Source organism: Elusimicrobiota bacterium (assembly GCA_040757695.1).
Classification (GTDB): domain Bacteria; phylum Elusimicrobiota; class UBA8919; order UBA8919; family UBA8919; genus JBFLWK01.
On the sequence record JBFLWK010000014.1, the window covers coordinates 1 to 44,364 of the forward strand.

Genomic DNA, 44,364 nt, shown 5'->3' on the forward strand with positions numbered 1-44,364 from the left:
GACCAGTTTTCCCGAATATAAAATTTATTTTTTGTATGCCTTTTGGCATTTGTCATAAGTGTATCATTTTTATACGGTTGTGTCAAGAGCATTTTATTATCGGTAAAATATAAATTTATAGCCGTTTTTCAGGTCGTCTATTGGGCAAGGAATATGTTGACAGTATTGATGTTCAGGTGACCGATACAAATTTAATGGACGATGTCAGTAACAAAATCAAAAAACTTATTATTATGCTTCACCGACTTTCGGAAACACAGAAAGACACAATTGATATAAGAAATATGGCGGATATTCAGGAAACGATAACATCAACGGTGAAGACATTTTCTTATCTTTTAGGCTCAATCGCATTCATCAGTTTGCTGGTTGGCGGTATCGGGATTATGAATATAATGCTGGTTTCAGTTACAGAACGAACCAGAGAAATTGGACTGCGTAAAGCGGTCGGCGCCGATAATAATGATATTCTTTTTCAGTTCATAGTTGAGTCGGTTGTTATATGTGTGTTAGGCGGGATTATCGGGATAATGTCCGGCTCCCTGATTTCCGTTATTCTGTCAAAATTCGCCGGCTGGTCAACAAAAATATCTCTGCCATCAGTTCTTCTGGCATTCACTTTCTCTGTTGCAATCGGTTTGATTTTTGGAATCTGGCCTGCCCGAAAAGCCGCTCAATTAAATCCTATAGATGCATTGCGTTATGAATAGAGATATATTCAAGTCATTAAAGCACAAAAACTTTTGGCTTTTTTTTTATCGGGCAGATTATATCACTAATTGGCAGCTGGATACAGACAACTGCGACACCGTGGCTGGTTTATCGGCTGACCAGTTCAGCAGTAGTTTTAGGACTTGTCGGCTTTTTAGGTCAGGTTTTTATTCTGATTGAAATGGTTGGTAAAGACGATTTAATGAATGCGATTGCACTTAACTCTGCAGTTGTTCAATCTGCTGATGTTGGCGCAGTTTTTTGAATACTTCGCTATGTTTCAGATTTAGTATAATAGCACAAGTATCGTTGCCTTTATCACTGTAATCAAGTATCGGATAATATAGAGCAAGTGCTCTATATTCCGACGACAAAACATATAGAGCAAATGCTCTACAACCTGTCTGCGACTATCCAAGTTCACCTGCGGTTGCTTTTATAATTTTCTATTAACAATGCGATTGAACTTGCAGGTATTGACGATAAAACAGGCGGTAAATTTTCCGGTATTGGTTCGGATTTAGCGGGTGCCTTAAAAAATTGTGATTTTAGAAAACCGGTGATTCTTTTATCTCATCAGCCGGATATTTTTCATTCTTTTATTTCAGTAGGTAAGCCGAGTTTATTCAATAATTCAATAAATGGATCCGGGTCTAATTCCTCAACATTCACCATTGTTTTTGGATTCCATACTTCTTTTGCAACAAGTATCGCTGCTGCGACCGGTGGCACACCTGCAGTATAACTAATCGCCTGCGATTCTACTTCATTATAGCATTCTTTATGATCAGAGACATTGTAAATAAAAATTTCCTTATGTTTACTATCTATCTCACCTTTCACAAGGCATCCGATACAGGTTTTACCGATATAATTCGGTGCAAGTGATTTCGGGTCCGGGAGTACCGCTTTTACAACTTTTAACGGGACAACTTCCTGCCCGTCTGCTGTTTTAATCGGTTTATGAGATAACAATCCTAATGTTCGCAAAACAGTAAAAACATTTATGTAATGGTCAGAAAAACCCATCCAGAACCTGATACTGTTCGCATCAATATTTTTAGAAAGAGAATGTAGTTCATCATGCCCGTTTAAATAAATCGGTTGCGGACCGACTACTGGAAAATCGTAAATCTGTTTTATTGTATGTGTTGGGAATTCCTGCCATTTTCGGTCAATCCAAGTCCATACTTTTACAAATTCACGAAAGTTTATTTCAGGGTCAAAATTGGTTGCAAAATATTTACCGTGATTACCAGCATTAACATCCATTATATCAATAGTATCAATTTTGCCATTGTTAAAATAATGCTTCACTGCTAATGCGCAGTATGCATTTACAACTCCAGGGTCAAATCCAACACCGAGTATCGCGGTTACGCCTTTTTGTGTACAACGGTCTTTTCGTTTCCATTCGTAATTTGCATACCAGGGCGGGTCTTCACAAACCTTGCCTGGCTCTTCATGGATTGCAGTGTCCATATAGACCACGCCGGTTTCAAGACATGCTTCCAGAACTGACATATTTATGAACGCAGTTCCAAGATTGATTACAATCTCTGATTTGGTTTCTTTTATCAGTTTTATTGTTGCAGGGATGTCTAATGCGTTAAGTTGTCTTGAATATATTTTTTTCGTCTTATTTTTGATATTATTTTTTCGGTAGATACTTTCAATAATTTCATCACATTTTTTTTGTGTTCGCGAAGCAATACAGACATCACCGAGAATATCATTATTTTGAGCACACTTATGTGCTGCAACATGAGCGACCCCACCTGCACCGATAATCAGAACATTTTTTTTCATAAAACACCACTGAACTGGCGCGGAACTTAATACACGGAAGCAACACGGAACTTTCCGTGCCTGTTCTGTGTTTCAGTTCTGCGTCTGTTCCGTGCCTCCTTAAGATAAATTATTCAAAAAATCTTTATAATCAAACTGGCGAACAATATCTAGTTTCCCGTTAAGTCGTTTAACAACTATTGAAGGCATCTGCAAGCCGTTGAACCAGTTTTTTTTTACCATTGTATATCCAGCCGCATCTGAAATTCTGATTATGTTGCCAGTTTTGAGCCGGTTTTTGAAGTTGTAGGTTCCAAATACATCTCCTGCCAGACATGACCGCCCGGCAATAATGTACTTGAAGTTGCCGTTCCCGGCGGAATTTATTTTTGCAGGTATTCTGTAAATCAACAAGTCAAGCATATGTGCCTCAGTTGATGCGTCCACTATTGCGATATCAATTTCATTATGAACAATATCAAGAATTTTTGTTACAAGTTGGGCTGATTGTGTAATCACCGTCTCGCCAGGTTCCAGATAAACCTGGATATGGAAACGGTTACTGAACTCTTTCAATTTTTGGCAAAACTTTTCTAACGGATAATTATCTTTTGTAAAATAAATCCCACCACCTAACGAGACCCAGTCCAGTTTTTCAAGCAACTCGCCATAATTATGCCCGATATAATCAACTGCCTTCGCAAAACTGTGAAAATCATCATTCTCACAATTAAAATGGAACATCACGCCACTGATAAGATGCAGTATTTTCCTGAGCGATTTTTTGCCGACTACACCTAATCGTGAATAACGCCGTGCGGGATCTGCTAAATCAAAATGGGAACAACTGATTTTCGGATTTATTCGTAGACCAACCTTAACATTAGCAACATTTTTGTAAAACATTTTTAGTTGCGATATTGAGTTAAAAATGATTTTGGTCGCATACCGTTTAACTTCTGCTATATCTTCTTTTGAATAAGCCACGCAGTAAGCATGAACCTCTTTACCAAATTTTTCATAGCCCAGTTGTGTTTCGTACAATGAACTGCTTGTTGTTCCGTCCATATATTTTTGTATTAACGGAAAAACAGACCATGTAGAAAAACATTTCAAGGCCAGCACAATTTTTCCGCCGGAATTTGTTCTGACATAATCTATTTTTTTAAGATTTTTCAGCAATTTTTTTTCGTCAATCAAATAGTAAGGTGTTTTCAGAATCATAATTCTACAATTAGTTTACAAAAAAAATTTTTTTTGTCAAGCAAAAAATAAAATTGGTAAAAAATTTGGTAATGCTTACCTCAAAACAAAAAAATTTGGGAAACCAAAAAAGTACTTGACAAAATTTGGTAAAATATGTATAATAATAACAGAATAAAATAAAAGGTGGTAAAATATGGCAGAAACAAAAGATGTAATGTCAATAAAAGAACTTTCAGCGTATCTTGGAATTGGGAAATCAAAAATTTACAATTTAATACGGCTTAACAAAATTCCAGCATCTAAGATTGGCAGGCAGTACAGGTTTTCAAAAGAGGTAATTGATAACTGGCTGAAAGAAAAAATTATTACAATCCCTCAACCACCGCAGATGGAACTTTTTAAGGGAGTACCAAAGGAAAAGGAAACAAAAAAGGAAACCACAAATGAACACATGTGAGCACAGCGAAACGAATAAAAACGATTGGAGATGGCAGTTAAGAAATCGTATCACAACACTTGAAGAACTGTCAAAATTTGTTTACCTTACAGAAAGCGAACTTGTAGCATTAAAAACCAATTCACGACTTAAAATGTCAATCACGCCGCATTTTATTTCATTGATAGATAAAAACGACCCGAACTGCCCGCTACGAAAACAAGCGATTCCAACAAGTGCAGAACTCAATTTTTGTGAAGATGATTTAACAGACCCCTGTGGTGAAGTAAAAGACACAGTAGTGTCCGGTGTCGTCCATCGTTATCCTGACCGTGTGCTTCTACTTGTAACTGATTTATGTGCGATGTACTGCCGGCATTGTACAAGAAGACGGCTTGTTGGCCAAAAAGAAGTATCGCTTTCTGATGAACAATTAAATATGTCGTACGATTATATCAAACGAAACAAGAAAATACGGGATGTACTTATTTCAGGTGGCGACCCGCTAATTCTCTGTGATAACAAACTTGAAACAATTTTAAGCAATTTGAAAGCAATTGAACATATTGAAATAATTCGTATCGGTACCCGAATACCTGTTTCATTACCGCAAAGAATTACACCTGAATTAGTCGCGATGCTAAAAAAATATCAGCCACTGTATATCTCAATACATTTCAATCATCCGAAAGAAATTTCAACACAGACAAAATCCGCATGTCTCACATTTGCAGATGCTGGAATCCCACTTGGCAGTCAGACCGTATTGCTTAAAGGTATAAACGACAACCCTAAAATTATGATGCGGCTAATGCATGAATTATTAAAAATCAGAGTAAAACCTTATTATATCTATCAGTGTGATTTAGCGCCGGGAACTTCGCATTTCAGAACATCAATATCAGCAGGTATCAAAATAATTGAATCACTGCGTGGATATACTACCGGCTATGCAGTACCAACATTCGTTGTTGATTTACCCGGTGGTGGTGGAAAAGTGCCGGTTTCACCTGAATATGTAATTTCTAAAAACAAAAAAAATGTTATATTAAGAAACTGGAGAAAAGAGATTTATGTATATCCAGAAAATTATCGCGAAAACAGACAAACCCGAGTGAATCGGGAAATTTTAACAGGAAAGGGGGTGAGATAAGAGATGGCACAGGAAGTCGCGAAAGCAGGTGTGAAGAGACAGGATGGTTATCTGTACTACATTGACAAGCAGGGCGATGTTTCCAGAGCGAAAATGGCCCGCGGTGGCAAGAAAGGCGGCAAACCCGAGAAAGTCGCGAAAGTCGGCGTAAAAAAAGAAAAGGGTTACCTCTATTTTCTTGACAAGAAAGGCAATGTATCCAGAGCAAAAATGGCAAGAAGGTAGAAAGTCCTGCCTGCCAACAGGCAGCCGTTTTTGATGATGGACTGAAAAAAACCCTCAAGTTCCTTATTTAGGAAGAATGGGGGTTTTTTATTGATTTTTTGTGATAAATTTTGTAAAATAATATTCTCTGACAAAAATGTGTCATTCCAGGATGTCTCTATCGTGGTTCTATCAGTATCGGAAACTGAATAATTGTCTTCAACCCCGAACTTCCTTAAGGACTTTTCAGAAAAGGCGTGGTAAAGGCAACGATACCAGTGATACAAAATGTAAGCAAATGCTTACATTTGAATTTTGCTCGTCGGTAATTTTTGGTTTTTCAATTAGTCCAATTGGTCTAATTGAAAATTTAGCAGTCTCGGATTGAAATTCAGTGGCAAAAAAATCCTGTTAATCCCGTCAAAAATCAAAAACGGGTTTCATGACGAAGCCCTGACTACCTTGTATAATGAAAAAAATCGCTATTACTGGTAAAGGCGGTGTTGGCAAAACTACAATTGCTGCTACACTCGCAATTGCGTTTTCTAAAGAAAAAAAAGTTGTCGCGGTTGATTGCGATCCCGACTCAAATCTGGCGGAAACACTTAATTTTCCTGAACCGAAAAAAATTATACCAATATCAGAAATGAAAAATCTGATACAGGCACGAACCGAATCAAAAAATGGTTTTTTTAAGATGAACCCGAAAGTTGACGATATACCCGAAAGGTTCTGTCCTGAATACAAAAATATCCGGCTTATAAATATGGGTTCTATTAAAAAAGGCGGCAGCGGCTGTTTCTGTGCTGAAAATACATTCATAAAAACGTTTATCAGCCATCTTTTGTTACAGCGTAATGAGTTCTTAATAATGGATATGCCTGCTGGAATTGAAAATCTTTCACGCGGGACCGCATCAGCCGTTGATGCTGTCTTGATTGTTGTTGAGCCGGATATGAAATCAATTGAAACTGCAAAAAGAATCAGGCAACTTTGTAATGAACTGAAAATAAAAAAAGTTTTTATTATTGGGAATAAAGTTATAGATAAAACCGATAAGGATTTTATCAGACAAAATATTGATATGCTTGATATTTTAGAGTTTATCAAGTATAATAGAAATATAAGAACATCACGAGGACTATTATCAGAGAACAAGTCAATTCTAACCCAAATTTATAAAATAAAAAAACTTTTGGAGGCAGGGAAATGAGCAATAAAGAAAAAAGCATTGATTTGGCAACAACAGAAATGCTTGATATTGCGTGTAAAAAAAATATAGCAACCGCATTTGACAGATACGAGATGATAGAGCCGGAATGCGGATTCGGTCAATTAGGTATTTGCTGCAGGAACTGCGTAATGGGACCCTGTCGGATTGACCCATTTGGTGAAGGTGCAAAAGAGGGGATATGTGGTGCTACCGCCGATATTATCGCGGCAAGAAATCTTGTCAGAATGATTGCTGCAGGTGCCGCCGCACATTCAGACCATGGCAGAGATATAGCACATACTCTACTTGCGACTTCGGAAGGAAAAACAAAAGGTTATGAAATCAAGGGGAAGCAAAAATTATTTAATTTAGCAAAAGAACTCAATATAAAAACGGAAAACAGAAAAATAGAAGAAATCGCTCATGATGTTGCCGAAAAATGTTTCGCTGAATTCGGGCAGCAGCATGGCGAATTACAATTTACTAAACGAGCACCCAAAAAACGACAGGAGATCTGGAAAAAAAATAAATTTATGCCGCGTGGTATTGATAGAGAGATTGTTGAAATAATGCATAGAACACATATCGGCGTTGATAATGACTACGAAAACCTAATTCAACAAGGCATTCGTGCTTCACTCGGAGACGGTTGGGGCGGTTCAATGGTAGCGACCGATTTGTCAGATGTAATTTTTGGAAACCCAACGCCTGTTCGTTCAATTGCCAATCTCGGTGTTCTAAAAGAGAATGAGGTGAACCTGATTGTTCACGGACACGAGCCGACACTTTCAGATGTAATTGTTACAGCAGCACAGGATAAAGAACTGCTGGATTTAGCAAAAAGTTACGGTGCCAATGGTATAACACTTGCTGGAATCTGTTGCACGGCAAATGAGATTCTAATGAGACACGGAATTCCACTTGCAGGAAATTTTTTGCAGCAGGAACTGGCTGTAATCACCGGTGCGGTTGATTTGATGCTTGTGGATGTTCAGTGCATTATGCCCGCTCTCGGAAATCTCTGTCAGTGTTTTCATACAAAATTTGTCTCAACCTCACCGAAGGCGAAATTTCCATTTGCAGAACATGTTGAATTTTCAGAAGAAGAAGCACTGCCTATAGCAAAAAAAATTGTCCGAATGGCAGTTGAGAATTACAAAAACAGAAAGAAGGAATTTGTAAAAATCCCAAATGAAAAAATGGATTTGGTAGCAGGGTTTACCGCTGAATATGTTTATAAAATGCTTGGTGGAAAATATAGAGCAACCTACAGACCGCTTAATGATGCGATAATTTCAGGACGGTTGCGAGGTGCAGTTGGAATAGTTGGTTGTAATAATCCAAAAATAAAACACGACTGGGCACATGTAACACTTGCAAAGGAACTTATAAAAAAGGATGTACTTGTCGTCGTAACCGGTTGTTCCGCGATTGCTGATGCAAAGGCAGGACTTTTGGTACCGGAGGCTGCAAAAAAATATGCAGGGAAAGGACTGCAAGAAATTTGTGAAGCGGTAGGCATCCCACCTGTTTTACACTTGGGAAGTTGTGTTGATTGTTCAAGAATTTTAACTGTGCTTGCCAATACTGTTTTAGAAGGCGGGTTGGGAGAAGATATTTCGGATTTGCCTGTTGCTGGTGCTGCGCCTGAATGGATGTCTGAAAAAGCAGTCAGTATTGCCTTTTATGTCGCTGCTTCGGGAGTTTATACTGTTTTAGGACTCCCGTTTCCTGTTCTTGGAGGTAAAAAACTTACAGAACTTTTGACAAAAAATCTGGAAAATATCGTCGGTGCAAATTTTGCATTTGAGCCCGACCCATTAAAAGCAGCTGAGTTAATCGTCAATCATCTGAACAAAAAACGCGAAGCACTTAAACTCAAACCAATAATGTATGAATAAAAAACTTATGGAAAGATTATTTCAAGTGGAGAAAAAATGGTAGAAGTTTTAACTCCGTTACAAAAAGAAATTCTTAAAAAATTCCTGATGAAATAGAAAAATTACCAGTTACAATGTTAAAACCAGTAAATATAATTAAATTAAAAGAATTTTTTATAAATTCTGCAATGCAATTGATTGATAAAAGAATAAAATAGGTAAAAGTTATGAAGAAGATATATTGTGATATTTCAAAATGTCTTGGATGCAGAAGTTGCGAACTCGCCTGCGCAGTTGAGCACTCCAAAACAAAAATTTTAGAGCGAGCAATTTACGAAACACCGTTACCAGAAAAACGTGTTTCTGTAGAACAGTTGTCTTTACCTTCTACCTTCTACCTTCTGCCTTCTACCGTTCCTTTACAGTGCCGTCATTGCGAAGATGCACCCTGTGTAAAAATTTGTCCTACAAAATCAATGGAGAAAATGGAGAATGGGATTGTTTTACATCACGATGAGACCTGTATCGGTTGTAAATGGTGTATTATTGTCTGCCCATTTGGGATTCCAAAAACAAACAAGGCGGGTAAAACAATAATAAAATGTGACCTGTGTATTGAACGACTGAAAAATAATGAATCTCCTATATGCGTTTCTGCTTGTCCAACAAAAGCGCTTAAATTCAAAGAAGCAGAAGAAATTGCACAAGAGAAGAAGAAAAAGTTTTTAGTTGAGTTTGTTTTTTCTACGAAACTTTAGTTTCGGTTCCCAGCAGAGGCGGATCCCTGCCTGTAGCAAGGAAGCTCCTTTGGCGGAAAAACTAGCAAAACCGATGCTAAAGCATCATAGAATAATTGTATGAGTATACAAAAATTGATTAAGAAATACGAAAAAACAGAAGAGAATGTTTTAGGTATCCTTGAAGATTTACAACAGGAATTCAATTATCTATCCGAAGAGCATCTGCGACTTATATCAGAAAAGTTTAAAGTTCCATTAAGTAGAATCTATTCTTTAGCAACTTTTTATAAAGCGTTTTCACTTAAGCCAAAAGGGAAACATATTATACTTGTATGTTTAGGAACCGCATGTCATGTTCGTGGTGGACCCAAAATTGTTGAAACGGCTAGTCGTCTGCTAGGTATTCAACCCGGTGAAACAACTGCTGACAAACTATTCACTTTGGAAACCGTCAACTGTCTCGGTGCTTGTGCGTTAGGACCGTTAATGGTTATAGACGGCAAATACTATGGTAAAATGTCATCTGCAAAAGTAAACAAAATAATTGAGAGTTACAAATGAAGCACAAATGGAATAAGTTTTCAAGATGATGAAAGAGAAAGTACTGGATTGGGAAGAGGCAATGCTTTTTAAAACTTTTATGTATTTGAAAAAATAAGTTAAAAAGGGCATCAACTTTATGAAAATAAATTCAGTTGATGAATTAGAAAAATTAAGAAGTGAAATTGTCACACAACGAAACCCAGAGCAAACTGTAATAAGTATTGGAAATGGTACTTGCTGTAGGGCGGTTGGCTCAGAAAGTGTTGCTGATACTTTTATAGAGGAAATTAAGAAAAGAAATTTAAAAGATAAATTTATTTTACAACTTACAGGCTGCCAAGGATTTAGTGAACAGGACCCTGTAGTAGTGATTTATCCAAAGAAAATTTTTTATCACCAAGTAAAACCAGAAGATGTTACTGAAATATTAGATTCTATTGTGGCAGGTAAGATAGTTAATAGACTTTTATATGAAAACTTTATGTACGAAGCAGAAATCCCGTTCTTCAGGATGCAAAAACGATTTCTTACTAGTAGTTTTGGTAAAATAAATCCATTGAGTATATCAGATTATATTTCTATTAGTGGATATTCAGCATTAGCAAAAGCACTACAAATGAATCCGGAAGAAATTATTGATGAAATAAAAAAATCCGGTCTGCGTGGTCGTGGTGGTGCCGGCTTTCCGACGGGTAGAAAATGGTCTGCCTGCCGTCAGTCCAATCCAACAACTAACAACCAACAACTAACAACTAAGTATATCATCTGCAATGCTGATGAAGGTGACCCGGGTGCATTTATGGACCGCTCACTCTTAGAAAGTAATCCACATTCTGTTATTGAAGGAATGATTATTGGTGCATATGCGATTGGTGGTTTAGGTAGCCGATCCTTCAGCCCCGCCGAGCATGAAGCCCATAAAGGGCTGAATGCTCGGCTACAAGGGGCTTCAGGGTCGGTTGAAATTCAAGGTTATATTTATGTTCGTAATGAATATCCATTAGCAGTGAAACATTTACAAATTGCACTTACACAGGCAAAAGAATATGGATTTTTAGGTGCGAATATTTTGGGAACTGAGTTTTCATTTGATATAAAAATAATTCGTGGTGGTGGTGCATTTGTATGTGGTGAGTCATCTGCATTAAGAGCATCTATTGAAGGTAAAATAGGTGAACCATCAGTAAAATATGTTCATGCAACAGATAAAGGACTCTACGACAGACCTACAGTTTTGAATAATGTAAAAACATGGGCGTCTGTGCCTTTAATAGTCAATAATGGCGCTGAATGGTTTTCATCAATCGGTACAGAAAAATCCAAAGGGACAATGATATTTTCGCTTGTCGGAAAAATCAACAATACAGGGCTTGTAGAAGTGCCCATGGGTATAAAACTTCGGCAGTTGATTTACGATATTGGCGGTGGAATTCCAAATAACAAAAAATTCAAAGCAGTTCAAACAGGTGGTCCTTCAGGTGGCTGTATTCCAGAGAGTTTATTAGACCTACCAGTTGATTACGAAGCACTAACAGAAGCAGGTTCTATGATGGGTTCTGGTGGGATGATAGTTATGGATGAAGATACCTGTATGGTAGAAGTAGCGCGATATTTCTTAGCATTCACTCAGGATGAGTCCTGTGGGAAATGCACTCCCTGCCGTGAAGGAACGAAAATTATGTTAGATATCCTAACTCGTATCACACAAGGAAAAGGTTCACAAGGTGATATTGAACTGCTTGAAGAGGTTGGTCAGATGGTCAAAGATACTGCATTGTGTGCGCTTGGTAATAGTGCGCCTAATCCTGTATTAACTACAATAAGATATTTTAGAAATGAATACGAGGCACATATAAAAGAAAAAAAATGTCCAGCAAAGCAATGTAAATCACTTATTACATATAGCATACTGGAAAAATGTAATGGCTGCCATGTGTGTTTTAAGAACTGTCCACAAGAGGCGATTTCTGGTGAGCCCAAAAAACTGCATACAATAAATCAGGATAAATGTATCAAATGTGGTATCTGCTTTGATCTCTGTAAATTTGCTGCTATAGAAATTCAATGATCAAGAGGGGAAACTATGGGTAAAGTTATTGTTAAAACGAAACTCTGGAATTTTTGTGATGAGGTAGAAGTAAGAAAAGGGCTCCGCAAGCCTGAAGAGATAAGATCGGTTGAAGTTGATGCTTTAGTTGATACAGGTGCGACGATGGTAAGTTTACCAAAGAAATTAGTAGAAGCACTTGGGTTATTATTCTTACGTGAAACTACAGTTACTTATGCTGATGGTAGGAGAGAGAAAAAAAATGTTGCTACGGGTTTAAATATTGAAATTTTAGGTCGATTAGCATTGACTGATTGCCTTGTTGAAGAGCTAGAGACAAAAGTTTTAATTGGCCAAATCCCGCTTGAAGAAATGGATTTGATTGTAGATCCAAAAAATGGAGCAATTGGTCCTCGTCCTGAATCGCCAGATATGCCATTAATTGAAATGTTATGAGAATCAACATCAACAACAAAACTGTAGAAGTTGAAAAAGGAAATACTATACTTCAAGCAGCACAGAATCTTGGTATTGAAATACCAACTTTATGTTATCATCCAGCATTAGAACCATATGGTGCTTGTCGACTGTGTCTTGTAGAAATTACAAAAGCAGCATGGAAAGGCTGGTCACGACTTGTTGTTTCTTGCGCATATCCTGTTGAAGAAGGTCTTATAGTTTCCACAAATTCTGAGAAAGTTGTTAAAGCAAGAAAATTTGTTTTAGAACTGTTACTTGCCCGCTGTCCTGACTCTGAAATTATAATAAATTTAACACAAAAATATGGAATAGTTAAAAGTCGTTTTTCTTTTACTCTCAACTCTCAACTCTCAACTCTCAACTGCATTTTATGCGGTTTATGTGTTCGTGTCTGTACAGAAATTATAGGTAAAAGTTCAATAAGTTTTGTAGCTCGTGGTATAAACCGAGAAATAAAAACACCATTTGATAAACCATCAGATGTCTGTATCGGTTGCGGTGCCTGTGCGTTTGTATGCCCTACAGGTAGTATAAAAATTGAAGATATTTTTGATAAACGGAATATCTGGAAAACAGAACTCCAATTGAAAACTTGCAAAAATTGTGGAAAAACATTTGGCACAGTAAAAGAACTTGAGAATATCAAAATAAAAGTTCCAGAAATTTTAGAATTTTTTGAAATATGTCCTCGTTGCCGTCGGAACGACTTAAAACAAAAAATATCTGAAACAACATATGCGTTCCAAAGATAGAAAAATTGATTATTCACTGAAACTCTGCCGAGAGGTTTTAGGACTTCCAGCATTCCATTTCGGGTATTTTGATGAAACGCGGAACAGACGCGAAACGACACACGGAACAGACACGGAACTAACTATTGATGATTTGAAACAGGCACAGTTAAAATATACTGAAAAACTGTTAAATTATATTCCTGAAAATGTAGAAACAATTCTTGATGTCGGTTGCGGAACAGGGATTTCAACAGAGATGCTTATTTCAAAAGGGCTTAATGTTGAATGTTTAAGCCCTGACCTGTATAATCAACAAATAATTACTGAAAAGTTTAAAGATGCAGTTAAATTTCATCTTATAAAGTTTGAAGAGTTTTCTACTGATAAAAAATATAACCTTGTACTAATGAGTGAAAGTTCACAGTATATATCGCTGAAAATACTTTTTTACAAATGTAAAGAAACTTTAACTAAAAACGGCTATATTCTACTATCTGACTATTTCAGAAAAGAGCCAACCAGCTATTACAGAAACTGCGCTGTTTTATCGGAATTTCTTGAAGAAGCAGAAAAAAATAATTTCAAAATTTTGAAATCAGAAGATATTACTGAAAATATTCTGCCGACACTTTCACTGGGAAATTATTACTATCAACATTATGCGATTCCAATACTGGAATCGCTGATTTCATTAGCAAATGACGAACTCCCAAAAACAACTAAAATTATAAAAGTTCTGTTTAAACAAAAAATTTATAAACAGAAAAAACGGATATACGAAAAATATCCAGAAATGCTGGATACTGAACAATTCAGAAAGAACCTGAAATATATGATATACCTGTTCCGGAAAGGACGAGAAACAAACGCGGAATGAAACGCGGAACAGACGCTAAATGTTCTGCGTCAGTTTTGCGGGTTCTTCAAAGTTTAGCGTTAGTTTGGCGATTTTCAGGAGGGAAATAATGTCAAAAATTGTTGCTACCGCTGCTATAAAAGGCGCAAAAAAATTTGTTCAAGAAGCAGAAGAATTTTTAAACAAAGCAATTTTAGAAAAAAGCGAATCACAGAAAGTAGAATTCCCGGATACCGCATACTATTTCCCAATGGCGTATGCATTATTGGGTTTAGAAGTAAAAACGCTTGGTGAGTTAAAACCGGTTTTGCAAGAAGCAAAATCGCTTTTGCATAATGAGCCAACAGAAACTATATGGCTGCCTTATTTAGGTGATGCGTTAGATTCCGGTATCGCAACATTACTTGCTGAAGAAATTATCGTCGGGCTACGATATCTTTACAAACAGGAACCGCAACAGGATTGTAACGGCTTTTTTTCAGATACAATTTTAAGGTCACTTGGTATCCAGCTTGTTGATGGCAGGATGCCCGGGTTTGCCGCAATTTTAGGCGCTGTGCCTGATAACAAAACTGCGGTTGAAATAGTAAGAGAACTTCAAAAAAGAAATATTTTGATATTTGTTGGCTCGTCAACAAATGGACGCTCAATCATAGACCAGTTAAAAGAAGAAAAAGTTGAAATGGGCTGGGATAATTACATCGTTCCATATGGTAGAGACACAGTTACAGGAATTTATCCGCTAAACTGGGCGATAAGAGCTGCATTAACATTTGGTGGCTTGAGAGCTGGTGAGCCGTTGAAATGCTTGAAATACTGTCAGAACAGGGTCTTCGCATTCGGTTTAGCACTCGGCACTGTTGATGACGAAAAATATGCTACTGGCGCAGGTGCAATCAATATGGGTTTTCCTGTAATTGCAGATACAGATATTCCTGAAATTCTACCGACGGGCATCTGTACTTACGAGCATCTTGTCAAAGAACTGGATTACAAAAAAATTGTGCCACGCTGTATTGAGGTTCGTGGTGTAAAGGTAAAAGTTTCAGAGATACCAATCCCGGTTGCATATTCTGCAGCGTTTGAAGGTGAACGAGTAAGAAGAGAACAGACATATATGGAAGCAGGTAGTAAATTCTCTACTGCGTTTGAATATGTGACAACAAAAAATTTGGACGAAATTGAGGATGGTAAATTTGAAATTATAGGTGTTGAAATTGACGATATAAAAGAAGATTCTGCAGTACCACTTGCGATTTATGTAGAAGTTGCCGGTAGAAAAATGCAGAAAGAGTTTGAATCAATTGTTGAACGCCAGATTCATACATATCTGAATGAAGCACAAGGTGTGATGCATACAGGTCAGAGGGATTTGCTCTGGCTTAGAATCTCCAAAGAGGCGAAATCAAAGGGCTTTAAGTTGAAACATCTTGGCACAATTATTCATGCTCGGATTCACGAGATATTCGGTACTATTATTGATAAGGTTCAAGTTAAAATTTATACAAACCAAGAGGATGTAGAAAAACTGTTGCCAACTGCCCGTGAAGCGTATAAATTCCGCGATGAACGGATTGGTGCGATGACGGATGAATCGGTTGACACATTTTATTCCTGTACACTCTGTCAGTCGTTTGCACCAAATCATTTGTGTATTGTGAAACCGGAACGACTGGGCTTGTGCGGTGCGTATAACTGGCTTGATTGCAAGGCGTCGTTTGAAATAAATCCAACCGGACCTAATCAGCCGGTAAAAAAAGGTACGATGTTAGACGAAATAAGAGGCGAGTGGCAGGGCATCAATGACTGGGTAAAAATAAAATCAAACGGTCATTTAGAACGGTTTCACGGATATTCTATTATGACCTGCCCTGAAACCAGTTGCGGCTGTTTTGAATGTATAGGCGCAATTGTTCCTGAGGCAAACGGATTTATGATTGTCAACCGCGAGTATTCGGGCATGACACCACTTGGTATGACATTTTCTACACTTGCTGGTTCAGTTGGTGGCGGCAACCAAACGCCTGGATTTATGGGTTTCGGTCGGCTCTATATCATATCAAAAAAGTTTATCAAAGCAGATGGCGGACTGAAAAGAATCGTATGGATGCCGAAAGAGTTAAAAGAGGCGATTTCTGAAAAATTTAAAAAACGTGCTGAAGAAGAAAACATACCAATTTTTCTTGATAAAATCGCCGACGAAACTGTTGCAACTGATACCGAAAAACTTCTTGAGTTCTTGCAAAAAGTAAATCATCCTGCACTTACAATGGAACCACTGTTATAAAAAGGCAATTAAAAATGTAAAATGTAAAATTAAAAATTGTTGTGAAAAAAATAAAATCCCATAATTTTTCATTTTTAATTTTGAATTTTTAATTGATATTATTATGAAACTTATTGCAGATTTGCATATTCACTCTAAATACTCTCGTGCAACAAGCGGTGATATGGATATTCCTAACATCGCTAAGTGGGCAAAACTTAAAGGGATTGCACTTATGGGGACAGGCGATTTTACTCATCCTAAATGGCTTGAACATCTGAAAGAAAACTTAAAAGAAACCGATGGTTGCTATGAACACAACAGCATAAAATTTATTCTGACAGCAGAAGTTTCAAATATCTATACAAGAACCGATAAAACACGGAAGGTGCATAATATAATTTTTGCGCCTGATTTTGAAACAGTTGAAAAAATCAATACTGAACTTGCTGGATTTGGCAACCTTGAGTCAGATGGCAGACCTATGCTTTCGCTTGATTCCGAAGATCTTGCAAAAATTGTGTTTGATATTTCAGATGACTGTATGATAATTCCTGCACATGCCTGGACACCACATTTTTCTGTATTCGGGTCTAATTCCGGATTTAACTCTTTAGAAGAATGTTTTGGCTATTATACTGATAGAATCTACTCTATTGAAACAGGGCTTTCATCTGACCCGAAAATGAACTGGCGGCTTTCACAACTTGATAAAATTACACTCATCTCAAATTCAGATGCGCACTCACCAAAAAATATTGGACGCGAAGCGAATGTATTTGATGTCACGAATTATACGAATTTATACGAACAAATTACCCGAATTATTAGAACAAAGGATAAAGACAAGTTTCTCTATACAATAGAGTTTTTTCCGGAAGAAGGAAAATATCATTATGATGGACACAGGAATTGCGATACTGTGCTTGCACCTAAAGATGCGATAAAAAATCATAATCTCTGCCCGAATTGTGAGAGACGGCTTACAATTGGTGTTTTACATCGTGTAGAAGAACTTGCAGATAGAGAGGAAAATTTTCAGCCAGTAAATGCTATCGGCTACAAAAGTTTGATTCCATTAAGAGAGATTATTGCTGATGCGTTAGATATTGGGAAGGAATCCGCAGGTGTTGATAAAGAATATCAACAGATAACATCACAGGTTGGAACTGAGTTTGATGTGCTTTTAGAAATTCCAGAAGAAATTTTACAAAAAAATATCAGAACGGAAATTGCCGAAGGCATTATTAAGGTTAGAAATGGTGAGGTTGATATACAGGCGGGTTACGATGGTGTATATGGTAAAATTTCAATAAGAAAAGATAAAAAACAAGAACAACTTTCATTGTTTTAAGAAAAAATGAAATATCTTAATATTGATGTAACAAAATGTTCGGGTTGCCGGATGTGTGAACTTGCCTGCTCATTTATTAAAGAAAAAAAAATTGTTCCTAATCTTGCCAGAATAAATGTGGTTGCTGATTTTGGAAAAGGGCTTTCTATACCGATTGTATGTATGCAATGCGAGAATGCGCCTTGTATAAATATCTGTCCAACAAAAGCGCTCTCAAAAAATTTTGTAACCGGTGCTGTTATCGTCTCAAATAAAAAATGTATCGGCTGTAAACTTTGCACAACCGTGTGTCCTTACGGTGCGATTGTTTTTATTCCTGAAAAAAAATATGTTGTAAAATGTGACCTGTGTGATGGTGAACCAACCTGTGTAAAATTTTGCTGTACAGGTGCGTTAAGATATGACGAATCTATAAAAACAAAAATGCTAAAAAAACGGGAAGTTGCAGAAAGAATGATACAGATACTTGGCGAAATTCATTAAAGTCTAGAAGGGGGGGAGAGGAGGGAAGAGGGGGAAGGGTAGAATGAAAATTTTAGTTACTAATCCGGAAAAATGTTCAGGTTGTCGAATATGCGAAATCACTTGCTCCTATTTTCACGAGCAAATTTTTAATCCAGCCAAAGCACGAATCCAAATTGTCTCAAACAAAAAGGAAGCGATTTTTTATCCGCTGATTTGCGAGCAATGTGAAAAAGCACCCTGTAGTGAGGTTTGTCCTGTAAAAGCGATTTCTAAAAATGACGAAACAGGCGCATGGGTTGTGGATGTGAAAAAATGTATCGGCTGTAAAATGTGTGTTCAGGCATGCCCTGCTGGAATTATGAATTTTGATAGTGATGCTGGAGTTTCTATGAAATGTGATTTATGTTCTGGTGATACGCAATGTGTCAAATACTGCCCGATGGGTGCGATTGAATATATTGACGAAAGTAAAATCAGCTTAAAGCGAAAAAGTTGGGTTGGCAAAAAAATTCTAGCAACAGTCAGTGAAAGCAAATAGAAAACCACACGGATTATTATGGATGGCTACACGAATATTTACAAAATGTAAGCATTTGCTTACATTTTGATTTTGCCCATCGGTAAATTTTGGTTTTTTAATCTTTAATCTTTAATCTTTGATTGCCGTTATAGGGGGGGCGAAATGCTTTACGGTTATGCCGGGAAATATCTGAGGATTGATTTAACAAAAAACAAAATTGAAATAAAAGAAACTTCAGAAAAACTGGTCCGAAAATATCTTGGTGGTGTCGGGCTTGGCGTACGAATTTTATGGGACGAGTTAGACCCCAGAACACAGCCGCTTTCACCTGAAAACAAAATCATTTTTCTTACCGGACCGCTTACCGGTACACTTTTCCCACCATCAGGCAGATATGAAGTAGTATCTCGCTCGCCACAGACAGGTTGGTGGGCACATTCGTCGGCAGGTGGTTTTTTTGGTCCGGAAATGAAATATGCAGGTTATGATTATATAATTATTCAAGGGAAGGCAAAACAGCCTGTTTATATTCACATAGATAATGATTCAATCCAGATAAAAAATGCGAAGCATCTCTGGGGCAAAAATGTTGTTGAAACCACAGATACAATCTGTGAAGAACTCGGCGATACCGATATAAAAGTTGCCTGTATTGGTCAGGCAGGCGAAAATCTGGTAAAATACGCATGTATAATGAGTGATTATTTTCGTGCAGCAGGCAGAACTGGAATGGGCTGTATTCTGGGTTCAAAAAATCTGAAAGCGATTGCTATAAGAGGCACAAAAGGACTTAAAATCGCAGATAATAAAAAATTCGTTTCAGTTGTAGAAGATGCTTTTAAGCGACATACACCAAAAGGAAAGTATTGGGAACATGTCAATGCGATGCGAATCTACGGTTCGTTTGCACTAACTGACTGGGAGAATGCAATCGGTCGGCTACCGACGAAAAATCACTGGACTGGCTATTTTGAGAATGCTGAAGAAACAATCGGGATGAAACCGATGAGAGAGCGGCATTACAAAAAGCATGCCTCATGTTTCAGTTGCGGGATTCAATGCAAGTATGCATCCACTATTAAAGAAGGTAAGTATGCTGGTAGTGAATCAGAAGGTCCTGAATATGAGACGGTAGAAGCATTCACATCCAACTTTTTATCAACTGATACCAATTCTCTGATTGAAGCAAATCGGCTCTGTAACATTTACGGGCTTGATACAATTTCTGCAGGACATACAATTTCATTTGCGTTTGAATGTTTTGAAAAAGGGATACTGACCGAGAAAGATACCGGCGGCAGAAAACTTATCTGGGGAAATGACGAAATGGATACAGTGATAGAACTGCTGCATTCAATTGCTACAAGAAAAGACAAATTCGCATCACTACTTGCAGAAGGTTCTGCTTTTGCTGCAAAACAAATTGGAGGTGCTGCATATCGCTGTGCAATTCATGTGAATAATTTAGAAGCTTCCGGCCAGGATGGTCGTCCTCATAAATCACTCGGGTTAACATATGCAATAAATGTCAGAGGTGCCGACCATTTAACATCGCTTTCGTCTTTAGATGAACTTGGATATAAAGAAGCGTTACAAGAAAGGTTTGGCAAAAAAAATGTAAAAATACTTGCAGACCGCTGGGATGAACGATTGAAGGGTTATCTTGTTAGTGATTGTGAAAATCTTTATGCGATTACTGATTCACTGCTTGTGTGTAAATATGGCACAATGTGGCCACCGATATATTACTGGCAGGATATGGGCAGAATAATTTCATACCTTACAGGTTTCAACGAATATGAAAGTATAAAAAAATTAAAAAAATTAGCCCGACGAATCTGCCATCTGCGTCGGTGTTTTAATGTGCGGTTAGGCTGGAGTAAAAAAAATGATTGTCTGCATCCACGCTTTACTGAAGAACCGATGCCAACAGGACCTGCGAAAGGACAGGTTGTTCATTTAGAGCCAATGCTGAAAGAGTATTACGAAGTAAGACAGTATGATTGGAAAACAGGGCTACCTACGAGAGCAGAACTTGAAGATGTCGGGCTTGAAGATATCGCCAGTGAATTAAAAAAGCGTGGCAAACTTGTTGAAAAATATAAAGGCAAACCTAAAGACCCACTGAATGTTTTAAAATGAAATAAATTACAAAACCTTTTAAGAAGAAGGAGGAAAAAAATGCTTACTTTGTTATGTAATGGAACGGTTATTACACAGTCTGAAATAATTGAGAATGGTGGGGTTTTGTTTGAAGATGGAATCATCAAAGATGTTGGTAGAACCGACGATGTAAGAGCAAAGGTATTCAGAACTTCACAGGATAAAATTCATCTGAAAATAGTTGATGCTAAAAGAAAGATAATTCTGCCGGGTTTTATAAATACACATCATCATTTGTATTCAACTTTTGCGCGTGGGATGTATATTCCGGGAACACCTGCTAAAAATTTTGTTGAGATATTAGAAAAACTCTGGTGGAAACTTGATAAAATTTTGACTGCAGAAGATATTTATTATTCAGCGCTTATTCCACTGATTGAATGTGTAAAAAACGGCACAACAACAATAATTGACCATCATGAATCGCAGGGTTTTCAGATAGGTTCGCTTGATGGGATACAAAAAGCAGTAGAAAAAATCGGTATCCGTGCGTGCCTATGTTTTGGTACTTCAGACCGTTATGGTAAAGGCAAAGAAGGTTTGAAAGAAAACGAAAGATTTTTCTCTCAACTCTTAACTCTAAACTCTCAACTTATTTCTGGCATGGTCGGGCTTCATGCTGCATTTACCGTCAACAATGATACACTTGAGAAATCAGTTGAATTGGCAAAAAAATATAATGTCGGGATACATATCCATTGTGCGGAAGATTTAGCAGACGAGAACGATTCTGTAAAAAAATACAAAATACAGGTTGTTGAACGATTAAAAAAATTCGGTGTGCTTGGTCAGAAAACATTGCTTGCACATTGTATTCATATAAACGAAAAAGAAACAAAAATTATAAAAGATACTGGCACGAATGTGGTTCATAATCCAGAAAGTAATATGAACAATGCGGTTGGTTGTGCGGATGTTTTAGGTATGTTAAAAAAAGGTATTATTGTCGGGCTTGGAACTGATGGTATGTCATCCAATATGCTTTCCCAGATGCGTTGTGCCTATCTGATTCACAGACATAACAAAAAAGACCCGCGGGTTGCTTTTTGTGAAGCGCCACGATTACTTTTAGAAAACAATCCTAAAATTGTAGAGAAGATATGTGGCTGGCGTGTTGGTAAAATTGAAACTGGCCGACCTGCCGATTTGGTTGTGCTTGACTATGTTCCACCGACACCGTTGACAAAAGATAATTTTCTTGGGCATTTAATTTTTGGGATGGTTGATGCAACGGTTGATACTGTAATCTGTAATGGTAAGACCCTGATGAAAGATAAAAAATTAGAAGGTATAAATGAAGAGTTGATTTGCGAAAAATCGCGCGAGCTCGCAAAAACATTCTGGGAAAAAATCATTTCAATCTGACAGGATTTACAGAATAAATAAAATCCTGTTAATCCTGTCAAAAATCAATACCGTTTTTAAGGTGTCGGAGCGAGAAAAACGATGAAAAATGTTACGCAGGTAAAAGTTGCTGGTATTAACAAAAAAATTGTTGATATTTGTACGAAGATAATGCTATATTTGCCGCCGATTTTTTATTTTTCAATGGCGGTTGCGTTTTACTTAAAAACATATGATTCCTGCCAGATAAAAATCACCATCTGCCAGATTGGTGGCACGATTCTGATTGCTGTTTTTCTTATAAAAATTATTGAGTTATGGAAAAACCCGTTCCCTAAAGGTTCATTTCATTTACTTCTATCGCCTACACTTATTCTGGTATGGTCTATTTTTTCGGCGTCAATTTCACCATTAAAAAACTGGTTTGGCACACAGGATGAATTCACCCGCCGTATTTTTTATATTTTTCTGTTTTACATAATAGTTTCAGAATTCAGAGATGAAAAAAGCCAGAAACGGCTTATCAACTGGTGGCTTGCTGGTGCATTTATATCGGTATTTTACGGTATTGTGCAGTTTTTTGACCGATTTTATCCACCTAATCCTGCAGTTGGACTTGACCCGTTTATATGGCGGCGTGCGTTTGGTAGCAGAATCTTTTCTACTTTTGGGAATCCTAACTTTTATGGTGATTTCCTGCTTGTTGTGGCGCCTGTGATTCTTTCATATGCTGTCCAAAAATTTTCTAAATTGTTAATACTGTTTTATATTATGACTGTATTCTGTATCATTTTTACATATTCAAAAGCGGTTTGGATTGGTTATTCTGGTGGTGTGATTGCATTCTCATTTTTTGCAGTTGCATTTCTATCACACGGCAGAAAGGAAACAATCCGAAAAATTCTGTTGGGGATGTCACTTGCTGTTTTTTCTGCGATGGTTTTAGGTGTTACATATTTTACTATGCAGCGGATAGATTCTGTAAGATTTAGAACCAATACTTGGTTGGGATGCTGGGAGATGTTTAACAGATCTCCGCATCCGGAGTCCTATCTGTATGCTCGTTCACCACTCAAATGGAAAAGCCCAGTAAGAAAAACACTCCATCCATTGATAGGCACAGGTATCGGTTCATTCAAAGCGGTTTATCCCGCGTATAGAAGGCCTGAAATAATCCAGTTAGAAGGTCGCTCAAACACAGAAAGCGACCATCCTGAAAACGAATTTTTAGAAGTGCTGTATGATGAAGGGATTATCGGATTTGGATTTTTTATACTGTTGATAATGACATTCATAACTGCTGCAATAAAACGATTAAAAGCGATTCAGCCACAACAGAAATTTATTATACACGGACTGATTGGTTTTTCGTCGGGACTTATTTCTCAACTTGTTCATAATACTATGTGTGTCAGTATGCGATTTGTTTCTGAAGGTGTTGTGTTCTGGCTTGCGTTAGGAATGATTGGTATATTTTCTCTACCACAAATCACAAATCCAAAAACAGGCAACATTAATCATTCCCAAAAACCAAAGTTTATGTCGGCTGTACAAATTGGAATTGTAATTATCGCTATTTATTTTATAAAATATTTTTATGGTTTCTTTCTTGCGGATATGCACCATAACATAGCAATTTTTCATTCTAAACGAGGCGAATGGGATGCCGCACTTGCCAATTACGATATTGTTATAAAATACAGTCCTGACTATGTGATGACCCATTATTTCAAAGGGAATGTGTATAACGACCGATGGGCAGCAGGCGACCCGGAACGATGTATCCAGAAATACCAGGATGTAATAAAACTGGCGCCGAATTATGTTCAGATTTTTATGCAGATGGGAACCGTTTATTCCAAAATGGGTAAATGGGCAGAAGCAATAGAATCATTCAGAAAATACCAGAAATTAGACCCTGTTTTTGAACGGGCATATCCTTCGTTAGGTATGGCATATGCACAAATCGGGCATTGGAAAGAAGCCGAGAATACATTTAAACGATATATTGCCCGAAATAACTGGTATTACTACTATGATTGGCTTGTGACTAACAATATGAAAGATTATAATACAAATGTTAAAACACATATCTTAAAGCCAGATGTATGGCTTGGGCTTGGCAATGTCTACTATGCCCAGAAGAAATTTTTTTCTGCAGAGACAATGTACAAAAAAATCTTGAAAGATATTGACCCGAATAATACAGAAGCACTCCGAAATCTTGCAATACTTTACGAGAGAACAGGCAGGCAGCAACAATCACAAAAAATCTTGAATCGTATTATGAAAAATAATCCAGCCACAATCCCGCATAGCCAATAATAAATATGAAAAAAAATTTGCTTGACAAAAAAGCACCCAGCCAAATTTTATATTTCGCTATTGTTGTTTGCCCGCTTGTTTTCTTCACGAATGTCACAAGAAACCCGTATATTATTCAAGGCACAATCTTACACATCTGTTTACTATTGATTTTTGGATTATTCATTTTTCAATCACTTAAAAACGGAAAAATTATTTTCTATAGAACCCGACTGGATTTACCGATACTGATTTTTTTGGGCTTTACAATTGTTACATTTATCAGGGCACTATTGTGCAGTGCTGATGTTGCAGGTTTCGGGAAAATACCCGGGTTCACAACCGCTACATGGTCAGAAGGTCTAAGGAATAATCTGTATATTTTAATTAACTGCGTTCTTGTGTATTATGTTGCGGTTAATTTTATCAGAGATGAAAAGTCAATAAGAAAAGTTTTATTTCTTTCTTTTGTTGTCTCGTTTCTTGCAAGTGTTTATGCGATTTTGCAGTATTTTGACCTTGAGCCAATCTGGCAGCAGACAATTAACCCGTATAGTATGAAACGGTGTGTCTCTACTTTCGGCAATCCCGTTTTTATATCCAGTTTTTTGGTTATAATGGTCCCGCTTTCAGTTGTTTCGTTTATTCAGGCAAAATCAAATTATTCCAGATTTTTATATATAGCGTTATCTGTATTAATGATTTTAGCGCTTATTACAACAATGGCGAGATCTTCATGGCTTGGACTTTTTGTAGCATTCATTTTTGTTGCAGGTGTGTTTAAGCAAAAAATTATCAAATATAAAAAATGGTTACTGTGCGCTGGTATAAGTATATTTCTGGTTTTGTTAATACCGTCCAGATGGCAGATCGAGACAAAACCCTTTGGTTTTTATGCGTTTGACCGCGCATCCAGTATATTCAGTGTAGAGAAAGCGGGTCCTGCGGTCTATCAGCGGGTTCTGATATGGCTTTCTGCCTGGGATATCTCAAAACGGAATCCTGTATTAGGAAGTGGCTGGGGATTGTTTGAGATGCTGTTCCCGTTTTATCAGCAACGATATTTAATCCATCCGAAGTTAACACAGCGAACCCATGCTAATAATGCCCATAATGTTTTTTTAGAGAATCTTTCACAGATAGGAATCGTCGGGCTGGGGATGTTTTTATGGCTTATTTATTGTATTGTAAAATTCGGACTGTATCAGATTAACAATCTAAAGAACGAATTCCAGAAGATAATTGCGATTGGTATTTTTGCAGGTGTGATTGGAATGCTCGTTGATAATATAGTGAATGTAACTTTATACTTTATAATACCCGGCTTTTTCTTTTGGATGAATTTAGGAATTTTAGCAGGGCTTGGTGGCGGCGGCACATCTGAAAAAAAAATAATCAACCATAGCTTACTTTCCAAAATAGTTTCTTTAATTTTAATCGTGCTCTCAATTTTGCTTATCCGCCTGTATATCAGAACATTTTTTGCTGAAAAAAATTATTTTACCGGCTTTAAACTCGCTAAGAAACAAAATACACCGATAGAGCAGGCAATACCATATTTAGAAAAAGCACACCAACTTCATCGGCTTGAAGTTAACAACAACTACGAACTCGGGAATGCATATGCGAGAATGGCTGCGCAGTTCAGACACCTGAATGCAATTTCGCAGGCGGAAGAATACCAAAAAAAAGCGCTCTGGGCGTATAACGAAGCACTGGCAGCCAATCCCGGATATGATGAGATTTATTTTAATAAAGCAACTATCCTTGCACAACGAAAAGAGTTTGACGGTGAAGACGGTGCGCTTGTAAATTATCAACGAGCAGTTTTTATCAATCCGTTTTCGTTAGATGCAATAATGGGGCTCGGGAATGTCTATCTGTTTTCAGAAAAATATGAGCCAGCAAGGAATCTTTACCGTCGGGCAACCATACTCAGTCCATCTAACAAAGATATATGGAATAATCTCGGCTATGTCAGTATGAAACTGAACCGGATTGACGACGCAAAAAAATGTTATCAGAAAGCACTCGCAATTGACCCTAATTTTGAACTTGCCCGCCGAAATCTTGCTAATATAAGTGCTCTACCAAAAAATAAAAAAGAATAGTTTAAGCCCCCCCCATCCCCCCACTTGTTTTTTCTAAGAAATTTAGTATAATAATACTGTATGAAAAAATACTTCTTAACAGGGCTCGTTATTATCCTGCCGTTTTTTCTTACGCTTTACATCATCTGGCTTGTATTCAAGATTGTGGGCAGATTTTTTACACCAGTATTCACAAATATTTTTGAAACATTTGTTCCACTTAAAATCCCATACTTTGCAATAACTTTTATAAGCGCTATTGTTACACTTTTTTTGATATGGTTAATCGGGCTTATTGCATCCAATTTTATCGGCAAGAAATTATTTCATCAAATTGAATCTATTCTTTTAAAAATACCGATGGCACGCGGACTCTATGACGCAATAAAAAAACTTACAAAGGTTTTTTTTGTAGGTACAACAACCTTTCAAAGAGTTGTCCTGATAGAATATCCGCGGAAGGGGATATATTCTGTTGCGTTTATTACTGCAGAAGCGATGGGCGAAATTCAGGAATTGACAAAAGAAGAAGTAATCAATGTATTTATACCGTCTACACCTAATCCGACAACAGGATATTTCTTGCTAGTACCAAAATCGGATATTATTCCACTCAAAATGTCGGTTGATGATGCAATGAAACTGATAATTTCCGGCGGGATTGTTGTACCGCCATCTTCCCCAAAAAAATCAAATGAATGACAAATTTCTGCTTTTATTAGATGCTAACAGGATTCTTAACTCTACGCTTGATATAAAAAAACTGCTTACCATTATATTAGAACTTGCCAGTAGGGTTGTTAATGCAGAAGCATCCTCGCTTCTGTTGATTGACGAACAGACAGGCGAACTTTATTTTGATGTTGCAATTGGTGAGAAGGCAGATGAGATAAAACGGATTCGGCTGAAACCTGGCGAAGGAGTCGCCGGCTGGTGTGCTGCCTACAACAGGTCTGTAATAGTTGAGGATGTAACAAAAGACCCGCGATGGACCCGACGGTCTGACGATACTTCCGGGTTTGTGACAAAATCAATTATATGTGTGCCGATGCGGTACAAGGGCAGGGTTTTAGGTGTAATTGAAGGTATAAATCCGATTGGTAAAGCGTTTTTTACAGACGATGACCTGCCGGTCTTAGAAGCGTTTGCAAACCAGACAGCAGTTGCATTAGAAAACGCGCGGCTTTTTACAAAATTAACTCAAGAACGAGAAAAAATTGCAGCTGCGTTTGATGGTATGACCGAAGCAGTTTTTGTAACCGACAGAGAAGGTGTGATAACTCAATCAAATATGGCTGCCTGTAAATTAATAGATAAAAAAGATATTAACGGCAGTTTGTTTGAAAAAGTAATGACAGAATCTGAATTCAGTATCCCGGCTGGTTTCTTACAGTTTGATGAAAGAATAAAAGTTTTTGAAATTACAAAAAAAACAAGAAAACAAATATTCCTTAACTGTGTAGCCACAAAAATCGTTAACGACCGCGCTGAAACTACTGGCTATATTTTTGTAATCAGGGATATTACAGACGAGAAAAAAGAAGAATTCGTAAAACGGACATTCTTATCGCTTATCTCACATAAACTTAAAACACCACTTGTAACAATCAGCGGTTATCTGCCAATGTTGTTAGCGGAGGATTCACTCATCTTGAAGCCGTCAATTAAAAAAGCGCTTGAAGCGATGAAAAGCCAGAGTAACCGTCTGGTCGGGCTGGTTACGGATTTGCTGAGATATACAGTAATAGAAACCGAAGCACTTGAACTTGACAGAAAGAAAATTTCAGTTGAACAACTTGTTGCTGAAACACTCGGTATAATGAAAGAAAAAATGAAAGATGCTAAAATTGAGGTTGTTAGTTTATCAGAACTTGGCGAGGTATTTGTTGATACAGACAAAATGAAAGAAGCGCTCGGTTGCATTTTAGAAAATGCTGTAAAATTTAATAAAGTAGGGGATAGTGAAGGTGCTGAAAAAATTGTGAAAATATCCGGCGAGTTGCAAACCGATGCGGTTGCTATAAGTATTGAAGATAATAGTGTTGGTATACCACTTGCTGAACAGGAAAAAATTTTTGATAAATTCTATCAGATAGAAGAATCATTTACGGGTCAGGTTGCCGGCGCAGGTCTCGGATTGCCACTCGCCAAACGAATTGTAGAAGCCCATAATGGCAGCATAAATGTTAATTCCAAAGTTGGTGTAGGTTCTACATTCACCGTAAAAATCCCCAGATTTATCTGAAGTGTGTGATTTGTTTGAATTTTTTGTAACGGGATTGGATTTCAGCAGGTTTTAATCGTTTCATTCTTTCTAACGAAAAATCTTCTACATTAAAAGATGCCATAACACTGCCATAAATTACCGCGCATCTTAAATCATACTCGGTAGGTTTTTTATTTAATTTTGCCAGCCAGCCAAAAAAACCGCCTGCAAAAGTATCGCCTGCACCCGTCGGGTCAAAAACCTCTTCAAGTGGATATGCAGGCGCAGAAAAAAAATTTTGTTTAGAAAACAAAAGAGAACCATGCTCACCCTTTTTTATTACAACATACTTTGGTCCATAGTCAAGAATAATCCTGCCTGCTTTTATCAGTGATGGTTGTTCTGTAAGAAGTCGTGCCTCACCATCATTGATTACAAAAATATCAATTTTTGATAGTAGGTTTAATAACGATTGTTTTTTTAGTTTTATCCAGAGGTTCATAGAATCCGCCGCAACAAATTTTGGTTTTTTTATTTGCGATAAAACATCCATCTGTAAATCAGGGTCTATATTAGCAAGAAAAACATAATCGGTATTTTTGTAAGAATCAGGGATTTCAGGCTTGAATGTTTCAAATACATTGAGGCAGGTTGAAACTGTTTTTGCCTCATTCATATCATACTCGTAAAAACCACTCCATCTGAATGTTTTACCATCTGTAATTTGAAGTCCATCAAGATTTATATTTCGTTTCTTAAAAAGTTCCAGATACTCCTCTGGGAAATCAGAGCCAACAACAGCAACAATCCTGACATCAGTAAAAAAACTTGCCGAATAGGAAAAATAAGTCGCAGAACCACCGAGTATATCTCGCTTTTTACCGAACGGCGTTTTTACCGAATCAAGCGCAACCGAACCTACAACAAGAATGGACATGATTGAACCAGAGATTAAGAGATTGAGAGATTAGGAAATTAGGGTTAGGTGCATTCCAATCTTCCAATCACCTAATCTTTAATTTCTGTTCTCTATTCTCTGCCTTTACTGGGCGCGAGAGGATTTGAACCTCCACGGTGTTATCCACAGCGTCCTGAGCGCTGCGCGTCTGCCAGTTCCGCCACGCGCCCGGAAAAACAGTGATAAGTGAATAGTTATTAGTGATTAGTAACTAAAACCAAAAATATTTTACTATAAAATTCATAAATAGTCAATTGAAAAATTATTCAGAATTTGGTAAAATTAATATAATGAACAAAAAAATCATTGCAACCAACAGAAAAGCATATTTTAATTACGAACTGCTTGAAAAATATGAAGCGGGTATTTCACTTTTAGGTAGCGAAGTGAAATCAATCCGGGCAGGACATATTGATATTAAAAATGGCTATATCAACATTGAAAAAGGCGAATTTTTTTTGTATAATATAAATATATTGCCTTATAAACAACTTTCAGACAAAAAATACAACCCATTAAGACCCAGAAAATTATTACTACACCGACGAGAAATAAAGAAACTGCAAGAAAAAATCGCTATCAAAGGGTTTGCAATTATTCCAACTGAGGTCTATTTCAGAAACGGGCTGGTCAAAGTTGAAATATCTGTTGCAAAAGGCAAAAAACTTTGGGATAAACGAGCAGTAATTAAAGAAAGGGAAATAAAAAAGAGAATTAGAGAATTAGAGAATTAGAAATGGCGAAAGCATTTTACTAATTCGCTAATAACTAATTGGCTAAAATTGGGGGTGAACAGGGCTCGACGGGGATATTTGACTGATGTAGCGGCAGGCCGCAGTTGACCGAAAGGCTGCGTAAAAAATCGGTCATACAAAAATAACTGCCGTTTATACACCGGTAGTTGCCTACGCATAATTGCGTAAGCCGCCTGCCTAACCTTTTTCTGTGAGGTTGGGGTGAGGTGTTATAAAAGCAGAATAGTTTTCGGCATTGTCGTTGTACCGAAAGCGAAACCTTAAACGACTGGCTGTCAGATATTTTGTCAGTGGAAGTTTTTGGCAGCGAGAACAAAACACTGACTATGCTTGTAGAAGCCGTTAGGCGTTATCTTCGGACGCGGGTTCGATTCCCGCCACCTCCACCAGAAAGGCAGGTAAAAGGTTAAAGGTGAAAGGTCCAAGGGAGCGGTAATAGGTAAGTTTTACCACAGAAACACTGAAAAAAATTATTTCGTGATTTCGCGCTTTCGTGGTTAAATTTATGCGTTTTCAGCAAAACTGAACTGTTACAGGGAGTAAAAATGGATATTATTATCAAAAATGCAAAGTTGGAAAATGGAAAAATTGTTGATATTGGAATTAAGAAAGGTAAAATTGTAGAAATCAAGTCCGAAGTCCGATGTCCAAAGTCCGATGTCCAAATCATTGATGCAAAGAGAAATCTTGTCACACCTACTTTTATTGACTCACATATTCATCTGGATAAATGTCTTATTAGCGATTCTATTCCTAAAAATATTACAGGCACACTTAAGGAATCAATAGAACTTACTTGGGCAAGAAAGAAAAGATATACAGTGAATGATATTGTTGAGAGAGCAAGTAAAGTTATTGACTGGCATATTCTGCACGGCTCAACTATTATAAGAACACATGTTGATGTTGATACTATTGGTAAGTTAATGCCATTGAAAGGGCTTCTTGCAACTCGTGAAAAATATAGAGGCATTGTTGATTTAGAAATTGTTGCATTCCCACAGGAAGGAATTTTGCAGGATGAAGGCACTGAAGAACTTATGTATCAGGCGATGGAATCAGGTGCAGATGTCGTCGGTGGGATGCCACATAACGAAATGACTGACGAAGATGGTAGAAGGCATATAGATATCTGTTTTGAGATTGCAAAAAAATTTAATTGTGATATTGATATGCATATTGATGAAACAGATGACCCGAATTCACGGTGTCTCCAATATCTTTGTTGGAAAACAATCAAAGAAAAATATCAAGCTCGGGTGACTGCCGGACATACTTGTGCGCTCGCAGCTTATAACGATTATTACGCTGTGAAAGTTATTGACTGGGTAAAAAAAGCAGGTATCAATATGATAACAAATCCAGTCACAAATTTGATGATAGAAGGTCGGCTTGATAAACAGCCAATCCGTCGGGGGACAACGCGTATAAACGAACTGATTACTGCAGGTGTTAATGTTTCTTACGGACAGGACTGCGTCAAGGATACGTTCTATCCTACTTGGGGACATGGCGATATGCTTGAATGCGGATTGGTTACAGCACACGCTGCGCAATTCACACAGGTGGAACAAGTAAATTATCTTTACAAAATGATAACAGAAAACGCTGCAAAAATTTTGCGGCTGAAAGATTACGGGATTGCTGTTAGCAAAACCGCAAACTTGAATATCGTTGATGCAAAGACAATCCCGGAAATGTTCAGAACACAAGCCGACCGCCTTTATGTAATAAGAAAAGGAAAAATTATTGCCACCACAGAGATACGGAGAACACTGAAAATACCGACAGGATTTACAGGATAAAAGAATTAAAATCCTGTAAATCCAGTCAAAAGAAATAGCCAAAATTCCAATGCGGGTTTGGAATTTTGGAATTTGGAATTTAGAATTTGCCGTTAATTGGGGGGGGGTATGAAACTTTATGATTTGACACAGCCGCTGTCACATTTAACACCTGCATGGCCGACTTACGAGCCGTTGCAAATTAAATTTTTCAAGCGGCTTGCACCAAATGGCGCAAATGGACAAATTATTACAACCAGCAACCATGTAGGCACACATCTTGACGGCTCACTTCATTTCTGTACACACGGAAGAGATATTGCCTCAATTCCGCTTGAAGAACTTTATGGTGAGGCAGCAGTTGTGGATTTATCCGATATTGCAGAGGACTACGGGATTTACACATCAAAAGATATTGAAAAACGGGTTGAAGTAAAAGAGCGAGATATTTTAATTATCAATACGGGTTATCACAGATATGCTTGGGACCAGCCCGAAGCGGACGAGGTTCGCTATATGGTGAAACATCCGGGACCGACGATGGAATTTGCAGAATGGTGCAAAAAGAAAAAATTGAAATGGCTCGGCGTTGACTGCGGAAGCGCCGACCACCCGATGAATACGAAAATCAGAGAATGGATGCCGAAACAGGCGAAGGAATGCGAAGCATACTTTCAGAAAAAATTTAAGAAATCAATTGACGATATTTTTCCATCTGACCACTATCAATTAATGCATATTGTTCTGTTTCCTTTGGATATAATTCATGCCGAAAATCTGGGTGGAGAAATAGATAAGTTTAAAAATAAAAGAACCACCGTCGGCTGTTTCCCATGGCGGTTCGTTGGCGGAGAATCGTCAATCTGCAGAATTGTGGCATTTGAGAAAACTTAAGCGGCGAGAAAGTATATCATTTGTTATACTTTTCAGACGGAGGAAATTTTATGGAGAACGGCAAACAGTATCACATAGCGTTGGGGAAAGGTGATGTAGGAAGATATGTTTTGCTGCCGGGCGACCCGGGACGAACGCCTCTGATAGCGAAATTTTTTGACGATGCGAATGAAATGGCATTCAATAGAGAATACAGAACATTCACAGGACATATTACAGGTTATGATGGTAAAAAAATAAAAATATCAACGACTTCTACTGGAATCGGGTGTCCGTCAACCGCAATTGCAGTTGAGGAACTGATAAAAATCGGCGCGGATACTTTCATAAGAATAGGCACCGCTGGCTCGCTTCAAAAAGAGGTTGGACTTGGCGATGTCGTCATTTCAACTGCGGCAGTACGGGAAGAAGGTACTACCCGCCAGTATGTTCCACTTTCGTATCCTGCGGTTGCTAATTTTGATGTCACTGCTGCACTTATTGAAGCATCAAAAAAATTAAAAATAAAAGCACATCCTGGAATTACACACTGTAAAGATGCATTTTATACAGAAAATGCGAAAGACTTACCGCTGTCCGACCACAATGAAAAAATGTGGACTGCATGGTATCGTTCAAATGTGATTGCGACATCAATGGAGTCCGCCGCGCTTTTTGTCGTATCTTCTATAAAAAAGGTTTATGCAGGCGAAGTGCTTGCGATTATTGGGTTAACATATTCCGACGAGCCGATAGTCAAAAAAGTTGGTATTGAAGAAGCAATCAAAATTGCAATTGAGGCGGTAAAAATTTTAGAAGAAAAAAGAAAATAAAAAAATTCGGATAAAGCAAAAAGCCCCCAATTTTCATATCGGAGGGCTTTTTTTATACGGAAACTTTCGGTTCATTCTATCTCAATTTCTTTTATTTTCACTTTTGCCTGTCTGGTTTTTGGCAGTGTTATATTAAGAATGCCGTCTTTGTATTTTGCTTTTATGTTTTTTTCGTCAACAGCCGCTGGTAGCGATATTGAGCGGTAGAAATTGCCGTATCTTCTTTCCGAGTAGTAATATCCCTTTTCTTTTTTTTCTTCTTCTTTTTTGCTTTCACCCGTCAGTGTCAGATTACCCTGTTCAAATTTAACTTTTATATCTTTTTTCTCAATACCTGGAACTTCAACCTTTACTACGACAGCATCCTTTTTCTCGTCAATCTCTATCTTGGGCGTAAACCCGAAATCTTTTGTAGTATCAAGCCCTTTCTGCGATAAACTCTTACCAAAAAATCTGTCAAACGCATCACGAATATCCAAAAGTTCCCTGAATGGTTCAAATTTTATGATGTCAGTCATATTCATCACCGCCTGCTTGTTTTGATGCATTTTTCTTATTCGCGTTTCTCCTTTTTGTGGAGTATCTTCTATTGTTCGTATAATATTATAATGTAAATTTTTAGGAACTTCATGGAGTCCAATCTGATGGCATAAATCTACTGTTTTCTTAAAAGTGTTGAAATAACAGCGGCAGAAATCATCTTCAAGTTCCCGTTCAAAATCATCAAGCAAATCAGTATCTAATTCATCGTCTATAAAATCGGATAATAATTGGAAAAATTTTTCGTGTTCCATTAATGTTCTCTAAAATATCTTGAAAGTTTATCTCTTAAAAACAAGCGTGCTCTATGCAGTCGTGATTTTATTGATGGCAACGAAATTTTTAATGTCCTTTGTAGCTCGTCATTAGACATGCCTTCAATATCTCTTAAAATCAGAACTGTTTTGTATTTTTCAGGTAGTAATCCAATCGCTTCGTTAAGTCGGTTTTTTAGCTCTATATTTTCTAATGTTGCCAGTGGGTTTTTTGACCAATCGTCTGCAAATTCTCGCTTCGCTGTACCTTTTGGTGTAGTAATTGGAGTATCCATAGAGACGGTATGTATCACCTTTTTTTTCCGTTTTTTCATCAAAACCAGATTCAACGCAATCCTGTAAAGCCAGGTTGAAAATTCCGAAGTTCCTTTGAAACCTTTTAACTTTTTCCATGCAGTTAGAAATGTTTCCTGCAAAAAATCATCTGCCGATGACCTGTTGCCTGTCAGATTCAAAAGCAAATTGTAAATTTTTAGTTCGTGCTTTTTTATTAACTGCTCAAAAGCGCGGGTATCGCCTCTTTTTGATTTCTCAACAAGGATTTTATCGTCTGATTTCATTTATTTAGATGCAGTAATTTTCAGGCGGGTGCGTAGATAAAACAGGTTTTTCAGTCTTCTTCCAGTTTTTCAGGAACTATTATGTTTTCGTTTTTATTCAATAATTCTTCTGAAATAGGTCGTTCAAATTTTGATTGTATCATCTCCTGTAAGTATCTTTTTACTGTTGTATCCCAGTATTTTTTGGTTACATAATAAACCTTTGCGCCACCAAGTTCATGCTGAACATCCGGCCATGGATATGACGGCTGTGCCATCCCGATACCCCATCTTTTCAAGCCGTTGTAACTTTCATATGTAGCCCAGAACTCTTTCTGATTGAGCGTCTCAAAACAGTACTCGCATTTTGCATAATACATGATTGCGCCTGCTCGTAAGCCCCGTCTGAAAGCCATAGAATGAAGCGAGATATTTATATCCTCGTTCATAATCCGACCATTACAGAAACCGACAAGATGTCCATCAATAAGTCCAACAAGTTGATACGGGTCTTTTAAACGGTTTCTTACCCAGCCAAGAATTTCAGCATAAACCCGCGCACCAACAATATCATAAAAATCATGGTCAACCTCTATAATCTTTTTCAGATAATTTAACAGCAATGGTGATTCCTCTTTTTTCAGCGGTCTGATTAACATCGTCTCACCTGTTTTCACTTTTATTGCAGCAGGTTCAAACGACGGAATGACCATCGGATCCGGCGATAAGAGTGGTTCCAATTCCTCTACCTTAAAAACTATCTGTTCCTGCGATACCTTTTCAGGCGGTAACTTCTTCATAACAAAAATCCTCCTGTATAAAATTTTTGTTATTTTACAAATATTTTATTGATTTGTCAAGTATTTTTTTGTATAATAAATACAAATTAAATAAGAGGTATTGATGGGAATTTTAACCAGAGATGAAATTCTAAAAGAGATTCAAAATGGTAACATTGAGATTGAACCGTTTTCAGAAAAGCAGGTTGGTCCCGCATCAATTGATTTATATCTTGGCGATGAAATCAGAGTTTTTAAGAAAATAAGAAATATCTATCATGTAACCGAAAATAGCGATTATGAAAAAATTACACGGCTTGTAAAAGTAAAAAAGTGTTTTGTAATCAGACCTGGTGAAGTTGTTCACGGGATAACAAGAGAAAAGATAAAACTTGGTGAGAATCTGTGTGCGTGGCTTGAAGGCAGGTCGCGTTATGCACGGCTCGGGCTTATGGTTCATGTAACTGCCGGGCTGATTCAACCAGGTATCAATAATAAACAGGTTTTAGAAATTTCAAACATGGGTTCTATTCCACTTGCGATTTATCCGGGGACAAAAATCTGCCAGTTAGTCATACAGGAAACAACCGGTAAAGCAAAATACCAGGGCAGGTTCAAAAACCAAATCCATCCGTAAAAAAATTAGAGCATTTGTTATAGTTTTCAGACGATAAAACTTGTTTACTTCAACCCGTTTAGTTTTTTGACCACATCTACGATTTCATACATATCTTTCAAATCGTAATCAGCACCCGTCAGCGGTGCATCAGGATGCTCACCCCATCTCGCAAAAACAGTAACCAGTCCGACGGCTTTTGCGCCCGGAATATCCCGTTCAGGCCAGTCACCACAATACATTACTTCATTCGGCTGCATCTGTAATTTTTCAAGCGCGTATAAAAACGGTTTTGTTGACGGTTTTCTTTCCCCTGTATCGTCAAACGAAACTATCAAATCAAGCCACGGAGTAAGATGCAATCGTGCAAGCCGATTATATGCCTGCTCACCAGGCGCATCAGAAATCACGCCGAGTTTCAAACCGAGTCGCAAAAGTTCTTTAAGTGTAATTTCAACATGCGGATATGTATAGGTTGCCATATCACGACCACGCTGATAGCCGATGATTCCAGCAGAAAGAATTTTTTTGTCAACCTTACCGATTTTATTTATAAGTGACTGCTCTATTGCCGACTGACTTTCTATATGTGTTGCCCAGTAGACATTGAAAATTTCATCGTATATTTCCTGCAAAGGAATATCCAACCCGACATTTATCATATAATTACACGCCATCTCTACCGCAGAGCGTTTCATTCGCATAAAATCAACCAGCGTATTATCCAAATCCGTCAGAAATGCTTTAATCATAACATATATTTTACATAAAATTCATTGACAATTCAAGTTAATTTTAGTAAAATAAAATTTATGAATATAGTTTTAACTGGTTTTATGGCGACGGGAAAAAGTACAGTGGGGCATGCAATCGCCAAGGTACTTAAAATGGAATTTGTTGATACAGACGATTTGATAGAAGAAAAAGTTGGAATGAAAATCCCGGATATTTTTGCCAAAAAAGGTGAAAAATATTTCAGAAATGTTGAAACAGCAGTTGCAAAAGAAGTCAGCGAATATGACAATTATGTAATTGCGACAGGTGGCGGAATCGTTTTGAGGCAGGAAAATATTGATGCATTGAAAAAAAACGGAAAAATCATCAATCTAAAAACATCAGTAGAAAAGATTTTAGAACGAGTATCAAAGAATTCCGACAGGCCGCTTCTCAATGTTGTGGACAGAAAATTAGAAATTAAAAAACTTTTAGAAATTAGAAAACCTTATTACAAAAAATGTGATTTTTCTGTTGATACAACAAAAACAACTCCAAAAGAAGCTGTTAAAAAAATTATAGCACGAATAAAGGCACACGAATTAAATCACGAATAGTATACAAATAACTGCAATTTTTTATTCGCGATATTTCGTGATAAAATTCGTTTGAAATTTGCGATTTATGAAAATCGTTGAAGTAAAACTTGGTGACAGGACTTATTCCATTCACATAGGCGTCTCTTTAACCCATATTGGTGATGCCTTGAAGGCTAAAAATTTTTTCGGTAAAGTGCTTGTTATCACAAACACTACCGTTGGTAAATTATATGGCGATATGGTGCTTGATAGTTTAACACGGGCAGGTTTTGAGCCGAGTATCACAAAAATCCCAGATGGTGAAAAATACAAAACACTTGAAACGGTTAATGACCTTTATCAGGTTTGTATAGACAACAAACTTGAACGAAATTCTGTGATTGTTGCTTTAGGTGGCGGTGTTGTTGGCGATATTGCAGGTTTTGTTGCTGCAACTTATATGCGAGGGATACCGTTTGTTCAGGTGCCTACAACACTTCTTTCACAGGTAGATTCTTCCGTCGGTGGCAAGGTCGGCGTGAATCATCCAAAATCCAAAAATATGATAGGTGCATTCTATCAGCCGGCACTTGTTTATACTGATATTTCAACATTAAAAACTTTACCGGAAAGAGAGTTCGATGCCGGTCTTGCAGAAGCAATAAAATACGGCATTATCCGTGATAAAAAATACTTTTCTGTGCTTGAACGGGATTTGATGAAAATAAAATCGTTGAATTACGAGCGGGTTGAATATGTTGTATGGCGAAGTTGTCAGATAAAAAAGTGGGTGGTTGAACTGGATGAAAAGGAAGCAGGACTAAGAGCGATATTGAATTTCGGGCATACCATCGGTCATGCTATTGAATCGGCGACGAATTACAAGACATATCTGCACGGTGAAGCGGTTGCAATTGGTATGGTTTGTGCGACAAAGATTGCATTGGAATTAAAATTGTTTGATGAAATGTGGGCGAGAAGAGTTGAACGGATTTTAATACGCACTGGTCTACCAGTAAAACATAGTTTAGAAGTTGAAAAAGTTATTGAGAAATTATCTTTTGATAAAAAAGTGCAAGACGGCAAAGTTCGTTTTGTGTTACCGAATGGCCGTCCCGGAAAAACCATCATAAAAGACGATGTACCGATTGATATAATCAAAAAGGTTCTTACCGAACAGAAATAAAAGATATAACAAATGTTATATACCAATTGGTATATATTACCGTCTAAAAGAGTGTGGGGGGACAACCTGTCGTATGGTAGTTCCAAGAGTCAAGAGTTATCGGACAACCGCAGTAGAGTAATAAATGAATTTGAAGATAAAAAAACTGCAAAAAAAAATCGCAACGGAAAAACTGGACGGGTTTGTTTCGTTTGAGCCATCAAATATTTTTTATCTAACAGGGTTTGATGCTGAGAATTCGTTTGTTTTTGTTACACGAAAAAATGCGACACTTATCGTTCCGGAGCTTATATATCAGTCAGCAAAAAAAAATGCCGGTTGTCCCGTTGAAATTACAAAAGAAGATTTCTTTAACCGATATAAAGACAAAAAAATCGGATTTGAAAATTCACTTTCGTATAAACAAGTTTGCAAACTAAAAAAAGCAAAAATCAAATTAAAAGATTGCTCTGATTTTATTGAAAAGATGCGGGTTGTAAAAGATAAAAGTGAACTCTCAAAAATAAAAACTGCGTGTAAAATTTCTCAAAAAGCAATGAGATTTGCTGAAAAGAAAATTAAAGTAGGATTAACAGAAAAAGGACTGAAAGACAAATTAGAATATTTTTTAAGGCGATTGGGGGCTGAAAAATCCGCATTTGATATAATTGTTGCATCAAGTAAAAACTCTGCCAATCCTCATCATAAATCGACAAACAGAAAATTCCAAAAGGACGATGTTATACTTGTTGATTTAGGCTGTGTTTATGACGGATACAATTCTGACTTGACAAGAATGTTTTTTTTAGGTAAAATTAATAAACAGCAACAAAAAGTTTTTAGTATTGTAAAAGAAGCACAGCAGAAAGCAATCGGTATTATTAGAGATGGAGTATTGTGCAAAAAAGTTGATTTTACAGCGCGAGATTTTATAGCAAAAGAGGGTTACAAAAAATTTTTTATTCACGGAGCAGGTCACGGTGTAGGGATTGATGTTCATGAAAAGCCGGTAATTTCTGCAAAGTCTGAAGCGATATTGAAAGCAGGAATGGTTGTGACGGTAGAGCCTGGTATTTATATTCCGAACAAATTCGGTATTCGGATAGAAAATACAGTTTTAGTAACAAAAGTTGGTTGTGAGGTTTTAACGAAATAAAATTTGGAGGGTAAAAATGGGCATAGCAGTTATTCCTAAACCAAAATTTATTGTTGATGAAAAGGGCAAAAGAAAAGAGGTCATTTTGAACTTAAAAGATTATCAAGAATTACTGGAAGATTTAGAAGATCTTCGCGATGTTGCTTTGAGGCAATTTGAACCAACTCGTTCTTTTCGTGAATATCATAACGAAAGAATGAAAAAAAGATGAGTTATCGGATAACGATTAAACCATCTGCAGAAAAAGAACTGAATAAGTATTCATTGAAAATCTATGAACAAATTGTACCGCATATATTTTCGTTGCAAAATAATCCCAGACCATTTAATTACAAAAAGTTAAAATCAAATATCTACAGAGTACGTTCGGGTGATTATAGAATTATTTACACGATTGATGATATTAACAAAATAGTTGAAGTTACAAAGGTAGCACACAGAAAAGATGTTTATAGATAAACAAAATGATTTCAACTTCTGATTTCAAAAACGGATTAACAATTAAAGTTGATAATTCGCCCTGTCAGGTGATATGGTTTCAGCATCACAAACCTGGCAAAGGTGGTGCGGTAATGCGTGTAAAACTAAAAAATCTTGAAACAGGTGCGATTACAGAAACAACTTTTAAATCAGGCGCCAAATTTGAAGAGATAACACTTACACGAAAAAAGAAACAATTTCTGTATTCTGCCGGTGACGATTATACTTTTATGGATATGGAAAACTACGAACAAATCACAATACCAAAAGAAAAACTCGGCGATATAATAAAATATCTGAAACCTGATATAGAAGTGGAAGCGCTTTATGTTGACGATAAATTTCTTAATATGGACTTGCCAGTAACGATAGAATTAAAGGTTGTTTCAACCGTGCCGGGTATACGCGGTGATTCCGTTTCAAACCTGGTTAAACCAGCAATACTTGAGACGGAGATTGAAGTTCAGGTGCCTCTTTTTATAAAGGAAGGCGATATTGTAAAAATAGATACTCGGACAGGAGAATATGTAGAACGTGTTTCAAAATGAACGCAGATAACCGCAGATAAAAACGCAGATGGACGCAGATTTATCAGCGTTAATCTGTGAGGTTTCAAGAATCTGCGTCCATCCGCGTTGTGTTAAATGGACATTAAAAAAATAAAATCAGTTTTAGATGCAATCAAAGATACCGATATTGAAGAAATCTGGATAGAAAAAGATGGTGAAAAATCTGGCTTTCGCAGGAAGCCTGTTGAATTAGATTCATTAGTCGTTTCAAAAAAAGCCACTCCAGAGCCACAAGATGTTCTACAAAAAAGCGGCAGTGAACCTGTTCAATCATCTGCGTTAAAGACCAGCATTATAAAATCAACAATGGTAGGTACATTTTACCGTTCGCCAACACCAGGCGGGAAACCGCTTGCTGAAGAAGGTGATTTTGTAACTGTCGGGCAGAAAGTTGGTATTGTTGAGGCGATGAAAGTAATGAAAGAAATAACATCAACTGCTGAAGGCAAAATTGTAAAAGTTTTAGTGCAGGATAATACTCCTGTGGAATACGGGCAACCACTTTTTGAAATAGAGCCGCAGATTACCACAGATAAATCGCAGATGTCCGCTGATGAAAATCAGCGGCAATCAGTGTTGTAATCAGCTGTCATCAGCGTATAAATTATGTTTAACAAAATTCTGATAGCCAATCGTGGTGAAATAGCAGTAAGGATTATTCGTGCCTGTCACGAGATGGGAATACGAACTGTTGCAGTTCATTCCGATATTGATGCCGAATCGCTTCCTGTAAAACTTGCAGATGAAACCGTTTGTATCGGACCCGCCTCGCCGTCTGACAGTTATCTAAATATCGCAAGTATCATTTCTGCTGCTGAAATAACAGGTGCGGACGCGATTCATCCCGGGTATGGTTTTTTATCAGAAAACACCTATTTCGCCGATGTTTGTGAATCCTGCAATATAAAATTTATTGGTCCATCAAAAACGACTATACAATTAATGGGTGATAAAATGGCATCAAAACATACAATGAAAAAAGCAGGGATACCAGTAATTCCAGGAACTGATGAATGTATAACAGCTGAACATCCGAAACTTTTTAAGATTGCCAAAAAAATTGGGTATCCATTGATTGTAAAAGCATCTGCAGGTGGTGGCGGAAAAGGTATGCGGATTGTACCGTCAGAAGATGCACTCAAGAATGCGATACTTACAGCACAGCAGGAAGCCAAGTCATCATTCGGGAATAGCGATGTCTATCTTGAAAAATACTTAGACGAACCTAAACATATTGAATTTCAAATACTTGGCGATATAAAAGGCGATGTTGTTTCTTTTCCGGAGCGGGATTGCTCAATCCAGAGAAGACATCAGAAACTGATAGAAGAATCACCATCTTTAATTTCTGAAAAATTACGGAAAAAAATGGGACATTACGCTCGGCTTACTGCTAAAGCGGTTGATTATTTTACTGCCGGTACTGTTGAGTTTCTGGTAGATAAAAAAGAGAATTTTTATTTTATGGAAATGAACACTCGTATACAGGTTGAACATCCGGTTACTGAATTGGTTTCCGGAATAGACCTTGTAAAAGAGCAGATACGGCTTGCAGCAGGTGAACGACTTGGCTATGATTACGACGATATAAAACAAAAAGGGCATGTGATTGAATGCCGAATAAATGCTGAAGATTCTGAAAAGGATTTCATCCCAAGCCCCGGTAAAATTGAAACGGTTATTTTTCCAGGCGGACCGGGTATTCGGCTTGATACACATATCTATCCCGGCTATACCGTGCCAGCAGTATATGACAGTTTGATTGCCAAATTACTCGTTATTGACGAAACCAGACAGAAAGCAATCGCAAGAATGCATCGTGCGCTTTCAGAATTTGAAATCGCAGGTATTAAAACAACGATTCCATTTCATAAACTTGCAATCTCAAACGAGTATTTTAAGAAAGGCGAAATATATACCAACTTCATCCATAAAAGGATTTACAATGAAAAGTAAAATCCTGCAAATTATTGACGATAGTATCGCTGTAAAACAAAATTCAAAAGCACTTGTGCCTGTAATTTACAAAATTGCTAAAGAGATAATCAACTGTTATCGCCGAAAAAATAAAGTTGTCATTTTTGGTAATGGTGGTTCTGCAGCGGATGCGCAACACATTGCGACAGAACTTGTCTGCCGGTTTGAAAAAGAGAGAAAATCACTTAATGCTCTCGCACTTACAACAAACACATCTATTCTTACCGCAGTTGCTAACGATTACAGTTTTGACAAAATTTTTTCCAGACAGATTGAATCAACTGTTCAAAAAAGTGATGTTGTGATTGCCATTTCTACAAGCGGCAATTCAAAAAATGTCGTTGAGGCAGCAAAACAGGCAAAAAAACATGGTGCGGTTGTGGTAGGTTTTACAGGTGCTGATGGTGGTAAATTAAAGAGGGTTTGCGATATAATTCTGAAAGTCCCATCTAAAAACACCGCGCGAATCCAGGAAGTCCATATCACAGTTGGCCATATTTTATGCAAACTTGTTGAAGATGAACCATTCTAAAAAGTTCTTGACAAACTGCATATTTTTTGTTGTAATTTTGACAAGATTAACCGGGTTTTAACTTTATCTTTATCCTGTAAATCTTTTTTATTCTCCACTTTGTAGTGCGATTTTATATGAAAAAAAATAAATCAGCAATGATTTTCCTACGTACCACTTCCTACTTAAAAAAAAGATTGAAAATTTCAAGTCTGGCACAGTTTTCTCAGTTTTCACAGTTTTCACAGTTTTCACAGTTTTCAGTTTTATGGCTGGCACAGTTTTCTTCCCAGTTTCCAGTTTCACAGTTTCAGCAGGCACAGTTTCAGCAGTTTCAGTTTTTGCTGGCGCAGTTTTGCCAGTTTTGTTATTCCAGTTCCATTACGACATTTTTATGTTTTATATGTTTCAGTCCATTATACTCGCAAAGAATTTCGACCTGAAAAACGGCTATAAATTTATATTTTACCGATAATAAAATGCCCTTGACACAACCGTATAAAAATGATACACTTATGACAAATGCCAAAAGGCTTACAAAAAATACATTTTATATTCG

45 protein-coding genes, 1 tRNA gene and 1 other RNA gene are annotated in these 44,364 nt (G+C 37.2%); 38 read left to right on the top strand and 9 right to left on the bottom strand.

Translation table 11 applies throughout. The annotated features are described in order from the left end of the window. Positions 1–140 precede the first annotated feature (140 nt). Complete coding sequence (locus AB1349_04170; GenBank protein MEW6556535.1) at positions 141–710, top strand: FtsX-like permease family protein; 570 nt, start codon at positions 141–143, stop codon at positions 708–710. A gap of 219 nt (positions 711–929) precedes the next feature. Here AB1349_04170 and AB1349_04175 read toward each other — a convergent pair whose 3' ends face one another. The 3 genes from AB1349_04175 to nspC all read right to left on the bottom strand — a co-directional run bounded on the left by AB1349_04175 (position 930) and on the right by nspC (position 3,723). Next, positions 930–1,085 carry a hypothetical protein gene (locus tag AB1349_04175; protein MEW6556536.1) on the bottom strand — a complete coding sequence of 52 codons (156 nt, stop codon included), beginning with the start codon at positions 1,083–1,085 and terminating at the stop codon, positions 930–932. Between the two features lie 217 nt (positions 1,086–1,302). Next, positions 1,303–2,520, bottom strand: a complete 1,218-nt coding sequence (locus tag AB1349_04180; GenBank protein MEW6556537.1) for a saccharopine dehydrogenase family protein — start codon at positions 2,518–2,520, stop codon at positions 1,303–1,305. A gap of 99 nt (positions 2,521–2,619) precedes the next feature. Next, on the bottom strand, positions 2,620–3,723 hold the full coding sequence (gene nspC / locus AB1349_04185; protein MEW6556538.1) for a carboxynorspermidine decarboxylase: 1,104 nt from the start codon (positions 3,721–3,723) through the stop codon (positions 2,620–2,622). Positions 3,724–3,898: 175 nt separating this feature from the next. Here nspC and AB1349_04190 point away from each other — a divergent pair, with 175 nt between their 5' ends. The 21 genes from AB1349_04190 to AB1349_04290 all read left to right on the top strand — a co-directional run bounded on the left by AB1349_04190 (position 3,899) and on the right by AB1349_04290 (position 28,742). Beyond that, the gene (locus AB1349_04190) at positions 3,899–4,162 is read left to right on the top strand and encodes a helix-turn-helix domain-containing protein (GenBank protein MEW6556539.1); all 264 of its coding nucleotides are present in this window, start codon (positions 3,899–3,901) and stop codon (positions 4,160–4,162) included. After that, positions 4,149–5,294, top strand: coding sequence for a KamA family radical SAM protein (locus AB1349_04195; protein MEW6556540.1), 1,146 nt, complete (start codon positions 4,149–4,151; stop codon positions 5,292–5,294). The genes AB1349_04190 and AB1349_04195 overlap by 14 nt, the downstream gene beginning before the upstream one ends. A gap of 3 nt (positions 5,295–5,297) precedes the next feature. Further along, a complete protein-coding gene (locus tag AB1349_04200; GenBank protein MEW6556541.1) occupies positions 5,298–5,519 on the top strand; it encodes a hypothetical protein in 222 nt (73 codons plus the stop codon). A gap of 448 nt (positions 5,520–5,967) precedes the next feature. Then, positions 5,968–6,711 (top strand): ArsA-related P-loop ATPase, encoded by a 744-nt coding sequence (locus AB1349_04205; GenBank protein ID MEW6556542.1) that lies wholly within the window; start codon positions 5,968–5,970, stop codon positions 6,709–6,711. After that, positions 6,708–8,612 (top strand): anaerobic carbon-monoxide dehydrogenase catalytic subunit, encoded by a 1,905-nt coding sequence (gene cooS / locus AB1349_04210; protein ID MEW6556543.1) that lies wholly within the window; start codon positions 6,708–6,710, stop codon positions 8,610–8,612. Before AB1349_04205 ends, cooS begins: the two co-directional genes overlap by 4 nt. A gap of 206 nt (positions 8,613–8,818) precedes the next feature. Then, the gene (locus AB1349_04215) at positions 8,819–9,349 is read left to right on the top strand and encodes a 4Fe-4S dicluster domain-containing protein (protein MEW6556544.1); all 531 of its coding nucleotides are present in this window, start codon (positions 8,819–8,821) and stop codon (positions 9,347–9,349) included. Positions 9,350–9,448: 99 nt separating this feature from the next. Beyond that, positions 9,449–9,892: an NADH-quinone oxidoreductase subunit NuoE gene (gene nuoE, locus AB1349_04220; GenBank protein MEW6556545.1), complete on the top strand. Its 444-nt coding sequence runs from the start codon at positions 9,449–9,451 to the stop codon at positions 9,890–9,892. Between the two features lie 118 nt (positions 9,893–10,010). Beyond that, positions 10,011–11,942, top strand: a complete 1,932-nt coding sequence (locus AB1349_04225) for an NADH-quinone oxidoreductase subunit NuoF (protein ID MEW6556546.1) — start codon at positions 10,011–10,013, stop codon at positions 11,940–11,942. Positions 11,943–11,957: 15 nt separating this feature from the next. Continuing rightward, entirely contained in the window at positions 11,958–12,377 is a 420-nt protein-coding gene (locus tag AB1349_04230) for a retroviral-like aspartic protease family protein (protein ID MEW6556547.1), read from the top strand. Then, positions 12,374–13,153, top strand: a complete 780-nt coding sequence (locus AB1349_04235; GenBank protein MEW6556548.1) for a 2Fe-2S iron-sulfur cluster-binding protein — start codon at positions 12,374–12,376, stop codon at positions 13,151–13,153. Before AB1349_04230 ends, AB1349_04235 begins: the two co-directional genes overlap by 4 nt. Continuing rightward, positions 13,137–14,012 (top strand): methyltransferase domain-containing protein, encoded by an 876-nt coding sequence (locus AB1349_04240; protein MEW6556549.1) that lies wholly within the window; start codon positions 13,137–13,139, stop codon positions 14,010–14,012. Before AB1349_04235 ends, AB1349_04240 begins: the two co-directional genes overlap by 17 nt. Before the next feature lie 88 nt (positions 14,013–14,100). Next, positions 14,101–16,278 carry an acetyl-CoA decarbonylase/synthase complex subunit alpha/beta gene (acsB, locus tag AB1349_04245; GenBank protein MEW6556550.1) on the top strand — a complete coding sequence of 726 codons (2,178 nt, stop codon included), beginning with the start codon at positions 14,101–14,103 and terminating at the stop codon, positions 16,276–16,278. 103 nt (positions 16,279–16,381) lie between these two features. After that, positions 16,382–17,611, top strand: coding sequence for an endonuclease Q family protein (locus tag AB1349_04250; GenBank protein ID MEW6556551.1), 1,230 nt, complete (start codon positions 16,382–16,384; stop codon positions 17,609–17,611). 6 nt (positions 17,612–17,617) lie between these two features. After that, positions 17,618–18,094 carry a 4Fe-4S dicluster domain-containing protein gene (locus AB1349_04255; GenBank protein MEW6556552.1) on the top strand — a complete coding sequence of 159 codons (477 nt, stop codon included), beginning with the start codon at positions 17,618–17,620 and terminating at the stop codon, positions 18,092–18,094. 43 nt (positions 18,095–18,137) lie between these two features. Then, on the top strand, positions 18,138–18,614 hold the full coding sequence (locus AB1349_04260; GenBank protein ID MEW6556553.1) for a 4Fe-4S dicluster domain-containing protein: 477 nt from the start codon (positions 18,138–18,140) through the stop codon (positions 18,612–18,614). 144 nt (positions 18,615–18,758) lie between these two features. Continuing rightward, entirely contained in the window at positions 18,759–20,738 is a 1,980-nt protein-coding gene (locus AB1349_04265) for an aldehyde ferredoxin oxidoreductase family protein (protein ID MEW6556554.1), read from the top strand. Positions 20,739–20,777: 39 nt separating this feature from the next. After that, positions 20,778–22,124 (top strand): putative aminohydrolase SsnA, encoded by a 1,347-nt coding sequence (gene ssnA / locus AB1349_04270; GenBank protein MEW6556555.1) that lies wholly within the window; start codon positions 20,778–20,780, stop codon positions 22,122–22,124. Between the two features lie 81 nt (positions 22,125–22,205). Beyond that, positions 22,206–24,428: a tetratricopeptide repeat protein gene (locus AB1349_04275; protein ID MEW6556556.1), complete on the top strand. Its 2,223-nt coding sequence runs from the start codon at positions 22,206–22,208 to the stop codon at positions 24,426–24,428. Between the two features lie 5 nt (positions 24,429–24,433). Further along, positions 24,434–26,518, top strand: coding sequence for an O-antigen ligase family protein (locus AB1349_04280; GenBank protein MEW6556557.1), 2,085 nt, complete (start codon positions 24,434–24,436; stop codon positions 26,516–26,518). A gap of 60 nt (positions 26,519–26,578) precedes the next feature. After that, entirely contained in the window at positions 26,579–27,199 is a 621-nt protein-coding gene (locus AB1349_04285) for a DUF502 domain-containing protein (GenBank protein ID MEW6556558.1), read from the top strand. Next, on the top strand, positions 27,192–28,742 hold the full coding sequence (locus AB1349_04290) for an ATP-binding protein (GenBank protein MEW6556559.1): 1,551 nt from the start codon (positions 27,192–27,194) through the stop codon (positions 28,740–28,742). The genes AB1349_04285 and AB1349_04290 overlap by 8 nt, the downstream gene beginning before the upstream one ends. Here the strand turns inward: AB1349_04290 and AB1349_04295 are convergent. Further along, positions 28,735–29,640 carry a PfkB family carbohydrate kinase gene (locus AB1349_04295; protein ID MEW6556560.1) on the bottom strand — a complete coding sequence of 302 codons (906 nt, stop codon included), beginning with the start codon at positions 29,638–29,640 and terminating at the stop codon, positions 28,735–28,737. The genes AB1349_04290 and AB1349_04295 overlap by 8 nt on opposite strands. Before the next feature lie 109 nt (positions 29,641–29,749). Continuing rightward, positions 29,750–29,831, bottom strand: a tRNA-Leu gene (locus AB1349_04300). A 120-nt stretch (positions 29,832–29,951) separates the two neighbouring features. Between AB1349_04300 and smpB the strand changes: the two genes are divergently transcribed. The 5 genes from smpB (at position 29,952) to AB1349_04325 (ending at position 33,906) form a co-directional block, all read left to right on the top strand. After that, positions 29,952–30,395, top strand: a complete 444-nt coding sequence (gene smpB / locus AB1349_04305) for an SsrA-binding protein SmpB (GenBank protein MEW6556561.1) — start codon at positions 29,952–29,954, stop codon at positions 30,393–30,395. 50 nt (positions 30,396–30,445) lie between these two features. Beyond that, positions 30,446–30,805: a transfer-messenger RNA gene (gene ssrA / locus AB1349_04310) on the top strand. Positions 30,806–30,961: 156 nt separating this feature from the next. Next, entirely contained in the window at positions 30,962–32,221 is a 1,260-nt protein-coding gene (locus tag AB1349_04315; protein ID MEW6556562.1) for an amidohydrolase family protein, read from the top strand. Between the two features lie 108 nt (positions 32,222–32,329). Then, entirely contained in the window at positions 32,330–33,094 is a 765-nt protein-coding gene (locus tag AB1349_04320) for a cyclase family protein (protein MEW6556563.1), read from the top strand. Positions 33,095–33,144: 50 nt separating this feature from the next. Beyond that, positions 33,145–33,906 (top strand): nucleoside phosphorylase, encoded by a 762-nt coding sequence (locus AB1349_04325; GenBank protein ID MEW6556564.1) that lies wholly within the window; start codon positions 33,145–33,147, stop codon positions 33,904–33,906. A gap of 71 nt (positions 33,907–33,977) precedes the next feature. Here AB1349_04325 and AB1349_04330 read toward each other — a convergent pair whose 3' ends face one another. The 3 genes from AB1349_04330 to AB1349_04340 are packed head-to-tail and all read right to left on the bottom strand — an operon-like array spanning position 33,978 to position 36,060. Then, positions 33,978–34,700 carry an Hsp20/alpha crystallin family protein gene (locus tag AB1349_04330; protein ID MEW6556565.1) on the bottom strand — a complete coding sequence of 241 codons (723 nt, stop codon included), beginning with the start codon at positions 34,698–34,700 and terminating at the stop codon, positions 33,978–33,980. Beyond that, on the bottom strand, positions 34,700–35,281 hold the full coding sequence (locus AB1349_04335; GenBank protein ID MEW6556566.1) for a sigma-70 family RNA polymerase sigma factor: 582 nt from the start codon (positions 35,279–35,281) through the stop codon (positions 34,700–34,702). The genes AB1349_04330 and AB1349_04335 overlap by 1 nt, the downstream gene beginning before the upstream one ends. A 50-nt stretch (positions 35,282–35,331) precedes the next feature. After that, positions 35,332–36,060 (bottom strand): N-acetyltransferase, encoded by a 729-nt coding sequence (locus AB1349_04340; protein MEW6556567.1) that lies wholly within the window; start codon positions 36,058–36,060, stop codon positions 35,332–35,334. Between the two features lie 103 nt (positions 36,061–36,163). Here AB1349_04340 and dcd point away from each other — a divergent pair, with 103 nt between their 5' ends. Continuing rightward, complete coding sequence (gene dcd / locus AB1349_04345) at positions 36,164–36,676, top strand: dCTP deaminase (GenBank protein ID MEW6556568.1); 513 nt, start codon at positions 36,164–36,166, stop codon at positions 36,674–36,676. A 44-nt stretch (positions 36,677–36,720) separates the two neighbouring features. Here the strand turns inward: dcd and AB1349_04350 are convergent, their stop codons facing one another. Continuing rightward, the gene (locus AB1349_04350; protein ID MEW6556569.1) at positions 36,721–37,407 is read right to left on the bottom strand and encodes an HAD-IA family hydrolase; all 687 of its coding nucleotides are present in this window, start codon (positions 37,405–37,407) and stop codon (positions 36,721–36,723) included. A gap of 60 nt (positions 37,408–37,467) precedes the next feature. Between AB1349_04350 and AB1349_04355 the strand changes: the two genes are divergently transcribed. The 10 genes from AB1349_04355 (at position 37,468) to AB1349_04400 (ending at position 44,280) form a co-directional block, all read left to right on the top strand. After that, complete coding sequence (locus tag AB1349_04355) at positions 37,468–37,986, top strand: shikimate kinase (GenBank protein ID MEW6556570.1); 519 nt, start codon at positions 37,468–37,470, stop codon at positions 37,984–37,986. 67 nt (positions 37,987–38,053) lie between these two features. Continuing rightward, positions 38,054–39,133, top strand: a complete 1,080-nt coding sequence (gene aroB, locus AB1349_04360) for a 3-dehydroquinate synthase (protein MEW6556571.1) — start codon at positions 38,054–38,056, stop codon at positions 39,131–39,133. Between the two features lie 124 nt (positions 39,134–39,257). Beyond that, on the top strand, positions 39,258–40,268 hold the full coding sequence (locus AB1349_04365; GenBank protein ID MEW6556572.1) for a Xaa-Pro peptidase family protein: 1,011 nt from the start codon (positions 39,258–39,260) through the stop codon (positions 40,266–40,268). A 16-nt stretch (positions 40,269–40,284) separates the two neighbouring features. Further along, a complete protein-coding gene (locus tag AB1349_04370; protein ID MEW6556573.1) occupies positions 40,285–40,479 on the top strand; it encodes a hypothetical protein in 195 nt (64 codons plus the stop codon). Next, on the top strand, positions 40,476–40,727 hold the full coding sequence (locus AB1349_04375; GenBank protein MEW6556574.1) for a type II toxin-antitoxin system RelE/ParE family toxin: 252 nt from the start codon (positions 40,476–40,478) through the stop codon (positions 40,725–40,727). Before AB1349_04370 ends, AB1349_04375 begins: the two co-directional genes overlap by 4 nt. Before the next feature lie 5 nt (positions 40,728–40,732). Beyond that, on the top strand, positions 40,733–41,296 hold the full coding sequence (gene efp, locus AB1349_04380) for an elongation factor P (protein MEW6556575.1): 564 nt from the start codon (positions 40,733–40,735) through the stop codon (positions 41,294–41,296). Between the two features lie 96 nt (positions 41,297–41,392). Then, the gene (gene accB / locus AB1349_04385) at positions 41,393–41,899 is read left to right on the top strand and encodes an acetyl-CoA carboxylase biotin carboxyl carrier protein (protein MEW6556576.1); all 507 of its coding nucleotides are present in this window, start codon (positions 41,393–41,395) and stop codon (positions 41,897–41,899) included. Positions 41,900–41,923: 24 nt separating this feature from the next. After that, positions 41,924–43,273 carry an acetyl-CoA carboxylase biotin carboxylase subunit gene (gene accC, locus AB1349_04390; protein MEW6556577.1) on the top strand — a complete coding sequence of 450 codons (1,350 nt, stop codon included), beginning with the start codon at positions 41,924–41,926 and terminating at the stop codon, positions 43,271–43,273. Further along, positions 43,263–43,826, top strand: a complete 564-nt coding sequence (locus AB1349_04395) for a D-sedoheptulose 7-phosphate isomerase (GenBank protein MEW6556578.1) — start codon at positions 43,263–43,265, stop codon at positions 43,824–43,826. Before accC ends, AB1349_04395 begins: the two co-directional genes overlap by 11 nt. Positions 43,827–44,073: 247 nt before the next feature. Continuing rightward, the gene (locus AB1349_04400) at positions 44,074–44,280 is read left to right on the top strand and encodes a hypothetical protein (GenBank protein MEW6556579.1); all 207 of its coding nucleotides are present in this window, start codon (positions 44,074–44,076) and stop codon (positions 44,278–44,280) included. Positions 44,281–44,364 lie beyond the last annotated feature (84 nt).

Coding starts and splice junctions, on each gene's coding strand:
- AB1349_04255 (MEW6556552.1), top strand. CDS start 17,618: ATGAAATATCTTAATATTGATGTAACAAAATGTTCGGGTTGCCGGATG.
- AB1349_04195 (MEW6556540.1), top strand. CDS start 4,149: ATGAACACATGTGAGCACAGCGAAACGAATAAAAACGATTGGAGATGG.
- AB1349_04355 (MEW6556570.1), top strand. CDS start 37,468: ATGAATATAGTTTTAACTGGTTTTATGGCGACGGGAAAAAGTACAGTG.
- ssnA (MEW6556555.1), top strand. CDS start 20,778: ATGCTTACTTTGTTATGTAATGGAACGGTTATTACACAGTCTGAAATA.
- dcd (MEW6556568.1), top strand. CDS start 36,164: ATGGGAATTTTAACCAGAGATGAAATTCTAAAAGAGATTCAAAATGGT.
- AB1349_04260 (MEW6556553.1), top strand. CDS start 18,138: ATGAAAATTTTAGTTACTAATCCGGAAAAATGTTCAGGTTGTCGAATA.
- AB1349_04320 (MEW6556563.1), top strand. CDS start 32,330: ATGAAACTTTATGATTTGACACAGCCGCTGTCACATTTAACACCTGCA.
- AB1349_04400 (MEW6556579.1), top strand. CDS start 44,074: ATGGCTGGCACAGTTTTCTTCCCAGTTTCCAGTTTCACAGTTTCAGCA.
- AB1349_04275 (MEW6556556.1), top strand. CDS start 22,206: ATGAAAAATGTTACGCAGGTAAAAGTTGCTGGTATTAACAAAAAAATT.
- accC (MEW6556577.1), top strand. CDS start 41,924: ATGTTTAACAAAATTCTGATAGCCAATCGTGGTGAAATAGCAGTAAGG.
- AB1349_04240 (MEW6556549.1), top strand. CDS start 13,137: ATGCGTTCCAAAGATAGAAAAATTGATTATTCACTGAAACTCTGCCGA.
- efp (MEW6556575.1), top strand. CDS start 40,733: ATGATTTCAACTTCTGATTTCAAAAACGGATTAACAATTAAAGTTGAT.
- AB1349_04230 (MEW6556547.1), top strand. CDS start 11,958: ATGGGTAAAGTTATTGTTAAAACGAAACTCTGGAATTTTTGTGATGAG.
- AB1349_04340 (MEW6556567.1), bottom strand. CDS start 36,060: ATGAAGAAGTTACCGCCTGAAAAGGTATCGCAGGAACAGATAGTTTTT.
- AB1349_04335 (MEW6556566.1), bottom strand. CDS start 35,281: ATGAAATCAGACGATAAAATCCTTGTTGAGAAATCAAAAAGAGGCGAT.
- AB1349_04350 (MEW6556569.1), bottom strand. CDS start 37,407: ATGATTAAAGCATTTCTGACGGATTTGGATAATACGCTGGTTGATTTT.
- AB1349_04285 (MEW6556558.1), top strand. CDS start 26,579: ATGAAAAAATACTTCTTAACAGGGCTCGTTATTATCCTGCCGTTTTTT.
- AB1349_04200 (MEW6556541.1), top strand. CDS start 5,298: ATGGCACAGGAAGTCGCGAAAGCAGGTGTGAAGAGACAGGATGGTTAT.
- AB1349_04265 (MEW6556554.1), top strand. CDS start 18,759: ATGCTTTACGGTTATGCCGGGAAATATCTGAGGATTGATTTAACAAAA.
- AB1349_04315 (MEW6556562.1), top strand. CDS start 30,962: ATGGATATTATTATCAAAAATGCAAAGTTGGAAAATGGAAAAATTGTT.
- AB1349_04370 (MEW6556573.1), top strand. CDS start 40,285: ATGGGCATAGCAGTTATTCCTAAACCAAAATTTATTGTTGATGAAAAG.
- AB1349_04180 (MEW6556537.1), bottom strand. CDS start 2,520: ATGAAAAAAAATGTTCTGATTATCGGTGCAGGTGGGGTCGCTCATGTT.
- AB1349_04250 (MEW6556551.1), top strand. CDS start 16,382: ATGAAACTTATTGCAGATTTGCATATTCACTCTAAATACTCTCGTGCA.
- accB (MEW6556576.1), top strand. CDS start 41,393: ATGGACATTAAAAAAATAAAATCAGTTTTAGATGCAATCAAAGATACC.
- AB1349_04295 (MEW6556560.1), bottom strand. CDS start 29,640: ATGTCCATTCTTGTTGTAGGTTCGGTTGCGCTTGATTCGGTAAAAACG.
- AB1349_04395 (MEW6556578.1), top strand. CDS start 43,263: ATGAAAAGTAAAATCCTGCAAATTATTGACGATAGTATCGCTGTAAAA.
- AB1349_04215 (MEW6556544.1), top strand. CDS start 8,819: ATGAAGAAGATATATTGTGATATTTCAAAATGTCTTGGATGCAGAAGT.
- AB1349_04330 (MEW6556565.1), bottom strand. CDS start 34,700: ATGGAACACGAAAAATTTTTCCAATTATTATCCGATTTTATAGACGAT.
- AB1349_04235 (MEW6556548.1), top strand. CDS start 12,374: ATGAGAATCAACATCAACAACAAAACTGTAGAAGTTGAAAAAGGAAAT.
- cooS (MEW6556543.1), top strand. CDS start 6,708: ATGAGCAATAAAGAAAAAAGCATTGATTTGGCAACAACAGAAATGCTT.
- AB1349_04375 (MEW6556574.1), top strand. CDS start 40,476: ATGAGTTATCGGATAACGATTAAACCATCTGCAGAAAAAGAACTGAAT.
- AB1349_04225 (MEW6556546.1), top strand. CDS start 10,011: ATGAAAATAAATTCAGTTGATGAATTAGAAAAATTAAGAAGTGAAATT.
- AB1349_04325 (MEW6556564.1), top strand. CDS start 33,145: ATGGAGAACGGCAAACAGTATCACATAGCGTTGGGGAAAGGTGATGTA.
- AB1349_04290 (MEW6556559.1), top strand. CDS start 27,192: ATGAATGACAAATTTCTGCTTTTATTAGATGCTAACAGGATTCTTAAC.
- AB1349_04280 (MEW6556557.1), top strand. CDS start 24,434: ATGAAAAAAAATTTGCTTGACAAAAAAGCACCCAGCCAAATTTTATAT.
- AB1349_04190 (MEW6556539.1), top strand. CDS start 3,899: ATGGCAGAAACAAAAGATGTAATGTCAATAAAAGAACTTTCAGCGTAT.
- smpB (MEW6556561.1), top strand. CDS start 29,952: ATGAACAAAAAAATCATTGCAACCAACAGAAAAGCATATTTTAATTAC.
- nspC (MEW6556538.1), bottom strand. CDS start 3,723: ATGATTCTGAAAACACCTTACTATTTGATTGACGAAAAAAAATTGCTG.
- aroB (MEW6556571.1), top strand. CDS start 38,054: ATGAAAATCGTTGAAGTAAAACTTGGTGACAGGACTTATTCCATTCAC.
- nuoE (MEW6556545.1), top strand. CDS start 9,449: ATGAGTATACAAAAATTGATTAAGAAATACGAAAAAACAGAAGAGAAT.
- AB1349_04205 (MEW6556542.1), top strand. CDS start 5,968: ATGAAAAAAATCGCTATTACTGGTAAAGGCGGTGTTGGCAAAACTACA.
- AB1349_04365 (MEW6556572.1), top strand. CDS start 39,258: ATGAATTTGAAGATAAAAAAACTGCAAAAAAAAATCGCAACGGAAAAA.
- acsB (MEW6556550.1), top strand. CDS start 14,101: ATGTCAAAAATTGTTGCTACCGCTGCTATAAAAGGCGCAAAAAAATTT.